Annotated in this window: 50 protein-coding genes and 1 tRNA gene (1 of these 51 running past the window's edge); 37 read left to right on the top strand and 14 right to left on the bottom strand. The window is 54.8% G+C overall.

Going from position 1 to position 57,671, the window contains the following annotated elements:
• From Q5Y71_RS00655 to Q5Y71_RS00675, 5 genes are all read right to left on the bottom strand, one after another.
• A partial coding sequence (locus Q5Y71_RS00655) for an HNH endonuclease (RefSeq protein WP_306039230.1) occupies positions 1–439 on the bottom strand: 439 nt, incomplete at its 3' end.
• A gap of 216 nt (positions 440–655) precedes the next feature.
• A complete protein-coding gene (locus Q5Y71_RS00660) occupies positions 656–898 on the bottom strand; it encodes a hypothetical protein (protein WP_306039231.1) in 243 nt (80 codons plus the stop codon).
• A complete protein-coding gene (locus Q5Y71_RS00665) occupies positions 898–1,272 on the bottom strand; it encodes a hypothetical protein (RefSeq protein WP_306039232.1) in 375 nt (124 codons plus the stop codon). Before Q5Y71_RS00665 ends, Q5Y71_RS00660 begins: the two co-directional genes overlap by 1 nt.
• Before the next feature lie 736 nt (positions 1,273–2,008).
• Positions 2,009–2,096 (bottom strand) — tRNA-Ser (locus Q5Y71_RS00670).
• 161 nt (positions 2,097–2,257) lie between these two features.
• On the bottom strand, positions 2,258–5,197 hold the full coding sequence (locus Q5Y71_RS00675) for an Rne/Rng family ribonuclease (RefSeq protein ID WP_306039233.1): 2,940 nt from the start codon (positions 5,195–5,197) through the stop codon (positions 2,258–2,260).
• Positions 5,198–5,998: 801 nt separating this feature from the next.
• Between Q5Y71_RS00675 and Q5Y71_RS00680 the strand changes: the two genes are divergently transcribed.
• Both Q5Y71_RS00680 and Q5Y71_RS00685 read left to right on the top strand, forming a co-directional pair.
• Positions 5,999–7,000 (top strand): RluA family pseudouridine synthase, encoded by a 1,002-nt coding sequence (locus Q5Y71_RS00680; RefSeq protein WP_306039235.1) that lies wholly within the window; start codon positions 5,999–6,001, stop codon positions 6,998–7,000.
• Positions 7,000–7,644: an HAD-IA family hydrolase gene (locus Q5Y71_RS00685; RefSeq protein ID WP_306039237.1), complete on the top strand. Its 645-nt coding sequence runs from the start codon at positions 7,000–7,002 to the stop codon at positions 7,642–7,644. The genes Q5Y71_RS00680 and Q5Y71_RS00685 overlap by 1 nt, the downstream gene beginning before the upstream one ends.
• Here the strand turns inward: Q5Y71_RS00685 and Q5Y71_RS00690 are convergent.
• Entirely contained in the window at positions 7,619–8,233 is a 615-nt protein-coding gene (locus tag Q5Y71_RS00690) for a nucleoside triphosphate pyrophosphatase (protein ID WP_306039239.1), read from the bottom strand. The two genes, Q5Y71_RS00685 and Q5Y71_RS00690, sit on opposite strands and share 26 nt — an antisense overlap.
• A 107-nt stretch (positions 8,234–8,340) precedes the next feature.
• Here Q5Y71_RS00690 and Q5Y71_RS00695 point away from each other — a divergent pair, with 107 nt between their 5' ends.
• The 21 genes from Q5Y71_RS00695 to Q5Y71_RS00795 all read left to right on the top strand — a co-directional run bounded on the left by Q5Y71_RS00695 (position 8,341) and on the right by Q5Y71_RS00795 (position 26,378).
• Positions 8,341–8,883 (top strand): YceD family protein, encoded by a 543-nt coding sequence (locus Q5Y71_RS00695; protein WP_306039241.1) that lies wholly within the window; start codon positions 8,341–8,343, stop codon positions 8,881–8,883.
• A 74-nt stretch (positions 8,884–8,957) separates the two neighbouring features.
• Complete coding sequence (gene rpmF / locus Q5Y71_RS00700) at positions 8,958–9,149, top strand: 50S ribosomal protein L32 (protein WP_306039243.1); 192 nt, start codon at positions 8,958–8,960, stop codon at positions 9,147–9,149.
• A 3-nt stretch (positions 9,150–9,152) separates the two neighbouring features.
• Positions 9,153–10,199, top strand: coding sequence for a phosphate acyltransferase PlsX (gene plsX / locus Q5Y71_RS00705; RefSeq protein WP_306039245.1), 1,047 nt, complete (start codon positions 9,153–9,155; stop codon positions 10,197–10,199).
• Positions 10,200–10,245: 46 nt separating this feature from the next.
• Complete coding sequence (gene fabD, locus Q5Y71_RS00710; RefSeq protein ID WP_306039246.1) at positions 10,246–11,190, top strand: ACP S-malonyltransferase; 945 nt, start codon at positions 10,246–10,248, stop codon at positions 11,188–11,190.
• Positions 11,191–11,235: 45 nt separating this feature from the next.
• Positions 11,236–11,991, top strand: a complete 756-nt coding sequence (gene fabG / locus Q5Y71_RS00715) for a 3-oxoacyl-ACP reductase FabG (RefSeq protein ID WP_371876972.1) — start codon at positions 11,236–11,238, stop codon at positions 11,989–11,991.
• A gap of 224 nt (positions 11,992–12,215) precedes the next feature.
• Positions 12,216–12,452, top strand: a complete 237-nt coding sequence (acpP, locus tag Q5Y71_RS00720; protein ID WP_020415205.1) for an acyl carrier protein — start codon at positions 12,216–12,218, stop codon at positions 12,450–12,452.
• A gap of 192 nt (positions 12,453–12,644) precedes the next feature.
• Positions 12,645–13,886 carry a beta-ketoacyl-ACP synthase II gene (gene fabF, locus Q5Y71_RS00725; RefSeq protein WP_306039252.1) on the top strand — a complete coding sequence of 414 codons (1,242 nt, stop codon included), beginning with the start codon at positions 12,645–12,647 and terminating at the stop codon, positions 13,884–13,886.
• 45 nt (positions 13,887–13,931) lie between these two features.
• The gene (locus Q5Y71_RS00730) at positions 13,932–14,702 is read left to right on the top strand and encodes an aminotransferase class IV (RefSeq protein WP_306039253.1); all 771 of its coding nucleotides are present in this window, start codon (positions 13,932–13,934) and stop codon (positions 14,700–14,702) included.
• On the top strand, positions 14,699–15,760 hold the full coding sequence (gene mltG / locus Q5Y71_RS00735; RefSeq protein ID WP_306039255.1) for an endolytic transglycosylase MltG: 1,062 nt from the start codon (positions 14,699–14,701) through the stop codon (positions 15,758–15,760). Before Q5Y71_RS00730 ends, mltG begins: the two co-directional genes overlap by 4 nt.
• 3 nt (positions 15,761–15,763) lie before the next feature.
• Positions 15,764–16,384, top strand: a complete 621-nt coding sequence (tmk, locus tag Q5Y71_RS00740; protein WP_306039256.1) for a dTMP kinase — start codon at positions 15,764–15,766, stop codon at positions 16,382–16,384.
• A 71-nt stretch (positions 16,385–16,455) separates the two neighbouring features.
• Complete coding sequence (locus Q5Y71_RS00745) at positions 16,456–17,481, top strand: DNA polymerase III subunit delta' (protein WP_306039259.1); 1,026 nt, start codon at positions 16,456–16,458, stop codon at positions 17,479–17,481.
• Positions 17,482–17,578: 97 nt separating this feature from the next.
• Positions 17,579–17,932, top strand: a complete 354-nt coding sequence (locus tag Q5Y71_RS00750) for a PilZ domain-containing protein (protein WP_301414260.1) — start codon at positions 17,579–17,581, stop codon at positions 17,930–17,932.
• Positions 17,933–17,939: 7 nt separating this feature from the next.
• Positions 17,940–18,716, top strand: a complete 777-nt coding sequence (locus Q5Y71_RS00755) for a TatD family hydrolase (RefSeq protein ID WP_306039262.1) — start codon at positions 17,940–17,942, stop codon at positions 18,714–18,716.
• Positions 18,717–18,739: 23 nt separating this feature from the next.
• Complete coding sequence (locus tag Q5Y71_RS00760; RefSeq protein WP_306039264.1) at positions 18,740–19,366, top strand: dUTP diphosphatase; 627 nt, start codon at positions 18,740–18,742, stop codon at positions 19,364–19,366.
• 130 nt (positions 19,367–19,496) lie between these two features.
• Positions 19,497–20,477 (top strand): malate dehydrogenase, encoded by a 981-nt coding sequence (locus Q5Y71_RS00765; RefSeq protein ID WP_306039266.1) that lies wholly within the window; start codon positions 19,497–19,499, stop codon positions 20,475–20,477.
• Positions 20,478–20,549: 72 nt separating this feature from the next.
• Complete coding sequence (locus tag Q5Y71_RS00770; protein WP_306039268.1) at positions 20,550–21,179, top strand: DUF2244 domain-containing protein; 630 nt, start codon at positions 20,550–20,552, stop codon at positions 21,177–21,179.
• Positions 21,180–21,262: 83 nt separating this feature from the next.
• Entirely contained in the window at positions 21,263–21,739 is a 477-nt protein-coding gene (bcp, locus tag Q5Y71_RS00775) for a thioredoxin-dependent thiol peroxidase (RefSeq protein WP_306039270.1), read from the top strand.
• Positions 21,740–22,146: 407 nt separating this feature from the next.
• Positions 22,147–22,593 (top strand): helix-turn-helix domain-containing protein, encoded by a 447-nt coding sequence (locus Q5Y71_RS00780; protein WP_301414253.1) that lies wholly within the window; start codon positions 22,147–22,149, stop codon positions 22,591–22,593.
• Between the two features lie 111 nt (positions 22,594–22,704).
• Positions 22,705–23,037 carry a preprotein translocase subunit YajC gene (gene yajC, locus Q5Y71_RS00785; protein ID WP_301414252.1) on the top strand — a complete coding sequence of 111 codons (333 nt, stop codon included), beginning with the start codon at positions 22,705–22,707 and terminating at the stop codon, positions 23,035–23,037.
• A 489-nt stretch (positions 23,038–23,526) separates the two neighbouring features.
• A complete protein-coding gene (locus tag Q5Y71_RS00790) occupies positions 23,527–24,579 on the top strand; it encodes a D-cysteine desulfhydrase family protein (RefSeq protein ID WP_306039274.1) in 1,053 nt (350 codons plus the stop codon).
• A gap of 107 nt (positions 24,580–24,686) precedes the next feature.
• On the top strand, positions 24,687–26,378 hold the full coding sequence (locus tag Q5Y71_RS00795) for a sodium:alanine symporter family protein (RefSeq protein ID WP_306039275.1): 1,692 nt from the start codon (positions 24,687–24,689) through the stop codon (positions 26,376–26,378).
• Positions 26,379–26,524: 146 nt separating this feature from the next.
• Here the strand turns inward: Q5Y71_RS00795 and Q5Y71_RS00800 are convergent, their stop codons facing one another.
• Both Q5Y71_RS00800 and Q5Y71_RS00805 read right to left on the bottom strand, forming a co-directional pair.
• The gene (locus tag Q5Y71_RS00800) at positions 26,525–28,648 is read right to left on the bottom strand and encodes a M4 family metallopeptidase (RefSeq protein WP_306039277.1); all 2,124 of its coding nucleotides are present in this window, start codon (positions 28,646–28,648) and stop codon (positions 26,525–26,527) included.
• A gap of 431 nt (positions 28,649–29,079) precedes the next feature.
• Complete coding sequence (locus Q5Y71_RS00805; RefSeq protein ID WP_306039279.1) at positions 29,080–30,414, bottom strand: glutamine synthetase family protein; 1,335 nt, start codon at positions 30,412–30,414, stop codon at positions 29,080–29,082.
• A 245-nt stretch (positions 30,415–30,659) separates the two neighbouring features.
• Here Q5Y71_RS00805 and Q5Y71_RS00810 point away from each other — a divergent pair, with 245 nt between their 5' ends.
• The 3 genes from Q5Y71_RS00810 to cysB all read left to right on the top strand — a co-directional run bounded on the left by Q5Y71_RS00810 (position 30,660) and on the right by cysB (position 34,655).
• Entirely contained in the window at positions 30,660–31,949 is a 1,290-nt protein-coding gene (locus Q5Y71_RS00810) for an FAD-binding oxidoreductase (protein ID WP_306039281.1), read from the top strand.
• A gap of 622 nt (positions 31,950–32,571) precedes the next feature.
• Positions 32,572–33,474, top strand: a complete 903-nt coding sequence (locus tag Q5Y71_RS00815; RefSeq protein ID WP_306039434.1) for a 5'-nucleotidase — start codon at positions 32,572–32,574, stop codon at positions 33,472–33,474.
• Between the two features lie 209 nt (positions 33,475–33,683).
• Positions 33,684–34,655, top strand: coding sequence for an HTH-type transcriptional regulator CysB (gene cysB / locus Q5Y71_RS00820; protein ID WP_306039282.1), 972 nt, complete (start codon positions 33,684–33,686; stop codon positions 34,653–34,655).
• A 9-nt stretch (positions 34,656–34,664) separates the two neighbouring features.
• On the opposite strand, the gene Q5Y71_RS00825 is transcribed toward cysB, so the two are convergent.
• The 3 genes from Q5Y71_RS00825 to Q5Y71_RS00835 all read right to left on the bottom strand — a co-directional run bounded on the left by Q5Y71_RS00825 (position 34,665) and on the right by Q5Y71_RS00835 (position 37,396).
• Positions 34,665–34,982, bottom strand: a complete 318-nt coding sequence (locus Q5Y71_RS00825; protein WP_306039283.1) for a hypothetical protein — start codon at positions 34,980–34,982, stop codon at positions 34,665–34,667.
• A 183-nt stretch (positions 34,983–35,165) separates the two neighbouring features.
• A complete protein-coding gene (gene pabB, locus Q5Y71_RS00830; protein WP_306039285.1) occupies positions 35,166–36,497 on the bottom strand; it encodes an aminodeoxychorismate synthase component I in 1,332 nt (443 codons plus the stop codon).
• Between the two features lie 71 nt (positions 36,498–36,568).
• Positions 36,569–37,396, bottom strand: a complete 828-nt coding sequence (locus Q5Y71_RS00835) for a pyruvate, water dikinase regulatory protein (protein WP_306039286.1) — start codon at positions 37,394–37,396, stop codon at positions 36,569–36,571.
• A 204-nt stretch (positions 37,397–37,600) separates the two neighbouring features.
• On the opposite strand from Q5Y71_RS00835, the gene ppsA reads away from it, so the two are divergent.
• The 5 genes from ppsA (at position 37,601) to Q5Y71_RS00860 (ending at position 46,317) form a co-directional block, all read left to right on the top strand.
• Complete coding sequence (ppsA, locus tag Q5Y71_RS00840) at positions 37,601–39,964, top strand: phosphoenolpyruvate synthase (RefSeq protein ID WP_306039287.1); 2,364 nt, start codon at positions 37,601–37,603, stop codon at positions 39,962–39,964.
• A gap of 430 nt (positions 39,965–40,394) precedes the next feature.
• Positions 40,395–40,964, top strand: coding sequence for a L,D-transpeptidase family protein (locus tag Q5Y71_RS00845; protein WP_301414240.1), 570 nt, complete (start codon positions 40,395–40,397; stop codon positions 40,962–40,964).
• 132 nt (positions 40,965–41,096) lie between these two features.
• Positions 41,097–41,576 carry a ribonuclease E activity regulator RraA gene (gene rraA / locus Q5Y71_RS00850; protein WP_306039288.1) on the top strand — a complete coding sequence of 160 codons (480 nt, stop codon included), beginning with the start codon at positions 41,097–41,099 and terminating at the stop codon, positions 41,574–41,576.
• Between the two features lie 276 nt (positions 41,577–41,852).
• On the top strand, positions 41,853–44,087 hold the full coding sequence (locus Q5Y71_RS00855) for an acyl-CoA dehydrogenase (protein WP_306039290.1): 2,235 nt from the start codon (positions 41,853–41,855) through the stop codon (positions 44,085–44,087).
• Between the two features lie 22 nt (positions 44,088–44,109).
• Positions 44,110–46,317 (top strand): acetyl-CoA hydrolase/transferase C-terminal domain-containing protein, encoded by a 2,208-nt coding sequence (locus Q5Y71_RS00860; protein WP_306039292.1) that lies wholly within the window; start codon positions 44,110–44,112, stop codon positions 46,315–46,317.
• A gap of 4 nt (positions 46,318–46,321) precedes the next feature.
• Here Q5Y71_RS00860 and pta read toward each other — a convergent pair whose 3' ends face one another.
• Positions 46,322–48,475 (bottom strand): phosphate acetyltransferase, encoded by a 2,154-nt coding sequence (gene pta / locus Q5Y71_RS00865; RefSeq protein WP_306039293.1) that lies wholly within the window; start codon positions 48,473–48,475, stop codon positions 46,322–46,324.
• 2 nt (positions 48,476–48,477) lie between these two features.
• Complete coding sequence (locus Q5Y71_RS00870; RefSeq protein ID WP_306039295.1) at positions 48,478–49,686, bottom strand: acetate kinase; 1,209 nt, start codon at positions 49,684–49,686, stop codon at positions 48,478–48,480.
• A 428-nt stretch (positions 49,687–50,114) separates the two neighbouring features.
• Here Q5Y71_RS00870 and Q5Y71_RS00875 point away from each other — a divergent pair, with 428 nt between their 5' ends.
• From Q5Y71_RS00875 to Q5Y71_RS00890, 4 genes are read left to right on the top strand one after another with little or no spacing between them, the layout of a single operon-like run.
• On the top strand, positions 50,115–50,588 hold the full coding sequence (locus Q5Y71_RS00875) for a MarR family winged helix-turn-helix transcriptional regulator (protein ID WP_306039297.1): 474 nt from the start codon (positions 50,115–50,117) through the stop codon (positions 50,586–50,588).
• Between the two features lie 3 nt (positions 50,589–50,591).
• On the top strand, positions 50,592–50,963 hold the full coding sequence (locus tag Q5Y71_RS00880) for an antibiotic biosynthesis monooxygenase (RefSeq protein ID WP_306039298.1): 372 nt from the start codon (positions 50,592–50,594) through the stop codon (positions 50,961–50,963).
• Positions 50,964–50,976: 13 nt separating this feature from the next.
• Positions 50,977–51,501, top strand: a complete 525-nt coding sequence (locus Q5Y71_RS00885) for a cytochrome b (protein WP_306039300.1) — start codon at positions 50,977–50,979, stop codon at positions 51,499–51,501.
• A 50-nt stretch (positions 51,502–51,551) separates the two neighbouring features.
• Positions 51,552–52,598: a CDGSH iron-sulfur domain-containing protein gene (locus tag Q5Y71_RS00890; RefSeq protein WP_306039301.1), complete on the top strand. Its 1,047-nt coding sequence runs from the start codon at positions 51,552–51,554 to the stop codon at positions 52,596–52,598.
• A gap of 128 nt (positions 52,599–52,726) precedes the next feature.
• Here the strand turns inward: Q5Y71_RS00890 and Q5Y71_RS00895 are convergent, their stop codons facing one another.
• A complete protein-coding gene (locus Q5Y71_RS00895; protein ID WP_306039302.1) occupies positions 52,727–54,325 on the bottom strand; it encodes an isocitrate lyase in 1,599 nt (532 codons plus the stop codon).
• A gap of 114 nt (positions 54,326–54,439) precedes the next feature.
• Here Q5Y71_RS00895 and Q5Y71_RS00900 point away from each other — a divergent pair, with 114 nt between their 5' ends.
• Together Q5Y71_RS00900 and Q5Y71_RS00905 are read left to right on the top strand one after the other, a co-directional pair.
• A complete protein-coding gene (locus Q5Y71_RS00900; protein ID WP_301414228.1) occupies positions 54,440–55,375 on the top strand; it encodes a LysR family transcriptional regulator in 936 nt (311 codons plus the stop codon).
• Positions 55,376–55,550: 175 nt separating this feature from the next.
• Positions 55,551–57,671: the 5' portion of a malate synthase G gene (locus tag Q5Y71_RS00905; protein ID WP_306039305.1), read on the top strand. 54 nt of this gene lie beyond the right edge of the window; 2,121 of the gene's 2,175 nt are visible here — the first part of the coding sequence; its start codon is at positions 55,551–55,553; the stop codon falls past the right edge of the window.

Genomic DNA, 57,671 nt, shown 5'->3' on the forward strand with positions numbered 1-57,671 from the left:
GAGGCATTTCTTTTTTTTCAGTTTGAAAATTATTTATTGGGATGTTATGTTTGCTGGATAACCCTTCAATAATTTTATTGAGCCGGGATTCTGATCCGGCTTTAACTTGGATAATATTGTCGACTGTGTCAGAGTTACTTTTTCGTACGACAGGGTCATATCTTGTAATTGAATTGTCGCTGTACCTCAGTTTTATTCCACTTCTATTATCATATATTGGGAAATCCTGATTGGTTCCACGTTCCCTGTTTATATCCATTAGGGTCGCGAACCGTCCAAATTCAGTAGATATGGCGGAATCAATACCTCTTCCGCAAATATTATTGCAATCTGCGCAGTATATTTTATCTTTAAGAAAGCCCCCGATGGCTTGTGAGATAATATGCTCTACAGTAAGCGCTCTATCATTTTGGCAACAGAGAAAACAAGTTCCCTTCATCTTTATAATATTTCCTGGTTTTGAGGTGAGCAAATACTTGTCTTGCGTAAATTTTCAGCGGTTATTGGCATGATTAAATTTTACATAACCATCTCTCTCTAGCTGCAAAAAACCAGATAAGATTTCTGTTGTTGAGTCTCGGCAATATGGTACGGCTCGGCGCTGTTAATTTTCATTTATGAAACGCTAAATTCTAGGAGCAGCGCTTAGTTAAGGTTAAATCTCTTCCTGGCTAAAATTCTTTATCTGTTCACCGTAGATGGTTACAGCTTCACTCTCTAGTCTTTCTTTTAAGCTTGCAACTTCTAGGTAGTCATTTCCAGCTTCAGCGGCCTCGTCTTCATCTTCTGATGTTTCATTTATATTTTTTAATCGTTGTAACTCCTTAGTGAGGGATTCAAGAACAATGCGAGCTTCCCAGTCTAGGAGTGAAATTTTCATTTCTCGTATAGTACTCATTATACAACCTCTTTTTTAAATATTTTTTGACATTTGAGGGCTAACTTAGAAAGTAGTCCCTTGAATTCATCAAGTGGCATGTTTGATATTGGGCAGATACTGTAATGACCAGGGCGATCATTAATCAGTTTTAATCCAGTGGGCACTAGCGTATGTTTTGGTATTTTCCATACCCAGCCAGAAAGCGGAGTAGAATCTAATCTCTTTTTAGTCGATAGAGATATCCCTTTTCCATTAGCTACAACTACTACTATTCCATTGACGTCAATAGTATCTATATCTTTTGGCCTTCTAACATTGGTTAGCCTTGGACTGGAGGAGTTCCCAAGTCGAAATAGATCCTCAGGGGCCATAAATAAGTCTTCAACATTCACATCCTGTCTCCTTCTGTTAACTAGCAGGCTGCTGAAAAACTCGGATTTTGAATTAAAGCATCATCATCTTGAAGTTTTAGAATCAAAAAAACACTTGTTTTGTAGGCTCTGAATTTTCTGATTTTATAAGAGTTAAGGTAAAAATTTCGTTAAAGGGACTTTTTCAGCAGCCTGCTAAGAGCTTATATTTTTATGCAACTGGAAACCCTACCATCATTTGGCATACTTCAATGTCTGCCGCCATTACAAAATCTTTCAAAAATATATGCCGATCAAAAAATACACAATTTCCGGCGAGCCCCGCATTCTATAAGGCTTCTAGCCGTGTTTGATTGAAAATCATACTGCCAAAAGGGCCGTCGGTCACTCCTCCCCACGCCTGTCGGTTTTTGGTGCTCTTTTGGTTGGTGAAATTGAGAGTAGGGCCGGGCTGTGAGCTGGTGCGGGTTCTAGGCTTCGTGAGTATTTCAGAAAGTGAAAGCTATTGAAGCGTTGTGAAATATTGCTTCTCTGTTCAAGCCTCACTTTTAGCGCTTTGAGCCCCTCGAAAGGTACAAGGAGGTAAGGGTTGAAATGTGGGGCAGGGGACGTCTTGTTGGCGTACATTTACTGCATCCCTGACAGCTTGAAATATTTTGCGTTGAGACTTTGTTGAGACTTTAACGAAAAAGGGCGGGACTAAGGAAATTAGTACCGCCCTTCTATACTTGCAACCAATTGATCTACAAGGTTTTTATGGCGGTGGGGCAGGGATTCGAACCCTGGGACCTGTTACAGTCAACGGTTTTCAAGACCGCCGCTTTCGACCACTCAGCCACCCCACCAATTTGTGCTCGGGATTATACTTGGCTCCTGGCAGGATACAAGCATCATTGTAAATTTTTCAAATAGTTCAATAAGTTAGACGCTTTGTTGGACAGTTTTTGCCACAGCGTTGCACGGGTTGAAGCCACCTCCAGGGGCAGGTGGCTTTTACCCTGTGTGCTCAGCTGGCCTCTGCTGAGTTGCGGCCGATGTCGGCATCAACACGATTCTGCGCTTCCCCTTGGCTCACACGGGGATCATTGGTGGGACGGGGCAGGGTGCGCGGGCTGTGCTCGACGGCAGCGGGCTGATCTGTGTCCAGCGGCTGCTGTAGACCCATTTTATGGTGTTCTGTGATAATCGAAAGCTGGTGCAGCGGCTTGGGGTTGATCCGGGGATCATTACCGGCGCGGCCCTGCAGTGCTGGGGAGGGTGCTTTTTCCGATGCCGCAGCTTCTGCGGTCAACACGGCTTCCTGGGCGCCGTCCCCCGCATCGCGCTGTTCCCGCAAAGCGGCGTCATTGGCTTCTTTTAAGGCAATCTCTTCGACATCCACCGGCTCAATAGCGGAAGCATTCTCCAGAGGAGAGGGCTCTGTTATTGGTGTTTCGGCAACCGATTTCTCAACAGCAGTGTCTATTTCCACTTTGCCGGGAGCCTGTGCTTCTGCCATTGGGTTGGCAACAGACGGCTCCTCAGATGCTGCCGGGATCGGTTGCGTTTCGGTATCAATAGTGATCGTCGGTTCTGCGAGTGTAGATGCCGTTTCGGCCTTGGCTCTATTTCCTCTGGCGGTATCACTTTGTATTGCTGTGGATTCCGGTTGTTCCATCAAGTGAGGGCTTGTTGAAACCTCTGCTACCTGCGCAACTTGCTCTGTTTGAGGTGCGGGTTTTGATGTCTTGGGCTGGCGCTCGTGCCGTTTCCTGGATCTGGTTTCCTGGGCTGCAGGCGGCGCTGCACTGCGGTTTTTATTGGCAATGGCTTGTGACTTTTTGGCTTCACCTTCCGCTTCGTCAATGGCTTCATTGATTTCGCGGTTCAGTTCTTCCTGGCCTTGGGTTGCGGCTGTGGCAACTTCTCCACGGCGGCCGCGGCGGCGTGCCTGCGGGCGTCCGCGAACATTGCTTGGGCGGCGTGCCGGCTTCTGTTGTTGCCCCGTGGCTTCATCAGCCTGCTCAGCTTTGGTATCAGTAATTGTAGAGCGGTTGTCGTCTTGGCCACGGTTGTCGTGGCTGCGACGGCGACGGCGTCGGCGTTGGCCATCGCCCCGCCCTGAACCGGTCTCGGATTCCTCGGTTTGCTTCCCCTGGCGTTTGTCTTCTTGCCTGGTGTCCTCGCGGCGTGCAGGACGCCCATTGCGGTTGCTGCGGCCACCGCGCTGATTGCGATTGCGCTGGTAACCTTTGCTGCGATGCTTGGATTTTTTGTGTTTGTCAGACGCTTTCTCCCCGCTTGAGAAGAGAGAGACAATGGCGTTAATCAAACGGCTGAGCAGACCGGGTTCGAGCTTTTGTTCCGGGGTGGGTGCCGGAGCGGTATGTGCGATCTGCTGTACAGCGGGTTGAACCGCTGTGCGCTGGGGCTTCTCCTCTTTTCTGGTAGCGACCTCTTCGACAGTGCCGGAAATTTTATAGGAGGTTTCCGGAGTGGCCGTGTCGTCATCGCGCAGGCGCTGCACTTCAAAGTGTGGAGTTTCGAGTTCCGCACTGGGCACGACAACGACACGGGTATTATTTCGGGATTCGATCTGCGAAATGGTTTTGCGCTTTTCGTTGAGCAGATACGTAGCGACATTGACTGGCGTGATCGCGCGAATCTCTGCACTGCGCTCTTTCTTGGCCTCTTCTTCCACCAGGCGCAGAATGGAGAGCGCCAGGGATTTTGTGCCGCGAATGGTGCCCTGACCGCTGCAGCGGGGGCAGATCCGGAAAGTGGTCTCACCCAGAGAGGGGCGCAGGCGCTGGCGGGACATTTCCAGCAGGCCAAAGCGGGAGATACGGCCAACCTGGACCCGGGCGCGGTCCATGCTTAGGGCCTTCTCCATGCGCTTTTCCACTTCGCGCTGGTTGGATTTGCTCTGCATATCGATAAAGTCGATAACAACCAGGCCCCCCATATCGCGCAGGCGCAATTGGCGGGCAATTTCATCCGCCGCTTCCAGGTTGATATTGCGGGCAGTCTCCTCAATATCCCCCCCCTTGGTTGCGCGGGAGGAATTGATATCGATAGATACGAGCGCTTCTGTGACATCGATCACGATGGAGCCACCAGAGGGCAGCTTTACTTCCCGTTCAAAGGCGGTTTCTATCTGGCTTTCGATTTGGTAGCGGTTGAACAGCGGGATAGCATCTTCGTAGTACTTTACCTTGCTGGTATAGTGGGGCATGACCTGGCGGGCGAATTCCGCTGCCAATTGGTAAGCGCCTTTGTCATCGACAATCACTTCGCCGATATCGTCGCGCATGTAGTCACGAATTGCGCGGATAATGACGTTGCTTTCCTGAAATAGGAAGTGTGGCGCCTTGGAGGAGTCGGCTTCCTCTTTGATCGCTGCCCACAGCTTCAGCAGGTAGTTCAGGTCCCACTGCAGTTCATCACTGCTGCGGCCGACACCAGCGGTGCGCACGATAATACCCATGCCCGAAGGGACTTCCACGCTGGCCAGGGCATCGCGCAGCTCAGAGCGCTCATCACCTTCAATGCGCCGGGAAATACCACCGGCGCGGGGGTTGTTTGGCATGAGTACTAGATAGCGCCCGGCAAGGCTGATAAAGGTGGTGAGCGCTGCGCCCTTGTTGCCGCGCTCTTCCTTATCTACCTGTACAATGACTTCCATGCCCTCCTTAACCACATCCTTGATCTTGATGCGGCCTTCGTGTTTGAGGAAGTACTCGCGGGAGATCTCCTTTAGTGGGAGGAAGCCGTGGCGCTCTTCGCCGTAATCGACAAAGGCAGCTTCCAGGGAAGGCTCCACACGGGTGATCTTGCCTTTGTAGATATTGGCTTTTTTCTGCTGGCGGGTACGGTTTTCAATGTCCAGATCGTAGAGCCACTGGCCGTCTACCAGGGCAACACGCAACTCCTCTGGCTGGGTTGCGTTGATTAGCATTCTCTTCATGCGTGTCGTTTTCCTTGCGTTACGCAAAGGAGGACAACCGCTGTTCACAGGCTTGCTTGTGGGCCGCCAAGAGGAGAGGACCAGATGGCGGGGCAGGGACAAGGGTGGCACTATGCTCTGCCGCTGATTCGATCTATGCGGCTGAGTGAAACCAATGTGCACCCTTTCTGGCACTGCAAAAACTCTGGATACGCACTGCTGCCACGTGATCCATTGGTACCTTCTGTACCATTTTTCCTTCAGTACTTTCTATGAGTACTGCCCGGTACCCGTACCATGGGCTTGCATGGCTGGGTCGGGTGCCACCCGTCGGTCAGTTTCAGGCGGGGTGGCAAGGTTTGCGTCAACATTGCTGGTTGTGTAGCGCGGCTTTTGACCGAGACCAGCAGTTCTATATTTTGTCCGCCGGGTCTGCGTAAGCGGAGAAACCCGGGTAGCCAGTGCGGTCGCTGGCGTTATCTGCTACAGAATGGGACGCAAGTTAATGAGTCGTCCTTTCAAGCGCTGCGGGTCACGGCCCGTCTTACCTTCGCGATAAATACCCGCACAACTGCGGGTTGTTACTTACGATGAGGCCCCAGGGGTTTGCAATGCTGGGTAACGCCTCACCGGCTGGGTTGTTATCGATAACGCGGCATTTCCGCGCACCGGCCGAACGGCGATATTTTCTTTGAAAACAGAGCTGTTTTTTACAGTGGCAAGATGCCAACAGTCGAAAACCTGCCGAATCCGGTCTGCCTGAATATAGCATGGACAGAAGAGTGCTTCAATTGTCCCAGTTGCAACGCTATGATGCCTGCCATGCGAAGTACACCCTCCTTTAAGTTGGCTGCGGCCGACAATTCCTCTGGTACCTGGACTCCCTCTGGTGGCGTGCAATTTTTGACTGTGCCGCTTGAGCTGGCGGGGCAGCGGATCGATAACTTCCTTCTGGCACGCCTCAAGGGGGTGCCCCGTTCAAGGATCTACCGAATCCTGCGCAAGGGGGAGGTCAGGGTAAACAAAGGGCGTGTGAAAGCGGAGTACAAGCTGAAGACGGGTGATGTGGTGCGCGTGCCGCCACTACGCGTGGCCGACACAACGCCTGCCCCGCTGGCGGGGGCGTCACTGCGTCAGCTGGTGAAAGCGTCGATTCTCTACGATGACAATGGGCTGTTGGTTATCAACAAGCCTGTGGGTTTGGCGGTGCATGGCGGCAGCGGCATACGACTCGGGCTTATTGAGGTGCTGCGCCAGATCTATCCGCAAAGCCCATTTATTGAGCTGGTACACCGCCTGGACCGGGATACCAGTGGTGCGATCATGGTGGCGCGCAAACGCGCAGTGCTGCAGCATGTGCAGGCTGATCTGCGCAGTGGTCGCGTGGATAAATCGTATTTGGCGCTGGCTGCGGGTAAATGGCCGCGCAGCCGGCGGGTAGTAGAGGCTTGCCTGCGCAAGAATACTCTTAAGAGCGGCGAACGGATGGTATCCGTTCATCCCGACGGCAAACCCTCTGTGAGCCGGTTTCAGGTGCTGGAGCGCTTTCGGGCGACGACCCTGCTTGCGGTAGAACCGATGACGGGTCGCACTCATCAGATCCGGGTACACGCGCAGTTTGTCGGTTGTCCACTGGCAGGTGATGACAAGTACACACCAGATGACGTGAACCGGGGGTTTCGCAGCCTGGGCCTCAAGCGTCTCTTTCTGCATTCCGCCTCTGTGGGTTGTCAGCTCCCCGATGGGGAAAAGGTAGTTGTGGCGGCGCCATTACCCGATGAACTGGGGGCACTGTTGAAGAGATTGCGCGAGGAAATGGGCTGATGCTGGTTATTCTCGACTGGGATGGTACTGTCTGTAATTCCGAGTCCCGTATCGTGGGGTGCATGCAGCGCGCCGCTGAGCGGGTGGGGCTTCCAGTGCTCGCTGCAGAGGCGGTGAGCGATATTATCGGGCTCGGGTTGCCGGAGGCGGTGGAGACACTGTTGCCCGATGCCGGCGTTAAGGAAAAACAGGCGCTACGTCAATTGTATTCCGAGGAGTGGTTGGCTGCCTGGGCCGAGCCCCTGCCGCTGTTTGACGGGGTGTTGGATACCCTGGATCGCTTGCGTTGCGCTGGACATCAGCTGGCGGTGGCCACGGGCAAAAGCCGCCGCGGCCTCAATCGCGAGTTTGAGCAGCATGGTCTGGGGCACCTGTTTGCAGCGAGCCGCTGCGCAGACGAGACGGCCTCCAAACCCGATCCGAGGATGCTGCGGGAACTGCTGCGGGAGACAGGCCGCTCCGCCGGACAGGCGGTCATGGTGGGAGATACGGTGTACGATCTGGAGATGGCGGCGGCGATAGGCATGCCCTCCGTCGGGGTCAGCTACGGTGTACATTGTCCGGCGCGTTTGCGGGAATGTGGCCCCAAAGCCATTATCCACCGCTTCACCGAGTTGCTCAGCTGGCCGCCCCTGGCGTCTTGAGAGGCGGTGCCAGTGGGTCCATACCGTGCTCGCACAACAGGTCTGTTAGACGGATCAGCGGGAGGCCCACCAGGGTATTGATGTCGGTACCTTCCAGCTTTTCAAATAGCGTAATCCCCAGTCCCTCCACTTTGAACGCGCCCGCGCAGTCGTAAGGTTTCTCCAGTTCCACGTAGCGTTCAATCTGTGCTTTGCTGAGTGGGCGAAAGTAGACCGTATAGGTTTCTAGGCAGGTCGATTGCCTGCCGCTCGCGCTGTCGAGGACAGACAAGCCTGTATGGAAAGTGGCCCGTTTGCCGGCGCAGGTGCCCAATTGCGCTATGGCGCGCTCCCGGGAGCCCGGTTTGTGGAGGATGTGGCCGCTGCATTCGGCCACTTGGTCCGCTCCAATAATCAGGGCCTGCGGATATGTGCAGGCCAGGGCGCGGGCTTTCTCTTCGGCGAGGCGCAGAGCCCGGGCGCCGGCGTTCTCCCCGGGTTTCGTCTCCTCATCAGTTAAGGGGGCGGCGTACTGGAAAGGGAGTTGCAGTTGCCTGAGCAGGGCCCTTCGATAGGGAGAACTGGAGGCGAGTATCAGGGGCTGGGCCATGCTTACCGTGTCTCCACTTTTGTCCGGTTGCGGTTTAAGTCCGGGGGATACTGCAGTGCCTCAATGGCTTTGACAAGGGTGGGGTGAGTCCATAGAATTGCGCGCTTATGCCGACAGACCCCTCTAGATCATTGTTACCGAAGCGTATTGACGCGCGAAAGTTGGCGCAACGCGAGCAGTCTCTCGACGGCATTTTGCCGACGGATGCCCTTGAGCGGCTAAATAGTGCGGTAAAGTCTATTGATGGCGCAATTTCAGCGGAATTGCGATTTGGACGGGACCTGCAAGGGCACCTTACCGTGTGCGGTAGCGTCACTGGTACTGTCGAGCTGCTTTGTCAGCGCTGTCTGCACCCGGTACGCGAGCAGTTGGAAGGGCCATTTTACTGGGGTATTGTATGGTCCGAGGCGCAGGGCAAGTCTCTCCCCAGAGACCTGGACCCAGTGATACAGGGCGGCGATGAGCTGGATCTGTACCAGATTCTCGAGGATGAAGTTCTGCTCAATCTGCCGATGGTGGCTTATCATCAGGAGAAGTGTGTTCCCAAGGGGCATTTCCAGTTTGGTGAGAGTGATACCGAAGCGGGTGGGCAACGGGAAAACCCCTTTAAAGTGCTGGAGCAATTGAAGGGTTCATCGGGCAAGTCGTAGATTGGCCCGATGGGTTAGGGCTCGCCGGTAGGCGCCCCGGTTCCAGCGAAATCTGTTTATTTTAGGAGCTGGTAATGGCTGTTCAACAAAACAAGAAGACTCGTTCCCGTCGCGGTATGCGCCGCTCTCACGACGCCTTGGGTGCCGATACAACGCTTTCGGTAGACCCGACGACTGGCGAAAAGCACCGCCGTCACCACGTAACCAAAGATGGCTTCTACCGTGGCCGCAAGGTGATTGCAACCGTCGGCACCGAAGAAGAGTAAGTCTTGGTCAACCGATTGCGATTGGCCGTGGATACGATGGGCGGGGACTTAGGTCCCCGCTCTGTCGTTCCGGCCTGCATCCGATTTCTTCAGAACTTCCCGGAGGCGCACTTAACGCTTTTTGGCCCGCGCAACGTGCTCGGGGCTCAGCTATCCAGGCAGTACCGCCAGGGTTCCCCCGATCGGTTTGAGATCATTCACTGCGAACAAATTATCACCCAGGCATGCAACCCCCTGCAGGCTGTGCGTCACAGCCGTGAGTCCACAATGGCCCTGGCACTGAAGGCGGTTGCCAGTGGCGATGCGCAGGCAGCCGTCACCTCAGGCAATACCGGTGCACTGTTAGCGCTAAGCCGCAGTATTCTGGGTAATATTGACGGGGTTCGAAAGCCGGCGTTGGGTAAGTCTGTGCCCTCGGGTAAGGGCTCCTGCTATCTTCTGGATCTCGGGGCGAATGTGGACTGCAATGCAACAGATCTGCTGCAATTTGCACGGATGGGCATTGAGGCGCAGCATATCCACACGGCGATTGCCCGCGAGGACATCAAGGTGGCCCTGCTCAATATCGGCGCGGAGGCGCATAAGGGAACAGCCGAGATACAAAAAGCCGCAAATCTGCTTGTGGCTGAACCCCGGATTAACTATGTGGGTTTTGTGGAGGGGCACGATATTTTTACCGGCGCCGTGGATGTGGTTGTCTGCGATGGCTTGATGGGAAATGTGGCGATGAAGTCCGCTGAAGGCGTGATTCGACTAATGGGTCAAAAAGTGTTCACCATCGAGGAAAAGGGATATTTCAAGCGTTTTTTTGGCCAATTGGCCATAAAGCTGTTGCGAAAATGGCGTACACGGCTGGAGCCTGCCCGCTATAATGGCGCCAGTTTTGTAGGGGTGAAGGGCAACGTGATCAAGAGTCACGGCGGGGCCAGCAGCGAGGCATTCTACCGGGCGCTGGTAACGGCCAAGGAGTGCGCCGATGCCAATCTTGCCGCCAGGGTTGATGCAGCTCTGGCGCAATCCGGCGCGCGGAGCCCGAATGAAGCAGGGTAGGAAATAACCTCTGCTGATAATTGCTACTTAGGTTTAAGGATATCTTATGACCAATGCTGCACTTGCATTTGTCTTTCCGGGGCAGGGATCCCAGAAGATTGGGATGCTTTCCGAGATTGCCTTGGAGGCTCCCGAAATCCCGGCCACCTTTGCCGAGGCTTCGGAAGTTTTGGGGTACGACCTCTGGGACCTCTGTCAGAATGGCGAGCAGGAGGATATCAATCTCACCCAGCGCACCCAGCCCCTGCTTTTGACCTCAAGCGTTGCCCTGTATCGTCTCTGGCGCGCGCGCGGTGGCGCTTTGCCAGGCCGTATGGCAGGCCACAGTCTCGGGGAGTGGTCCGCACTGGTCTGTTCCGGTGTTGTGGCTTTTAAAGAGGCGGTGCATCTGGTGCGTGAACGCGGTCGCCTGATGCAGGAGGCTGTACCCTTGGGCAGTGGAAGCATGGCAGCAGTGATTGGTCTGGATGATGAGGCAGTGGAAGTTGCCTGTGCTGGTTCTGCAAAGGGCGAAGTGGTTGCTGCTGTGAATTATAACTCTCCCGGTCAGGTTGTGATTGCCGGCAATAGCGCTGCAGTGGAGAGAGCGCTACAGGCCTGCAGGGCGGCGGGTGCCAAGAGGGCCATGTCTCTGCCGGTTAGCGCCCCTTTCCACACCGAGTTGATGCGACCCGCTGCCGAAAAACTTGCGCCCCAGATTGAAGCGGTGCAGTTTGATACACCTGAAATTCCCATTGTGCACAATGTGCATGCACAAGCAGAATCAGATCCGGCGGCAATAAAGGCCCTAATGATCGAGCAAATCTATCACCCTGTACGCTGGACCGCCTGTACGCAAAAGATCATCGCCGATGGTACGACGCAGTTGATTGAATGCGGGCCCGGCAAGGTGTTGGCTGGATTGGTCAAGCGAGTCGATCGCAACATTGCCTGCCATGCTGTTGATAATCCATACAGCTTTAATGAAGCCCTGAGATCCACTGCGGCATAGACCGTACAAAAGCCCGGTGCGACTATTCACAAGGACAAAGCCACTATGACGTTACAGATTTCCCTAGCGGGAAAAGTCGCCCTGGTTACCGGAGCCAGCCGGGGTATTGGCGCGGGGACGGCAGATATGTTGGGCGGTCTGGGTGCCACGGTCATTGGTACTGCCACGAGTGCTGACGGCGCTGAGAAAATCACTCTGCGCTTTGCCGAAAAAGACATCAGCGGTGTTGGCATGGTTCTCGATGTCACCAAGTCGGAGAGCATCACACAATTGCACGCTGCCGTGAAAAGTGATTTTGGTGCGCCTACTATCCTGGTCAACAATGCGGGCATCACCCGGGACAACCTGCTGATGCGCATGAAGGATGACGAGTGGGACTCAGTGATTGAAACAAATTTGACCGCCGTATACCGTGTGACCAAGGCCTGCTTGCGCGATATGACCAAGGCGCGCTGGGGGCGTATTGTCAATATCAGTTCTGTTGTAGGCAGTATGGGAAATGCGGGCCAGAGTAATTATGCCGCTACCAAGGCCGGCGTGGCAGGATTTGCGCGCTCATTGGCGGCGGAAATCGGCTCTCGCGGTATTACGGTCAATACTGTTGCGCCCGGATTTATTGATACCGATATGACCAAAGTGTTGTCTGAAGCGCAGCGTGCAGCACTCCTGGAAAAGATCCCTCTCGGTCGACTTGGCCAGCCCGAAGAGATTGCGTCTGTGGTGGCATTCCTGGCGAGTGACGCCGGCAGTTATATCACCGGTGAGACAATACAGGTCAATGGCGGCATGTACATGACTTGACCAGCATTTGAAATTAATTTTATAACTTATTGATTTCAAAAGTATATGCTTGTTTTCTGAAGGTGGTGAAGGGCCGTGCATTACATCCCCAAAAACTTGGGGTACAATGGCCTCTGAATTATCCAGAAGCTGTGTGAGCCGGTCGTTATCACCAATGGTTGGATTTGGTGAAATAACAATAGCGACCAAAACAGATTTTTACCCAATAGGAGTTAAATTGAATCATGAGCAGCATTGAAGAGCGCGTTAAAAAGATCGTTGCTGAACAACTGGGCGTGAAGGAAGAAGATGTTAAGCCTGAAGCCTCTTTTGTTGAAGATCTGGGCGCGGACTCGCTCGACACAGTTGAGCTGGTAATGGCTTTGGAAGAGGAATTCGAGACCGAAATCCCCGATGAAGAAGCTGAGAAAATCACTACTGTTCAGCTGGCAATGGATTACATCAAGGACAACCTTGGTTAATTTCTGCTGGGTAGTTTAGGCGCTGGCAGTATCATTTCGATACTTGGCCAAGCGACTCCGGGAGCCGTTCTATGTGTTACATAGCTCGGCTCTCTTTTTATTCGCACCATGGAATGATGACTGCTGGCCGGGGGTTGTTTTCTCCTCTAGGTTGGAATCTACGGCGGCAGCAAGAGCTTCGGGGGAATCAGAGTGTCGCACAGAAGAGTGGTAGTAACCGGAATGGGGGGTGTCAGCCCGCTGGGTAACACCTTGGGAGAGACTTGGTCCGGTATTCTCGCAGGGACCAGTGGTGCAGCTCCGATAGAGACATTTGATGTTTCCGCTTTTTCTACCCGCTTTGCGGCCACAGTGAAAGCGTTTGATCCCACGCCTTATATGCCCGCTAAAGATGCACGCAAAATGGATACCTTTTTGCAATATGGCCTGATTGCGGGTATCCAAGCGGTGGAAGACAGTGGTCTGGAAGTCAATGAGTGCGACGCACCGCGCATGGGTACCTGTATCGGTTCCGGCATGGGAGGCGTCCTGGCCATTGAAAACAATGGCATGCTGATTGCGGAAAAAGGACCGCGCCGGGTGTCCCCCTTCTTTGTGCCGGGCGCCATTATCAATATGGTCGCGGGCAATTTGTCGATTAAGTATGGTCTGAGGGGACCGAATCTCGCTGTGACCACGGCCTGTACAACAGGTACGCACGCGCTGGGCCTGGGCATGCGCGCAATCCAATATGGCGACGCAGATGTCATGGTATGTGGCGGTGCCGAAATGGTTACAACACCCGTCGGACTCGGTGGATTCTGCGCAGCGAGGGCACTTTCGACCCGCAATGACGATCCAAAATCCGCCAGCCGACCCTGGGACAAAGATCGCGACGGTTTTGTGTTGGGGGAAGGAGCTGCCGTGCTGGTACTGGAGGAGTACGAGCGGGCCAGAGCGCGAGGGGCAACAATTTATGCAGAAGCCGCCGGTTTTGGTATGAGCAGCGATGCCTTCCACATGACCTCTCCCCCCGAGGACGGTGCAGGTGCGGCACTGTCAATGCAAAATGCGCTCAAAGATGCCGAACTCAATGCGGATGCCATTCAGTACATCAACGCTCACGGTACCTCAACACCATTGGGTGACAGGGCTGAAATTCAGGCGGTGCACTGTATCTTTGCGGATACAAGCAGTCGGTTGGCAGTGAGTTCCACCAAGTCAATGACGGGTCATTTGCTCGGGGCAGCGGGTGCAATAGAAGCAGCTTTCTCCGTCTTGTCGCTGCGCGACCAGGTAGCACCGCCTACCATCAACCTGCATGACCCGGACGATGTCTGTCTCGGTATGAACCTTGTCCCCCATGAGCCCCAGTCCATGGTGATAGACGCGGTGCTTTCAAACTCCTTTGGGTTTGGAGGCACTAACGGGTCGCTGATCTTCAAGCGAGTCTGATCCACTCGCCCGAACAGGGGGCGAACATGCTCCGCTGGGGGAAGGATGTTTCAGTTACCACAACTCTTCCTGCGGGGGCGGGCTGTGCCCCGGTTGGCCCCCGACAGTGACTATACAGAGGGCATCCTCGAAACCATGCGTTGCCACAGCGGCAGCCTGCCGTTGTGGCCACTGCACCGGGACCGCTTGATCCGCTGCGCCTCTTTGAATCGGGGCTTGCTCGATGAAATCGATCATTCCATCCCACATCTGGCCGCCCGGTATATCCGGGGAGAAGCGGTCGCCCGCTTGCGTATTGGTCTTGTTGGCGGTGACAAATGCTGGGATCTGTCCTTTTTTCCGATGATGTGCTCTCTGGAGGCAGAACTTGGCATTCACTTGTTTCCTTGCAACACACGCCTGCCAATTTCTGGTTTGATGAATTCGGGCTGCAAATTCCTGTCTCGCAGCCGATATAATGCAGCTAAAGTTGAACTGCCGGCCGGTGAGCGACTGGATGGCCTGATGTTCGATAGCGCTGGCAGGGTAATAGAAAGCCTGCGCTGTAACCTGCTGGCACGTTTCGACGAGACCTGGGTGACCCCGGATCTGCAACGCTGTGGTGTCCGGGGAGTCATGCGTGCATGGCTTTCCGATTGGGTCTGGTGGCAGGAGCGGGATATGGATATTCAACTACTCAGCAGTGCCGATGAGGTAGTGCTGTGTAACAGTGTCCGGGGGGTGCTCCCCGTGGTAGAGGTTATTGGTATCAAGAACTGGACAATAGGCGCCGGTGCGCGAAGATTGCAGCAGTTGATTGTGGAAGAATTGTGGTGAAGAAAAAGCGACCCAGTGTCCTCGGAAAGCTTTGTAAGGCCACATTTGGTGGGTTCTTCCTGGTGTGCCTGCTGGCGGCGCTATCGCTGTGGGTGGCGAATGCCACCTTGACCGCTGCACTGCCGATAGAGGAAAACGGGTGGCAGTTCCAAGTGGAAAAGAGCAGCAGCTTGTCCAGAGCGCTCAGGCACCTTGAGCGCGATGGCATTATCCACTGGCCTCGTCTTGTGCTCGCCTATGCCTATTGGGCGGGCAAGACCGATATCCATCCCGGGGAATACCTGCTGCCCAGGGGCAGCAGCGCTATAGACCTGGTTTCCCGCCTGCACCGCGGTGAGGTGATGCGCTATCGGGTTACTCTTGTGGAGGGCTGGACGTTTCGCCAGGCACTGCAGAAGATCAGGTCGGAGCAAAAGATCGTGAAATCTGCAGCGGGCAGTACGGTACATGCTGCAGCCCAAGCGCTCGGCCTGGAAGTAGGCGCGGTCGAGGGCTGGATTTTCCCCGACACTTATGTGTATCGCTCCGGCACCACGGATGTCGAGTTGCTGCAGCAGGCCTATGAACGCATGCAGCAGGTGCTGGGCGAAGAATGGCAGGCGAAGGGAGACAAGCTTCCCTACAAATCTCCCTATGAGGCCCTTATCATGGCCTCGCTAATCGAAAAAGAAACCGGTCAGCCTTCCGAGCGCGGCCAAATTGCCGGAGTTTTCGTGCGCCGTTTGAACAGGGGTATGCGGCTGCAGACGGACCCTGCGGTGATCTATGGTTTGGGTGAGGGTTACAACGGAAATCTTACCCGCGCACATTTGCGCCAGCCAACTCCCTATAATACTTACGTCATCCACGGGCTTCCCCCGACGCCTATAGCCCTGCCTGGGCGCGCGGCCATTCGCGCAGCGCTCAATCCCAAGCCGGGCAAAAGCCTTTACTTTGTAGGCAAGGGTGATGGCTCCCACCACTTTTCAGCAACTCTGACAGAGCATAACCGTGCAGTGCGAGAGTATCAGCTGAAGCGGCGAGCGGACTATCGCTCCAGCCCGGCAGAAGGAAATTAAATTGTGTCGCGCGGAAAATTCATAACTCTGGAGGGGGTGGAAGGCGTTGGCAAGTCCACCAACCTGCAGTTTATTACCCAATGGTTAAACGATCGCAAAATCCCATTTGTGCAGACCCGGGAGCCCGGGGGTACGCCCCTGGCAGAACAGTTGCGCGCATTGTTGCTCACCAGGCGCGAGGAAGTGGTGGACCCAATGGCTGAACTGTTAATGGTATTTGCCGCACGGGCCCAGCACCTGGCCCAAGTGATCGTGCCGGCGTTGCAACGTGGCGATTGGGTTGTCTGTGATCGTTTTACGGATGCTACTTATGCGTATCAAGGTGGTGGCCGCCAGCTCGATAGAATACGAATTGAGCAACTGGAGCAGGCTGTGCAGGGCGACTTGCGCCCGGACAAAGTACTGTTGCTGGACCTGGACCCGGAAACTGGTTTGCAGCGCGCTGGCCGAAAGGGGGTGGCAGACCGCTTCGAGAGCGAGCACCTGGCGTTCTTCCATCGAGTGCGCACCGCTTATCATGCGCGTGCACAGGCCTTCCCGGGGCGGTATGCCATTGTCGATGCCAGCCAACCCCTGGAAAAGGTACAGAGAGCGCTGGGGCAGGAACTGGCGCACTTGTTGTAGCTGCATGTTAGGCTCTCCTGAAAAAAGTGCGGCCTGCGGATGGCGGTTTCCCTTTAATATGAACTTGGCAAATGTCCGTATCTGAAACACTTGAACAGACTTCCATTCCCTCCCCGCTACCCTGGCAGGCTCAGCAGTGGCGGCGCCTCGGGATACAGTGGCGGGCAGGGCGCTGTCCGCACGCACTGCTGCTGACAGGCCAGGTGGGGCTGGGCAAGCGACGCTTTGCCGAGGCCTTTGCTGCCCTGGTGTTGTGTGAACAGCCGCGTAACGGACAGGCCTGTGGCGGTTGTCGGGATTGTCGGCTCTGGCAGGCGGGTTCTCATCCGGATTTTCTGCGACTGGAGCCTGAGAAGCCGGGAGGAGCCCTCAAAGTGGAGCAGATTCGCCAACTGGGTAACTTTGTCGTACGTACCAGCGGGCGTGGAGGTGCGCGGCTGGTATGGCTGGCGCCGGCGGAAGCGATGAATATCAATGCGGCCAATGCGCTTTTGAAAAACCTGGAGGAGCCAGCGCCGTCGGTCATCTTCCTGTTGATTACAGACTCGCCTTCGGGCCTGCTGCCAACCATACGCAGCCGCTGTCAGTCGATTGTCTTTCCGCCGCCATCGGAGGAAATGGCCTTGCAGTGGCTGGAAAACACCGGCTTCGAAAACGCTGTGGCGCGACGATCCCTGGCTCTGTCCGGTGGGGCACCACTTATGGCGACGGCTCTGGCTGAAACGGAAGCCAGAGCGGAGCGTGAACAGTTTCTGCAGGAGTTGACCGCCCTGGCTCAGGGGAGTGTCAATGCCGTTACTGCGGCCGCCCGCTGGGAGGCACCCCCCGAGCACACGGCGCTGGACCAGCTTTTACAGTTCTGGCAGCAATGGCTTGCGCAGATGGTGCACATGCGCAGCTGTGATTTAAGTGGGGATGCCCAGGTGATGGCCCTGTTGCAAAGACTGCCCGGCACCGGGGAGGAAAGCCTGCGACCGCTGTTTGAATGCTACGACCTCCTTGTGCAGGCGCGCAGAGGATTGATGGGGGGAGCAAATCCCAACCGCCGCCTCCTCCTTGAGGAACTCATGATTCGCTGGGCGAGGCTGTTTTCCTAGAGACCGGCCCCCATTCTAAGTCAGAGAAAATGTGTATTCTGGACAGGACCGGTGGGCTCGGATAAGTTATTGCGATAGTAAACAAGTGGGAATGAGCATGAAAGCCATGGGAGGCGGTGCCCGCAGCGGCATTCTTTCGCTGAAGATCCAGGATAAGTCCGTTCTCTATGCGGCCTATATGCCTTTCGTAAAGAATGGGGGTCTGTTTATCAGTACGGAAAAATCCTACAGTCTCGGAGATGAAGTTTTCCTGCTGCTGAGTCTGATGGATGAGCCGGAAAAAATCCCGGTGGCTGGCAAGGTAATCTGGATAACTCCGAGCGGGGCCCAGGGCAACCGCACGCCGGGTATCGGCGTTCAGTTTGGGGACAAGGATAATATTGCCCAGAATAAAATTGAGACATATCTGGCAGGCACTCTGGAATCGAGCCGGCCCACACATACGTTGTAAATTACCGATGCTCGTAGATTCTCACTGTCATCTGGACAGACTGAAACTCGACAATTTTGCTGGCGATATCAATGCCGTGCTGGAGCTTGCCCGCAAACGCGGGGTTGGCAGGTTTCTGTGTGTAGGGGTCAGCCTGGAAAATGCGGATACGGTTGTGGAGATCGCCTCCCGCCACGAGGATGTTGTCTGCTCCGTTGGAGTACACCCATTGGATGTGGAGTCGGGGTTGGCCGGTGTCGATGTCTTGATAAAAATGGCCGAGCGCCCTAAGGTGGTTGCATTGGGGGAGACTGGTCTCGATTACTACTACAGTACAGAAAACAAGAAAGTTCAGCAGCAGAGCTTTGCCGCGCACCTGGAGGCAGCTGGCCGCGCGATGCTGCCGGTGATTGTGCATACCCGCGATGCCCGCGAGGACACCATCAATCTGATTCGCGCATACGGCAATCTGGAAACGGCAGGGGTTCTGCACTGTTTCACCGAGAGCTGGGAGATGGCAAAGGCCGCACTGGATCTCAACTACTATATTTCTCTGTCCGGCATTGTCACCTTTAAAAATGCGCAGGCGCTGCGTGATGTAGCGTGCAAGCTGCCCCTGGATCATCTGCTGGTGGAGACGGATTCCCCTTATCTGGCCCCGGTTCCCTATCGAGGCAAGCCAAATATCCCGGCTTATGTGCGAGAAGTTGCCCAGTTTATCGCCGACTTGCGAGGGATCCCCTATGAACAACTGGCCGAGATGACCACAGAAAACTTTTTCCGATTATTCTCCCGAGCCGCTTGATTCGGGCAACAGGAAGTACACCAATGATGAAACAGCAGTTGCGGGTCATGCTGACCCTGCAAGACGAGATCAATACCTTGGTCAATGACAACTGGCGCGCGCAAAATTTTGCCTGGTATCGGGCAATATGGGTGGAAAGTGCCGAGCTGCTGGACCATTACGGCTGGAAGTGGTGGAAAAAACAACAGCCGGATATGGAGCAGGTAAAACTGGAGCTGGTGGATATCTGGCATTTCGGACTCAGCCTGGAGTTACAACAGGGCGCCCCCGAGCGGGTGGCGGTGACCATGTTGCAGGCGCTTAAAAGCGGGCGGCGGGCGCCGGGTGATTTTCGCGAGAACCTGGAGACTTTCACCCTGAATACACTGGCCAGCAAGCAGTTTGACCTGGTGGGATTTGCCCAATTACTCGCCGATATCACTATGTCATTTGCAGAGCTTTATCGGCGCTATGTCGGTAAAAATGTGCTCAATCGCTTCCGCCAGGACAATGGTTACCAGGAGGGTACCTATTTGAAGCACTGGTTTGGCCGTGAAGACAATGAGCACCTGACCGAGATCGCCAACCAGCTCGATTCTGCCGCTGCCGATTACAGTGATCAGGTATATCGCGCTCTGCAAACACGTTATCGGGGAGTTGTACGGGCTTAAGGAGTCTTGTGTGGTGTTGGCACAGGTGGAGTGTTCTCACCCCTAAATTTGGGCCGCTATTTGCTGCGTAAGATGAATTTTACCTGCGAGGCCCTATAATGCGGCCCCTTACCAACGAGGGAGAATTATCGTGAAAGCACCTGTTCGTGTTGCTGTCACCGGCGCTGCCGGCCAGATCAGCTATTCTTTGCTGTTTCGTATCGCTTCCGGCGAGATGCTGGGTAAAGACCAACCGGTTATTCTGCAGTTACTGGAAATTACGCCGGCACTGGAGGCGCTGAAAGGGGTCGCTATGGAACTCGAAGACTGTGCCTTCCCACTGCTTGCGGGTATCGTTCAGTCCGATAATGCCACTATTGCCTTTAAAGACGTCGATTACGCACTGCTGGTCGGTGCACGCCCCCGCGGGCCCGGCATGGAACGCAAGGATCTGCTGGAAGCCAATGCTGCAATATTTTCTGCGCAGGGTAAGGCCCTGAATAATGTTGCTTCGCGCAGCGTAAAAGTTCTGGTGGTTGGCAATCCGGCGAATACCAATGCGCTGATTGCTCAGCGCAACGCCCCGGATCTGGATCCGCGCAATTTCACCGCGATGACCCGCCTGGACCACAATCGCGCGCTGTCCCAGTTGGCCAACAAAACGGGGTCCAGCGTGAACGACATTACCCACCTGACGATCTGGGGCAACCACTCCTCCACCCAGTATCCGGATCTGCACCAGGTTAAAGTTTCCGGCGGTGCGGCTATGGATCTGGTCGCGCAGGACTGGTACGAAAAGGACTTTATTCCCACTGTTCAGCAGCGCGGTGCAGCAATTATCAAGGCCCGAGGTGCTTCCTCCGCGGCATCTGCTGCCAATGCGGCGATCGACCACATGCGCGATTGGGCCCTGGGTACTGCTGAAGGCGACTGGACCAGCATGGCAGTGTACAGTGATGGTTCCTATGGTATTCAGAAAGGCCTGATTTATTCTTTTCCCTGTACCTGCGCAGATGGTCACTGGAAAATTGTTCAAGGTGTTGAAAACAACGCTTTCTCCCGTGAAAAGATGGCAGCCACCGAACAGGAGCTGGTGGAAGAGCGCGATGCAGTAGCGCACCTGTTGCCATAATCCGCTCGATCGACCAGCCATTGCGCCTGGTCACTCGCCAAGAAACCCGCCCGGTCCAGCGGGTTTTTGGCGGTGTCTGCTCTGGACCCGCACATGGGGGACTTGCGGGGCTATTTCGCCAATGTGGGCTTCTGGCAGCGACACTACACTGAGGGTAAGTACTTGCCGGGACCGTCTGCCATGGTTACTGAAGTCGGCCGTTACTCCCCCCGCTGCGCTTGTATTCTTCTTCAGCCAAACCAGTCCCTGTCTGTTTCTGCAAATCTGTGGGTGTTCTTCTCCCTGGTCGCTGTTTCCCTCGGTATCAGCCTGGCTTTCGCCTTTGCCGGTGCCTGGATGATCCTGCCGTTTGCGGGTTTGGAAATGCTGTTACTGGCGGTGCTGATTGCCTATGTGTGTCTGGAGGGCACCCGCCGCGAAGTGATTCGTATCGATGACAAGCAGGTCGTGTTCGATTGTTGCAGGGGGTTTCGCGGACAGAGCATTTACCACCGGGAGTTCACCAGGGACAGCCTGGTGGTCCTGGTGCGTATGGGTAGCGGGACTGCAGAGCCGGCCTCGGTGAGCTTTAGCGGCCCTGAGGGGTGTCTGGAAGTGGGGGAATTCCTGACCGATGCGGAAAAGGCGGAGTTGGTTGAGCGATTGGGACATGTGGGTATCTGCGCGCGTAAAGAGAGGGCGTTTCATCTGCACCAGTTTTGATTTTTGTACCGAACTGGCGTTTCTATAACTCCTTTTCGTTATAATCCCCGCATCCTACACTCCAGCTCCCCGGGGGACTTCCTATGGTTTTTCCCAAAATTGGCAATTTGGCACCGGCTTTTACCTTGACCAACCAGAATGGTGAGAAAGTCTCGCTAAAGGATTTTCGTGGCAAAAAGCATCTGGTGCTCTACTTCTACCCAAAAGCGCTGACGCCGGGTTGCACCACTCAGGCCTGCGGTATCAGAGATAGTGCCGAGGCGTTCGAGCAACGCAACACCGTAGTGCTGGGGGTCAGCCCAGATAGCGTAGGCAAGTTACAGCGGTTTATTGAGAAGCACGGGCTCAACTTTGATCTCTTATCCGATGAAGAGCATAAAATCGCCGAAAAATATGGCTGTTGGGGCCTGAAAAAGTTTATGGGCCGGGAGTATATGGGCCTGATACGGACCACTTATATCATCGACAAAAGCGGACGTCTCCGACATATCATTGACCGGGTGAATACCAAGACCCACGATACCGAAGTACTCAACTGGATCGATGAACATCTTAACTGATTGCCGGACAGGTTGGATTTCGGTAGTGTATCGATTGACTGTTCCCTAGGTCCCGGTTTTCCTGCCCTTTGAGCCCTGGCTCGGGGGCTGGGTATTGCGCCTGCCGCAAAAGAAGATAAAAAAAAGCGCTGTCGCCCCTTGCTTTCTCAAATCTTGGTCTATACTGGCTGTTGTAAAGGAAAGGTGCGCCGGCAAGAGAGTGTTTCTCTATGGGGTATTGCCGGGGCGGTTAGTTTAAAAATTGTACATCTCTGTGAAGGATTCGATGTCAGCTTTCGATGCATCCCGCATCAAGAGGTAGCCCGAAAAAGGTTTGGTATGCAGGTGCGGGCAATGGTCACCGGGATTCGCTGGAAGCGGACATAGAAAAATAACTGCGGCTCACGGAACTCAAAAGGAGCAGCTCGATGAACCAAACTCAGCCCGACCAGACTTCGCTATCTGAAGACAAATCCCTTCAGCAGGCCAGATTATCCGGAGACCCGAATATTCTCGACCAGCTCCTGGCCCCCCCGGAGGCAACCAGCTTTGGCATTGCCGCCCGGGTGATTGATGTGCTGGAACAGCGCATTGGCAAGGCCTCTCTCGCGATTCGCCCGGTCGCTTCCGATTTAAGCATGTCTACCCGCACTTTACAGCGCCGTCTGCAGGAGCACAGCTTGAGCTTTGCCTCGCTGCGCGATCATGTGCGATTCCGCCATGCAGTGCATTTTCTTAAGGATACCGCGCTCAGTGTCGACGGTATCTCTAGAATTCTCGATTTCTCGGACAGAACCAGTTTCACCAGTGCCTTCAAGCGCTGGACCGGTATGTCGCCAACGGGCTACCGGCGTCAGGTCCGTCAGCGTTTTTGAGCACAAATGGGATTGACCGGTCCATCCCGGGTCGGTCCGATCCGTTGCCTCGGCGAGGTAAACCCGTTAGAGTTAGCGACAATTTTATAGGCTGACTCTTTGAGGATTTGCATGAGCTTTTTTATCCCTTCCGCTATGGCACAGCAAACCGGGCCGGCACCCCAGAGTAATTCAATGATTACCCTGCTGATGTTTGCGGGGCTGTTCGCGTTTATGTGGTTTTTTATTATCCGCCCCCAGCGCAAGCGCCAGAAAGAACATCAGGCATTGGTGGGTGCTCTGAAAAAAGGCGATGAAGTGGTCATGAGCAGTGGTATGTTGGGCCGGGTCGACAAAGTCGATGACGATTACATTGTTTTGGAGGTAGCGGACAATATGTCCCTGAAATTCCAGAAAGTGGCAGTGCACGCTGTATTGCCTAAAGGTACCATCAAAAAAATCTAATACGTTATGCGATGTGCGCTTTGAGCTGTTTGGCAAAGAAAGCCTGGTAGTCGCCGGGCTTTTTTATTGTGTCTGACTCGATTATGCAGTGAATCCCCATGCTTGCTGTTTGGTAGGGCACTCGCTTTTAGGGGAAGATGGTGCATAAAAATCTGTTGCAAAAGCCTGCTAACAGACCCTGTCAGTATGGAAAATACCAATGTGGGGTTCGGTTCGACGCACTTGTGAAAGGGGAGGGCGGTTTCTATTCCCTGGTCGATGGTTCTCACAGATCGTCCTCAATCGGGTGTTTTTGGTCAGTGGGACTATCCTGGCTAATCTGCCGCAGGAAGCGACTGAGGCAATCAGGGAAATTGGTCAGGCTGACTCAGTGGATACAAGCCATGGTATCAGCTGTTCCTCTCGCACTGGCCTTGGTAATACCGGCCCTGGAGAGACTAGCCCGAGTGGCTGAGAGATTCCCATTCGGCCACCGTCGCCATTGATCCAATGAACCGGGATGGAACCGCCGTGCGCAAAAGCCTGCCTATCGAGTTGCCCGCCCGTCTGCGGCTGGCCAATCTGCTGACACCGTTACAGCCCCTGAATCGAATCAGCGAGCGCTTTTCCTACCCCTATGGTGGGCCGCGAATCTGGGTGAAACGGGATGACCTGACTGAATCCGGGATGTCGGGCAATAAGCTTCGCAAACTCGAGTTTGTCATTGCTGCTGCCACTGGGCAGGGCTGTGATACGTTAATCACCTGCGGAGGAATACAATCCAACCACTGTCGCACCACAGCGCTTGTAGGAGCTCGGCTCGGTTTGCAGGTACAGTTGTTACTGCGTGGGGGGACCAGTGAGGAGATGGATGGCAATTTCCTGCTGGATCACCTCGCTGACGCAAGCGTGGCAGTGTATCTGGCAAGAGAATACAAAGAGGCGTTGTCCGAGCTTTTTCAATACTGGGCTGAGGATTATCGGTCCCGAGGCCACCGGCCTTTTTGTATTCCCACAGGTGCCAGCGACGGTCTTGGTATCTGGGGCTATATCGAAGCCTCCCGGGAGTTGATGACTGACTGCCTGGCCTATGGTTTCGAACCTGAGCATATTGTGTGCGCTACCGGAAGCGGGGGGACCCAGGCTGGTCTGACACTGGGTTGCCACCTTCTGGAGACCGGGTGCAAAGTCACTGGCTACGCTGTTTGTGACAATGCAGCCTATTTCCAAGCCAAGGTCAGGGAGGATATTCGCCATTGGAGTGAATTGGAAGGAGAAAAAATTGAAACCGATGCAGATGCACTTGCGGTTTGTGTCAATGCGGATTACATCGGGCCGGGTTATGCCCAAGCAGAGCGACCGGTTTATCAAACCATTGCTAAAGTGGCAAGCCTCGAAGGACTGTTACTAGACCCAGTCTATACCGGCAAGGCCTTTCACGGGCTCTTGCAGGACTTGAACATGGGGAAATATGGTGGGGCTAAGAATCTGGTTTTTGTCCATACGGGGGGGCAGTTTGCCCTGTTTCCCTACCGACGGCACTTTTCATTTCTGGGGGATTGACCCGCATTACTATTCTAGCGCCCTGGAAGCTGCTAACCTGCGCAACGCATTACAGCTTTGTCTGTATATAAAATAATCAGAACTAAGTCAGAACCGTGGGGGTTAGCTTGGAGTCCTTCAATCAACTACTGCTGTCACTGGACGGCTTTCTCGGTTCAGCGCCCTGGTTTCCCTGGGTGTTGCTGGGAGTCGGTTTCTTTTTCACTATCTATCTGGGGTTCCCGCAGATTCGTTACTTCGGGCACGCGATCAAAGTCGTACAGGGCAAGTACGACAAGCCCGGCGATCCCGGTGATGCCTCGCACTTTCAAGCCCTTGCGACCGCGCTTTCCGGTACAGTCGGTACTGGTAATATCGGTGGTGTGGGCCTCGCTATCTTCCTGGGAGGACCGGCTGCGCTATTCTGGATGTGGATGACCGCTTTCCTTGGCATGACAACCAAGTTTGTTGAGGTGACGTTGTCCCATAAATACCGTATCAAAGCCGCGGACGGCTACTTTGCCGGTGGCCCCATGTTCTATATGGAGCGCCGGCTCAATATGAAGTGGCTGGCTGTTCTGTTTGCCATTGCCACGGTGATCTGTTCATTTGGTACCGGGAGTCTTCCCCAGGTCAACAATATCGCCCAGGCCATGCACGATTCCTTTGGTATCAGCAAAGGGTTGACCGGTGGAGTGCTCGCTATCTTGCTGGGAATGGTGATCATTGGGGGTATCAAGCGGATTGCCAAGGTGACTTCCACCATCGTTCCCACCATGGCTTTCATTTATGTGGTCGGTGCGCTTGGTGTTATTTTATATAACTATGAAAATATTATTCCTTCCTTTGGGGCCGTTTTCCGCGATGCTTTTTCCGGTAGTGCTGCGGTAGGCGGTTTTCTGGGTGCCAGCTTTGCCTACGCCTTTAATCGCGGGGTAAACCGGGGCCTCTTCTCCAATGAGGCGGGGCAGGGCTCAGCCCCGATTGCGCACGCCGCAGCGCGCGCCGATGAACCAGTTTCTGAGGGTATGGTTTCCCTGCTGGAACCGTTTATCGATACGATCATTATCTGTACTCTGACCGGCCTTGTGATTCTCTCCTCCGGGGTTTGGACAGAAAAGCATGAGAACCTGTTTGAAGGGGCGGACACCTATGTTGTGGAAGGCCGTTTTGATGAGAACAATGCTGAGGATGTGAAACAGCTGTTTAATTACCTGAGTGGCCAGCCAAGTACGGTAAAAACCTATAATGGCTCTGTAGTAGTGGACGACGGTCTTGTGCAGAATGCCCGGGATTTTACTCTGATTCATGCGCGTTCTATTGCCGAGGATCTGGATTTTCGCGTTGGCGATGACAGCTTCACGGGTGTTCTCACTGTGGTGGATGGCAAATTCGCCAATGAGGATGTCGATATCTGGGGTAAATCCCTGGTGCACTCGGTGGCATTGACCAACAAGGCTTTCCAGCGCGGTTTCTTTGGGGAATATGGTGGGCTGATTGTTACCATAGGCATTCTGCTGTTTGCCTTCTCCACAGCTATTGCCTGGTCTTATTACGGCGATCGCTCGATGATCTACCTGTTCGGGCCCAAAGCGGTGATGCCTTACAGAATTGTATATGTGGTTGCCTTTTTCTGGGCGGCAATCGAGGACACAACCATCATTTGGAACCTGTCTGCTGTGGCGATTGTGATCATGACCCTGCCCAACCTGTTTGGTATTACGGTGTTGGCAAAAGAAATGAAGGATACGGTAAAGGAATATTGGAAAGATCCCAGCCATAAGAAACTGGCTGATCCCGAAGTGCTTGCTCGAAAGTGAAAAGGGCGGCCAAGGGGCCGCCTTTCTTGTTGACACTGATCGACTTGCGTTCCCCAGTTCCAGTCTCGCGCCAATGCGGGGATAGCCACAAGATACCTCGTTAATTGGCCTGGGTCCGTCACAGATACAGTGGTCGGTGCACGCGTTTATTCCGCCTGAGCGCTCAAGGTCACATCTGAGTAGGAGGAATAGCCCCGGATACTGATATGCCAGGTACCTGCCTGAGGATTGTCAATACTGCAGCTTTCATCATTGCCCCATTTGTAGGGACGGCATTCCCAGGTGTCGCGGGTGGGAGTGGATCCGTAGCGTACGTAGAGGTCACTGTCGCCACTGCCGCCAGACATTGCCGCGGTAAGAACGGACATCCCACTGGCCACATCCAGGGTGAAGTGCTGCCAGCTGTGCTGGGAGCCGGACAGGTCGGTTTCCTCCCAGCCGCTTGCGCCGCTGCTGGCGTAGTTGCCTACCAGGCTGACGCCGGAGAAGGAGGTGTAAGCGCCGATCATCACATAGTAGGTGCCTTCCTGAACGTTGGAAACAGTACAGGTTTCATTGTTGCCACTGGTGTAGGGGCGGCAATCGTAGGTAGCAGGGGTGGGGGCGGCACCGAAGCGGACATACATATCGGCATCACCCGTTCCTCCAGACATGGCAAAGCTCAGGTCGGTAGCGCCTGCCGGGACTTCCAGGGTATAGTGGATTTCCTGGCCGGTGTTGCCCGACAAATCCTCTTCGGGGACACCGTTTTCCAGCTCACCACCGGTCGGGGGCTCGGTGCCACCGCAGTTGCTGGTGGACACACCCACTGTGTCGAAGGCCGCCGTGACCGCCGATACGTCATACCCGAGGTCTTCGGTTGCCGAGACCACACCACATGCGCCATCAACGAAATTTGAGTTTTGGCTCCAGTACATCTGATTGGCAAGCACAAAAGTGTCAAAGGCGGTACGGGTGGTCCAGCCGTTGGTATTGGAAATCAGGTAGAAGGCACGGTTAAAGACACCGGAGCTGAAGTGGACATCCATCCCATTCACGTAGTCACTGGCGTGACCAATAGAGCGGCCATCACGGGTCGGATCTTCAAAGTAGCGCAGTGCGCCACTGGATTTGAAGATCTCAGCACCAACCAGCCAGTCGTTGCTGCCGCGCAGATAAAATTCAGCCGCTTCACCGGCGATATCCGAAAACGCCTCGTTGATTCCGCCGGACTGGCCACTGTAGCGGAGGTTGGAATTTTGCTGGGTGAAACCGTGGCTCACTTCGTGGGCGGAAACATCCAGGCTGACCAGCGGATAGAAGATATTGCGACCATCGCCGAAGGTCATTTGACTGCCGTCCCAGAAGGCGTTTTCAAAGCTGTTGCCATAATGCACCCGCATCCGCAGTTTCTGGGTTAGCGGAGAGGTGTTGTACCAGTCACTGTAGAGATCAAAGACCACGCCGCCAAAGAAATGGGCATCATTCAGTGGTGAAAATGCGCCATTAATTTGTTTGTAGTCATTGTAAGGACAGGTGAACTGATGGATGGTGCCACCACTGGTCCTGTGATTCATATCCACCGTTTCCACATTGGCGGTATCCATGCGGCAGTTGCTGTCCACTTCCATGGGTGGGAAGTCTGTACCATACTCGTAGCGGCCGGTTTTCTGGTTACCGCCGGGACCGGTGGCGTCCTGGAAGGTCAGGCCGTCCCAATGCTGGATGACTTCGCCGGTCATTGCGTCAATAAAGTAGAAGGGGCGGGTGGGCTTATCGCCGTACTCTACCCAGTTGACCAGATAAGCCAAACGGGCCTCGTCCTTTTCATTGATATAGATATAGAGTTCTTTCTTAGGATTGTTGGCTTCCAGTTTGAGCGCGGGCAGGGAAAGTGCGCGATCGATCGACCCTTGCTGGGTGCGCATGGTGATCTGGTGATTCATTGCACGTTCGAGCGCATTGTTGCCATCAATAAAAGCCCGAACATTGGGTACTTCCAGTTCCAGACCAGTGAGCACATTGCCGTGCACCTCGGTGATCAGTCCCTGGCCAGAGCTGGTTACTGTTTGGCCCCAAATGGGAATCCCCTTGTGGGTCTGTTGATAGCGGGCGATGGTTCTGCCATTGCTCAATGTGCGTTCACGCACTTTTTTGAGCCCGATATCAGACCCGGCAATGGCGGTTAATGCCTGGGGCGAGAGCATATCCACTGTGGCGGGGATGCGCTCGGCGGCCTGGGCACTAATAGCCATGGCTAAAGTGCAGGTAACTCCTACTAGATGCTTCATTGCTTGCTTTCCCTTTAATTACTTTTTTATACGAAACCGGATACCCGGTACCGGAAATCCTCCCTTGTGGGGAAGTGTGGAAAACCTGGCGGGTACTGGCCGGTCTTTGTGTTTGGTAAGACGTCAGAAGGTGACCGGGCGCCAAGGGGGTAGGGCCGCATTTGCGGTATTGACGCCCGCTTTCTCAAACCGGGTGCCCGATATTTTCGGGTACTGAAAGAGTACTCTGCATACACATGCTGACAATAAAAAAATCATGGGAAATTCATTTATTTTAAATGTTTTCGATAGTTTTGCTCAGGTAGTCACAAATCAGAAGTTAATATCCTGCCGGATAATTTTTTGGGTGGATGGGAAGTAAACATCGTATAAACGGTACGCCAGTTAATTAATCATTTGCAGAAAAGTTCGAGATTATTCTTTAGGGATGTTTACACGTTTAGAAGGAGAAATTCCCTCTCCCAGGAACTGATAACTCTATTGAATTCTTCATATTCATCGCGTTTTATGGCACTCCATGCTTTTACGAACTTGCTGCCAAATATTTCAGCGGCATCACTGCATTCCAATAAGAGGCTGAGCGCATGCTCCTGTGTGCGGGGCAGAGTGATGGGCTCTTTTGAGCAGTCGCCCTGATACGGTGCACTCGGTGCCACTTCATTGATCATGCCCAGATAGCCACAGGCAAGGGAGGCAGCAATTGCCAGGTAGGGATTGCAGTCGGCACCGGGGAAGCGGTTTTCCAGCCTTTTTCCTGCTGGTGTGCTATCGGGCACTCGAAGTCCTGTAGTGCGGTTATCGTATCCCCAGTGTAAACTGATTGGCGCTGCCATTTCCGGGATAAAACGCCGGTAGGAATTTACATTAGGGGCAAAAAAGCTGATAAATCCGGGGGTGTATTTTTGCATACCGCCAATAAAATGCAGGAAAGTGTCATTTTCTTTTCCGTGATTATCAACAAAAATATTCTCCCCGGTTTTCACGCTGACAACACTTTGGTGGAGGTGTAGCGCACTACCGGGTTCATCCTGCATGGGTTTTGCCATAAAGGTTGCATAAATACCGTGGCGCAGAGCGGTCTCGCGCACGGTGCGCTTAAAAGTAAAAACCTGATCGGCAATTGTTAAAGGGTCGCCATGGAGGAAGTTGATTTCCATCTGTGCGGTGCCCGATTCGTGTATCAGCGTGTCTACATCCAAGCCCTGTGCTTCACAGAAATCGTACATATCTTCAATGATGGGTTCATATTCATTCGCTGCATCAATGCTATAGGGCTGCCGGTTTTTTTCCGTGCGTCCTGAACGGCCAACGGGGGCGGAAAGCTTTTCATCGGGATTCAGATTGCGCTTGATTAGATAAAATTCCACTTCCGGTGCCACGACCGGTCTCCAACCCTTTGATAGATATTTTTCTATAATAAATTTGAGAATATTGCGTGTGCTGATGGGGTGCGGCTGGCCATCCCGTGTGTAGCAGTCATGGACAATCTGTGCAGTGGGGTCATTGGCCCAGGGGTTGAGGCGAACGGAATTGGGATCGGGCACCAGCAGCATATCGGTATCCGCCGGGTCCACCAGTGTATTGTGCTCATCCACAAAGCCACCGGTGACGGTTTGCACCAGAATACTTTCCGGTAAGCGGCTGTCCTGGGTCAGGAACTTGTCTGTAGGGGTGAATTTTCCTCTGGCATTGCCCGACATATCCGGCACCAGACATTCCACTTCGGCAATTTTGTGCTCTGCGAGCCAGTGCTTGATTTTGTCCATGGAGTCCCTTTGGGCAAATGCTCCTGCCAGTAGTATTGCTTTAGTATACTTTGGGACTGCAGTCTGGGGGTGCTGCCTTGCGGATTGCCCCAGCGTAGATGCCGCGGCGGTTGTCGTCAGCAGTATAGGGTGACATAGGTATTTTGATGAGCATAAAAATACGCCTCGCTATTCAATATGGTCTGGTTATTGATTCGACTTTGGCATGGAGTAACGCGTTGGTGCACTTGAAGGATCGCCAGTAAATGAAAAAGTTACAGGGGCACGCAGATTCCTACTACGCAGCAAGTGCAACTGCTGCAACGTCTTTTCCCCGGTTGACCGGCCCTGTTTCTGTGGATGTCTGTGTGGTTGGCGCCGGGTACACCGGGCTTTCCACTGCATTGCACCTGGCAGAGCGAGGCTACAAGGTGGCAGTTGTGGAGGCGGAGCGGGTTGGCTGGGGCGCATCGGGTCGCAATGGCGGCCATGTTGGAGTGGGCCAGCGCCGAAGTCAGGCCGACCTGGAGAACATGCTCGGCAAGGATACGGCACACACAATGTGGCAGTTCAGTGTCGAGGCGGTACAGCTTGTTGAACACCTGATCGAAAAACACACTATTCACTGTGACCTGAAGCGCGGTATTATGCGCCTGGCAGCCAAGTCCAGCCATGACAGTGATCTGCGCAGAGAAGTGCAACTGTTGCAGGAGCGTTACGGCTACAGCCGTATCCGCTATGTGGATAGGGGAGAAGTACGCGATCTTGTTGGCTCCAAGCGCTATCTGGGCGGGCAGCTGGATCGTGGCTCTCTGCATCTCCACCCCTTGAGTTACGCTCTGGGGCTGGCATCGGCCTGTGCCGCTACCGGTGTTGACCTCTATGAGCACAGCCGGGCGCTGTGTTATCAAGGCGGGAGCTCCTGCACAGTTGAAACGGTAAGCGGGCAGGTTAAAGCGCGCAATATTGTGTTGGCCTGCAATGGGTATCTCGGGAAACTTGAGCAGCGCCTGGCCGGCAAGATAATGCCTATTAATAATTTTGTGCTTGCCACTGAGCCACTACCGATACCGCTGGGCAAAGAGTTGATCGCCAATGATTACGCTGTACAGGATACCCTCTTTGTGATCAATTACTGGAAGCTTTCCGGCGATAATCGCCTGATTTTTGGCGGGGGGGAAAACTACACTACCAGATTTCCCAAGGATATACCTGGCTTTGTGCGCAAGTATATGCTGCGCGTCTATCCCCAGTTAGCCAATATACGGATTGACTACGGTTGGGGAGGCACCCTTGCCATCACTCTGAATCGCCTGCCAAATTTAGGCAGGTTAGAGCCGAATGTGTATTATAGTCAGGGCTATTCAGGCCACGGTGTCCCTACAGCGACTTTTGCCGGAAAACTGCTTGCGGAAGTGATCGCCGGTACAGAAGAGCGCTTTGATATCCTGGCGCAGTTACCTGCGCACCGTTTTCCGGGGGGAACGCTGCTGCGCTGGCCCTGCCTGGTGCTGGGAATGCTCTATCACAGCCTGCTGGATCGATTTGGTCGTTAAGCCGTTTATCTCTGAAATACCATCAGGCTTGGCAGGGTGAATTGAGTGCTGGTGCCCAGCCCTCAATCTGAGGCCGGTGGCAGTAACTACTTTGTGGCACATTGGCCAGTGACACGTCCTCTAACAATCCAGGGTGCGGATATAGCGACACCGACGTTTGGGTTGGCAATCAGTGCGAAAGTAAGCCTTGGATGCCACAGTCCGATAGAATCGCCCCAAGGCTGAACTTTCGGTGAAGCTGCTTTTGCTTGCCGATTTCCCCGGTGTGCCTGTGGGATCGCCCTCACATTGAGATGGTAGGGCGGATTGATGATAAAGTACCCTGAGTCATTACCGGGGGGTCAATCTTGTCCAACACCAAGGGACAAAAGCGCAAATGTCAGCATGTATCCATGTGCGGGTCTAGGTGGGTCCGCGTGCGTGGAGCACTCCGGCAAAATTACTCTACTGCCAGGCGGCTTTTGGCCCGTGGTGAACCCAATGTCTGTGTCTGGGGCAGACCGTGGCTTGTCAGGTTGGTGAAGCCACAGTTGACGGGGCACCTCATGGGTTGTGGGCGGTTGCCAGTGGCAGTGACGACGTGCTACTGGTCCGGAGTGCCACCTGTTGTGAGGGTCCGCTGATGAGCACCCTGCCGGACAAGCTGGTTATTGCAATTTCTTCCCGGGCATTGTTTAACCTGAACGACAGTCACCGGGTGTTTGAAGAACAGGGGTTGTATGCGTTTTCCAGGTATCAGGTTGAGCGTGAGAATGACATTCTGGACAAGGGTGACGCTTTTCCGCTGGTAGAGAAATTCCTTAAGATCAATAAGTTGCTGGGAGGCGAACCCCGTGTGGAGGTGATTCTGCTTTCCCGCAACAGTGCCGATACCGGCCTGCGTATTTTTAACTCCATTGAACACTATGGACTGGATATAATCCGCGCAGCCTTTTGCAATGGTGAGAGCCCCTATCGTTATATTGGCCCTTTCGGCTGTGATTTGTTCCTGTCCGCGGATGGGCTGGATGTCAGGCGTGCCCTGGAGCAGGGAGTGGCTGCGGCCACCCTGGTGGCGGGTGGCGGCCATGAGCAGCAGGAAGACGTGTTACGCTTTGCCTTTGACGGTGATGCGGTCATTTTTTCTGACGAGGCGGAGCAGGTTTACAAACGCGACGGGCTTGCTGCTTTCACCGAGGTGGAGCGCGCTTCGGCGCAGAAGCCGCTGGGCGGTGGCCCCTTCAAGGGCTTTCTGAAGGCTTTGCAGAAATTGCAGGCGGAGTTCGAGCCCGATGCCTGCCCTATCCGCACCGCGCTTGTCACGGCGAGGTCAGCACCGGCGCACGAGCGGGTAATCCGCACATTGCGTGCCTGGGACATACGTGTGGATGAGTCCGTCTTTCTCGGAGGGCTGCCCAAGGGAGCGTTTCTGCGTGCTTTTGGTGCCGATGTCTTTTTTGACGACCAGCTCGACCACTGTGCGTCAGCCGCTGAGCATGTGGCTACTGGCCATGTTCCCCACGGCATTGCCAATATCGAATCATAACCGCAACGGCCGAGCAGAATGGGACGGGTTTCCCAAATCTGATTGACACCCGCCCCTCTAAACTGGATATTCGTCCGTCAGTTGGTTTGGGTTAGCATTCACTGCTATTCTTTTTGCCCATAATTTTTGATGTTTTTTATAACAAACAATTTATCTGTCAGCGTGGCGCTCGCCTTGGGGCGGGGTGATTGATCACTCAGGGAGGACCTATGAAGCTGCAGCAGTTGCGATATATCTGGGAAGTGGCGCATCATGATCTCAATGTTTCTGCTACAGCGCAGAGCCTCTACACATCTCAGCCGGGAATCAGTAAGCAGATCCGCTTACTGGAGGATGAGCTTGGCGTAGAAATATTTGCCCGCAGTGGCAAGCACCTCACGCGGGTTACACCCGCCGGTGAAACCATCCTTAAGACTGCCGGCGAGATTATGCGTAAAGTGGAGAATATCAAACAGGTTGCCCAGGAATTCAACAACGACAAAAAAGGCAACCTTGCGGTTGCCACCACGCACACCCAGGCCCGTTACGCACTGCCACCGGTGATCAAGTTGTTTATCTCCCGTTATCCGGATGTGTCACTGCACATGCACCAGGGTACGCCGATGCAAATCTCAGAGATGGCAGCGGACGGCACGGCGGATTTTGCTATTGCTACCGAAGCGCTGGAATTGTTCAGTGACCTGGTCATGATGCCGGTATACCGCTGGAATCGCTGTGTGCTTGTGCCCAAAGGGCACCCCCTGTGTCAGGTTGACCAGTTGGAACTGGAAGACGTTGCCAAATACCCTATTGTGACCTATGTCTTTGGCTTCACCGGCCGCTCCAAATTGGATGAGGCCTTTATGGAAAAGGGGCTGTCTCCGAAAGTGGTTTTCACTGCCGCAGATGCGGATGTCATCAAGACCTATGTGCGTCTTGGACTGGGTATAGGTATTGTGGCGGATATGGCCGTGGATGGTGAGGATGAGGATTTGGTGGCGTTGGATGCCAGCAGGCTTTTCGAACCCAGCGTGACGAAAATCGGTTTTCGCAAGGGGATTTTCCTGCGCGGCTTTATGTTTGATTTTATTCAGCAGTTTGCCCCGCACCTCACCCGTGATCTGGTAGAGCAGGCTGCCCACGCCACTTCCCGCGGAGAGGTAGATGCCCTCTTCTCGAATCTGGAGCTGCCGGTCTATTGAGTGGGGGCACTATCGGGAGTGAGAAGCGTGGGGGTGAGCAGGGCTAGAGCCGACCCGCTGGCTGCAAATCTCTTTGGCAAACTTGGCGTAAATGGTGTAGATTTCTGACTCTCGACCTTCCCGCTCCACGATAAAGAAAGGAGCGTGCTCAACCTTGTACTGCCGGGCGATTGTAATACCGGCGCTCTGGGGATCGCGCACATCGGCGATCAGCGTCCGGTCAATCAGACTAAGCTGTCCTTTTGCTTCCAGCCGCTCCTGTACGTCGCGACATTTACCGCAGAGGGAGCCGTCGGCGAGCACTTTTTTAACCAGCGTGATCTTCACGATAGATTCCTTGATTCGAATGTGAGGGCACGGACTACTACTGGCATTAAAATTATCAGCATGCTGAATAACAATGAAATATCAATCTTTGATACGTTTATAACTAAACGCTGTATAGACATCCCAAATTAGCAGATTGCCAAAGAGGGTGGGCTAACCGCGGCTGCACTGTGCCCCACTGTGTCAACAGAGAAACTGCTCAGTGGTCTCCAGCAACAGGTTTACCTTGGCGAGGCATTCCCGGTGCTCGGCTGCCGGCTCGGAATCTGCAACAATACCGCCGCCTGCCGCGCACGTTATACGGCCCTTGCTGGCACTAAAGGTGCGGATGGCAATGTTGGTGTCGGCACGACCACAGCTGCTGATATAGCCGATACTGCCGCAGTAGATCCCTCTTGGGCTTGACTCCAGTTCGCGAATCACCTCCATGGAACGCCGCTTTGGTGCCCCGGTTATGGAACCACCGGGAAAACAGGCGGCCAATAGCTCGCTGTAGGCGGTGTCTTCGGGCATTTCTCCTGTAACAACACTGACCAAGTGGTGCACATTGGCGAAGCTGGCCAGTTGAAACAGTTCGGGCACGCGTACACTGCCACTGCGACACCGCTTGCTGAAGTCGTTGCGCAGCAAATCCACAATCATCAGGTTCTCAGCTCGGTCCTTCGGGCTCTTCTGTAGTGCTGAGGCCGCCTGTTGGTCCCCGGGTGCATCGGCCGCCCTGGCGGCAGTGCCTTTGATGGGTTCACTGCGCAGGCTGCAGCCATCGGCGCGAATAAACCGCTCCGGTGACATACTTAGCAGACTGCCTTGGGGCAGCGCCATATAGGCTGAAAAAGGCCCTGCAGCCCGCTTGCGCAGGGCAAGGTAAGCGCTGAAGAGGTCGCCCTCGTAGGGGGCGCAAAAGCGTTGGGTAAAATTCGCCTGATACACGTCGCCGGCAGCGATGTACCCCAGAATCCGTTCAATACGCGCGCGGTAACCCTCGGCACTGAGTTCGTGTTCGAAAGGGGCCAGCAGGCGGAATTCGCCTGGCATGGGGGATGTCTGCCACTGTATGGATTTAAACCGGCCGATCAACTCGCGCACCTGTCGGGCCGGGCAGGCGGGGTGAAAGATAAGATGACTGCTGCCCAACTGGTGATCCGCGATAAAAGCCCAACTGTAAAGTCCGAAAAAGCCTGCGGGCAGGTCGGTTGGGCGGAGGTCCGCCGGCAGATAATTACCCTCTACCCCCAGCTCATAGCCGGCGTAGCCGATGGCTCCGCCACAAAAGGGCAATTGCGAGTTTCTGTCCTGTGGGCAGAGTTCGCGTATCAGGTCATCCACCTGGGTAAACGGTCCTGGACTGTCGGCACCTAGAACCAGGGTATTCAGTGGGTCTGCACTGACAATATCATAGCGGCCGCCACTGCACAGTGGCCGGCCACTGTCGAGCCAGACAGGTACCGGTAGGTCGGCCACTGCGGTGAAAGCGGCTGCTGAGTTAAGCGAATAGGGCAGGGAGACAATTTTCATTTTACAACACGGCCATCCGTAAGACGGCGCACACTACACAGTTTGCGGCAGCTAGAAAAGGCCGGGGCACTTTAGTCAATTCTTCGCTCGATGCCGGCCTGGGACATGAGACGGGTGGCAAGCTCTTCTACCGAGAGTTGTGTGGCATCGAGGAAGGGTACCTGGGCCCGCCTCAACATCTGTTCAACCTGGCGCACCTCAAAATCACACTGCTCCTTAGAAGCGTAGCGGCTGTTGGCGCGTCTTTCCTGTCTAATCTGCACCAGACGAGTCGGATCTATGGTCAGTCCGAAGAGCTTGCGACGGTAGGGAAGCAGAATTCTCGGTAGATTGGTGGAATCCATGTCCTCTTCGGTAATCGGGTAGTTGGCCGCGCGCAGGCCGAATTGCAGAGCCAGGTACAGGCAGGTGGGGGTCTTGCCGGAGCGGGAGACGCCGAGGAGAACCACATCCGCCTGCTCGAACCCCCTGGTGCGGCGCCCGTCGTCGTTGTCCATGGCAAAGTGCACCGCCTCGATACGGTCATTGTAGCGGCGACTGCCGGCAATTCCGCGCGAGATGTTGACCGATTGGGCAGGGTCCCGATTGAATAGATTGGCAAGGGGCGTCAGGTAGTTTTCGAAAATATCCAGCATCAGGGCCGGGCTCTGGTGCAGCTGTTGACGAATCTGGTCGGACACAATGCTGGTGAGGATGATAGGCTGTAATCCCGACTCGCTGGCGGCCTTTTCAATACGCTGCAGAGCCTGCTGGACCTTGCCGGCAGAGTCGATATAAGGCAGCGTAACCTGCTCGAGATGCTGATCCTGAAACTGCGCCAGCAGGCTGTGGCCAATGGCCTCCACAGTGAGTCCGGTTCCATCGGAAATAAAAAAGGCGGTGCGCTTGTCTTTTGCCACATTTCTTCTCGGGTTGTTGCAAGGGACTCTGGTTTAGGGGCGTTAGTATAATAAGAGGTGTGCTGCCAGGGGGCTTTTATTTTCATGCTTCGCATAGTCTTGTAGAAAATTTACAACAACCCGGGCACTTTTCCGGGGCTATTTTTTACAAGCCGCATCCTTATAATCAGCCGCCACAGACACCGGATTTCAGAGGGCCTTCACTTGACGAACTTCACCATCGACTTTGCAAAACTGAGTATGGATGATGTCGACAAGGTCGGCGGTAAAAATGCATCGCTCGGTGAGATGATTGGTTCGCTCACCGATGCTGGTGTCAGTGTACCGGGGGGCTTCGCCACCAATGCGGAAGCCTACCGGGCTTTTCTTGCCCAAGGGCAGTTGGCACAGCGTATTGCCGAGCGCCTGAAGGGGCTGGATGTTAACGATGTCACGGCCCTTGCCCAAGTCGGTGCGGAGATCCGCAACTGGATTTTGCAAACGCCGCTTCCTGCGCAACTGGAGAGCGAAATTCGTGCAGGCTATGAGGCCTTGGGCGGTGGCCAGACCGCCGTTGCGGTGCGCTCTTCGGCCACTGCGGAGGACTTGCCGGGCGCTTCTTTTGCCGGGCAGCAGGAAACCTTCCTGAATATCCGCGGAATCGAATCGGTGCTGCAAGCGGTGAAAAGGGTCTTTGCTTCTCTTTATAACGACCGCGCCATTGCCTATCGAGAACACACCGGTTACGGGAATATGGGGGTGGCGCTCTGTGCCGGTATCCAGCATATGGTGCGCAGTGAAACTGGTGCTGCTGGTGTGATGTTTACCCTGGATACCGAGAGTGGTTTTCACGATGTGATTTTTATTACCGCGGCATTTGGCCTGGGGGAAACGGTGGTGCAAGGTGCGGTAAACCCCGATGAATTTTATCTTTACAAGCCCGCGCTGGATGCGGGCCGCCCGGCGATTTTGCGACGCAACCGGGGTAGCAAGGCAATCAAAATGGTCTACGGCGAGTGTGGCGAGTGCGGCTACTCGGTAAAGACAGTTCAGGTGGCGCAAGAGGATTGCCAGCGCTTTGCTCTCAATGATGAGGAGTTGACCCGCCTGGCGCTGCAGGCGCGCAAAATTGAACAGCACTACGGTCGTCCGATGGATATTGAATGGGCCAAGGATGGGGATAGCGGGGAGCTGTTTATCATTCAGGCGCGTCCGGAAACCGTGCGCTCCCGCGACATGGGCACCAGTATTGAACGCTACAGTCTGCAGGAACGCGGAGAAGTGTTGTGCGAAGGCCGTGCCATCGGCCAGCGTATCGGTACCGGCCGCGTGCGCAAACTGATTTCTGCCAAGGGCATGGCAGAGATGCAGGATGGAGAAGTCCTGGTGACCGATATGACCGATCCGGACTGGGAGCCGATTCTGAAAAAGGCCGGTGCAATCGTCACCAATCGCGGTGGCCGCACCTGCCATGCGGCAATTCTGGCGCGGGAGCTGGGTATTCCAGCGGTGGTGGGCTGCCGCAATGCCACTGAGATCCTGCAAAACGGCACCCCGGTAACCGTGTCCTGTGCAGAGGGGGATACCGGCTTTGTGATGTCCGGTGAGCTGAACTTTCGGCGCGAGGAGGCCGAGGTCAGCGATATGCCCAAGCTGCCTTTTAACATTATGCTCAATGTGGGCAACCCTGATCGCGCCTTTGCCTTCAGTCGTGTGCCCAACCGGGGTGTCGGTTTGGCGCGCCTTGAGTTTATCCTGAACCGCATGATCGGTATCCACCCAAAAGCACTGCTGGAGCTGGATAGTCTGCCTCAGGATCTGCAAGTGAATATCCGAGAGCGTATCGGCGGCTATCCCTCTCCGGAAGACTTTATTGTGGAAAAACTGGTGGAAGGGATTGCCACTCTGGCGGCCGCCTTTACACCCAATCCCGTCATCGTGCGTCTGTCGGACTTCAAATCCAATGAATACGCTCACCTGGTGGGAGGGCAGCTATACGAACCCAGTGAAGAGAACCCGATGCTGGGATTTCGCGGCGCAGCGCGTTATCGCTCCAAGGAGTTTTGTCAGTGCTTCGCTCTGGAGTGTCGCGCCTTGAAAAAAGTCCGCGATGCAATGGGCCTGACCAATGTGCAGATCATGGTACCTTTCGTGCGTACGCCCGAGGAGGCAGAGGAAGTCATCCACTTGCTTGCAGAGAATGGCTTGCGCCGTGGCGAAGATGGCCTGCGGGTGTTCATGATGTGTGAATTGCCCTCCAATGCCCTGTTGGCGGAAGATTTCCTTCAGCACTTTGATGGTTTCTCCATAGGTTCCAATGATCTGACCCAGCTGACACTGGGGATTGATCGGGATTCCGGCCTGGTGGCAGATTTGTTCGATGAACGCAACCCTGCGGTCAAGGTATTGTTGTCTCATACTATCCAGGCTTGTAAGAAAGCTGGAAAATATGTGGGGATTTGCGGTCAGGGCCCGTCGGACCACAAGGATTTCGCCCGCTGGCTGGTGGATGAGGGAATAGATAGTATTTCCCTGAACCCCGATACTGCTGTGGACACCTGGCTATATTTGGCCAGTAAAGAAGGCTAGGTTTTTCTTTCATGCGGTCAGTTTGGGCCGCTTTTTCATTATAGGAACCGTGTTTCAATAGTTGATTTTTTTACCGAATAAAGATTCTTTATGCTGATAATTTAGAAGTTTGTTGCCCTTTGCTGTGAAATTATCAGATTTTTTCCTGCAATCTTTGTGTGAGACTTTGCCATCACACACTACCGAAAAAATACATTCCACTATCACCGCCCGCCTAGAGAAGAATTCAATCTAACTGTCAACGGCTGCCTCAATAAAATCGGAAGAGTCTTAGGATTATGCGTAAGTTGGGAAGAAGTGCGCATTTTGCTTTGAAGCCGAGTCATTGCAAGAAGAGGACTCCGCCGCCGATGCACTTCAATCGGTGTAGGCTGGACTTTCTGACTGTCCGCCCGCCGGATCAAAGCGGAGAGAGTTGATGAGGTGAGCCATGCACACAAGCAGACAGTTACAAATCCCCATACTATACATCTTTACGGTGTTGTGCCTGATCGTGTTTTTGGCGGTGCCCCCGGCAATGGCAAAACCCCGGGGTGTCAACTGGTTCGATGACCGGGCCGCAGCCAGAGGCGGCAGTCCCTCAATTAAAATTGATTTGAGCGAGCAGCGTGCCTATTTGTACAAAGGCGGTAGGCTGGTAGGGGTTTCCAAGGTCTCTTCCGGCAAGCGTGGATACGGTACCAGGCCGGGGTATTTCCGGGTGCTGTCAAAACATCCCTACCATCGCTCGACCATTTATGGGAGCTTTGTCAGCAAGCGCACCGGCAGAGTGGTGAGATCCAATGTGAATACCCGCAGGCATCGCCGCCCCGCCGGAACCGTTTATCGCGGAGCAAGAATGAATAACTACATTCGCTTCAATGGTGGTATCGGCATGCATGCCTCGGGCCATGTGCCCAATTATCCTGCCTCTCATGGCTGTGTGCGGATGCCACCGCATATGGCAAGAAAGTTTTACCGGCATGTGCGTGTCGGCACACCGGTGCGTGTCACCCGCTGACAAGATTTTCGACAGTGAAGGTTTGGCCGGGCATTATCCACAAAGATGATGCCCGGTATTTATTGATATCGCTGCTGCTGTTGTCCCGGTAAGGTTACCATTACTGTTCATTTCATTATAACGAGATGCCTTATGTCAGTGTCGACGCCCGATCTGTGCGATGCCCACAGGAAAGATGTGCAGGTGGTTGAGCCCTTTTTTATTAATTATGGTGGCCGAGAGCGCTTCGGTGGACAAATTGTTACCGTCAAATGCTTTGAGGATAACTCCCTGGTGCGCGAACTGGTGGCGGAGCCGGGTCGCGGAAAAGTGCTGGTGGTGGATGCCGGCGGTTCCATGCGCTGCGCCTGCCTGGGGGATAGGCTTGCGGAGCAAGCAGTAGGCAACGCCTGGGAGGGCATTGTGGTATTCGGGTGTATCCGCGATGTGGACGAAATATCCGCGCTGGATCTGGGAGTACAGGCTCTGGGCAGCCACCCTATGAAAACGGAAAAGAAGGGCGTCGGTGAGAGAGAGATCACCGTAGCATTTGGCGGAGTGACTTTCTATCCGGGTCATTATCTTTACGCGGACAACAATGGCATCATTGTCGCCACAAAGCCGCTGCTCTGAAGTTTCCATGTGGTCACTCACCGGTTTCGGGGTACATTGTTATTCCGGGCTGATGCGGATTCTCTGAGGCGGCGGACCTGGAGGGCGGCCCCTGCCGCCAGAGCCTCTTTCCAAGCCGAAATACTGCCTTGTCGCGCCAATCCGGCCCAGTCATATATTCCCTCCGGCTGTCAAACTGTATAAGAAATCGTCACCTATCATTGTCCTGTGATACCTCTCAATGACCCGGGGAAATGGCAGGGTATTTCGCTGTCTCGACCACCATGGAAGGTAAATATGGGCGAATTGCGCAAGAAATTCTTTACCGCGCCACTTTTGAAAACCATCAAGCGGGTTCTCCCTTCGATTTCCGCTACCGAGCGCGAGGCGATGGAAGCCGGGGAAGTTTGGTGGGATGCCCAGTTGCTATCGGGAAAACCGGATTGGAATCAACTGCTGGACATGGGACCCCCGGAACTGAATGCGGAAGAGCGGGCTTTTCTGGATGGCCCGGTGGAAGAACTCTGTCATATGGTGAATGATTGGCAGATTAGCTTTGTAGACCACAATATCCCCGAACATGTATGGGACTTCCTGCGTAAACACCGCTTTTTCGGCATTATTATTCCCAAGAAATATGGCGGCCTCGGCTTTTCTCCTTCGGCGCATGCGGAAATAGTTACCAAAATCTCTACCCGCAGTACCTGCGTGGGTGTGACTGTGATGGTGCCCAACTCCCTGGGGCCTGGGGAACTGCTGCTCTCCCACGGGACCCAGGCGCAGAGAGATTACTATCTTCCCCGCCTGGCCGATGGCACCGATATCCCCTGTTTCGCCCTGACCAGTCCCCAAGCAGGCTCTGACGCTGCCTCCATGGTGGATCGTGGTGAGGTGTGTTACGGGGAGCACGAGGGCGAGAAAGTCCTCGGAATGCGCGTCAACTGGCACAAACGCTATATTACCCTGGGCCCCATCGCCACAATACTGGGCCTGGCCTTTAAACTCTATGATCCACAGCATATCCTCGGAGATAAGGAAGCGCTTGGCATCACCGTTGCCCTGGTACCCACCGATACCCCTGGAATCACCATTGGTCAGCGCCACCTGCCAGCCATGCAGTCTTTTCAGAATGGTCCCAACTGGGGCAAAGATGTGTTTATTCCCATAGAATGGATTATCGGTGGGAAGGAGAATGTGGGCAAAGGCTGGGAAATGCTGATGAGTGCGCTTGCCGCCGGGCGTGGCATCTCTCTCCCTTCGCTGTCAATGGGTGGCGCGAAAATGGCTGCCCGGACCACCGGGGCCTATGCGCGCGTGCGAGAACAGTTCAATGTGCCCGTGGGGCGCTTTGAGGGGGTACAACGGCGCTTGGCTGAAATTGCCGCTATCGCTTTTGTACTGGATAGCGCCCACAAAACAACAACACGGGCTTTGGATGAGGGCCGCAAGCCCGCGGTCATTACCGCAATTATGAAAGCCAATGCCACCTCTGCGTTGCGCCAGGCAATCAATGACGCCATGGACATCCATGCGGGCAAGGCCATTATGGACGGCCCTTCTAACTACCTTGGCAATGTCTACCGGGCCATCCCGGTGGCGATTACCGTAGAAGGGGCCAATCTGCTGACCCGCAGCCTGATGATATTTGGTCAGGGTGCCATACGCTGCCACCCTTATTTACTGGATGAGATACTCGCAGCAGAGAATCCCGATACCAAAGCGGGGCTGGATCAGCTCGATACGCTCCTGCCAAAACACTTCTGGTTCCAGCTCAAGACCCTGTTACGCGGTGTATTCCACGGTTGGACGGTGGGCCTGTTTGCCAGTAGTCCCCGCAGTGTGGGTGGGGCAGCCAAGTACTACCGGCAGCTGAACCGGTATTCTGCGGTACTGACCCTGGTGACTGAAATTTCCCTGATGACTCTTGGAGGAGAGCTGAAAAGAAAAGAATTGATCTCTTATCGTCTCGGGGATGTACTCAGTCAACTCTATTTGTTGAGCTGCACCCTGAAGCGCTTTTACGACGATGGTAATCCCAAAGATGACCTGCCCCTACTGGAATTCACTATGCGCGATGGGTTACATAAAATTGAAATCAATCTGCTGGAAGTTTTTCAGAATTTCCCGCGTCCCTTCTTCGGGCAGTTAATGCGATTTCTGGTCATGCCCTGGGGGCATAGTGTCCATACGGCTTCGGACCGCCAGGCTCGCGCTTGTGCTGAACTCTTGCTGGCCCCGTCGACAACCCGGGACAGACTGACTTGTGGTGTCTATCCCGGCAATCCCGGCGATGGTGTTGATATTGTCGAGCAGGCGTTTGTCAAGGTGTGCGCTACAGAGCAGGCACGCGACAAACTGAAAAAAGGCGGGATACGCGTGTTGAGCAGGGAATCGGTAGAGGAGGGTTTACAGCGCAACCTGATCAGCGATGAGGAAGCACGTGCCTTGAAAGAAGCCGCGGATGCGGTGGATCGTGCGATTCAGGTCGATCACTTTGAGCACTTGGGAGAGCATAGCGGCCGCCCGGGCTAAAGAAGTGCGGGTGTAGATATCCATGCAAACCCCTTCCAGAAAAATCCCCCGGCGCTTCAGTACCGTCGATCCATGTATTGATGCGTTGCTGGAAAAAGCGGGCAAGGAAATCGTGTTGGGCCTGCCCCTGGGGATCGGCAAGGCCAACCACTTTGCCAATGCCCTCTACGCCCGTGCGGCTGCTGACCCATCGATTTCCCTGACCATATTCACCGCCCTTACCCTGGAGCGCCCCAGGGGGGACAGCGATATACTGCGCCGTTTTATCCAGCCTTTGCTGGATCGTCTCTACAGTCAGTACCAGGATCTCGCGTACGCTTCCGCTCGCCGCAGGCAACAGTTGCCGAGTAATATCGAGGTGATCGAATTTTTTATGGCACCGGGTGCATTGCTGGGAAATGACTATGCACAGCAACATTATGCCAGTGTCAATTACACCCAGGTGCCGGAAGCGCTTTTAAGTAGCGGTGTGAATGTGATTGCCCAGATGGTGTCGCCAACCGAGGATGGTGCGCGTTTCAGTTTGAGCTGTAACTCTGATTTGACGCTGCCGTTTTTAAAACTGAGCAACGCCCGCGATGACCATCCATTGATTCTGGTGGGTGAGGTCAACCCACAGCTGCCCTATATAACCGGCACCAGCGAGCTGGATGCAACCGAGTTTGATTTTTTGTTGGAGGGGGCCACTTTTGATACGCCGCTGTTTGCGGCTCCGGCAATGCCGGTGGGTTTTACCGAATACAGTATCGGCGTACATATCGCCAGCCTGATCGCAGATGGTGGCACCCTGCAGCTGGGCATTGGTGCTCTCGGAGATGCGGTGTGCCACGCTCTGCGTTTGCGCCATTTAGAGAACGGACTTTACCGGCGCTTGATCGAAGACCTGAACCGCCACAAGTCCCCGGCCTGCGACGCGGCATTGACACCCATGGCGGAACCCTTTCGGCAGGGGCTATACGCTGTCAGCGAGATGTTTCCCCATGGATTTTTGCACCTGCGGCGAGCCGGAATACTCACCCGTGAAGTCTATGCTGATGCTGCCCTGCAAGCCTTGCTGGATCGGGATGAAATCACCCATACGGTGAACGAGGAGACCCTGCTGGCGCTGAAGAAATGTGGCCGCATCTCTTGCCCCCTGACCCCGGAGGATACCGAGTTCCTGCAGCGCTTTGGCATTGTCGATGCGAGCTACAGCTGGCGCGGGCACAAGTTGCTGACACCTGACGGGGAGGAAGAGGAGTGTGATCTGCACAGTGAGCATGGTCGCAGGCGTTTGATAGGGGAGTGCCTCAACAGAAAACTGTTGGGGGGGATCTGGTTGCACGGTGGGTTCTATCTGGGGCCGGAATTGATGTATCGGGAGCTTCGCGACCTGCCCCCCAGGGAGCTGGCCGGCATTGATATGACCGGAATCGATTTCACCAATGATTTGCAGTCCCAGCGGGCATTGAAGCGGGCCCAGCGCCGGCAGGCGCGTTTCGTGAACTCGGCTATGATGGTGACTTTGGGTGGCGCGGTTGTCTCCGATGGCCTTGTGGATAACCAGGTGGTGAGCGGTGTGGGTGGTCAGTACAATTTTGTTGCCCAAGCGTTTGAACTGCCAGGTGCACGCTCGATTATCGCTTTGCCGAGCACACGATACCGAGACGGAATCTGTTCAAGCAATATCGTGTGGGAATATCCCCATACTACCATCCCCAGACATCTGCGCGATGTGGTGGTCACCGAGTATGGAGCTGTGGACCTGCGCGGCAAGACGGACCGGGATGTGATGGTGTCCATGCTCAGTATCTGCGATGCCCGATTCCAGCCAGTTTTGCTGGAACAGGCCAAGCACGCGGGGAAAATTGAAAAAGACTTTGTCATTCCCGCGGCATTCAACAACAATACGCCCGGGCATATCACTAAAATTTTCACGAATAAAAAATGTCTGGCAATGCTGCCCTATTATCCCCTGGGCACCGATTTTACCAATGAAGAGGCTCTGCTTGCGGTGGCCTTGGAGCAGCTAAAAGCGGCGGATCGACGTTGGTGGTGGATGTTATTGGCCGTCATCCGGGGGCGGAGCGTCTGGCACGACAACTCCAAGAGTGCTGAGCATATCCAACGCTGTCTAACGCGTATGGGCTACGATCACACCGAAACTTACGAACACCGTCTGGAAGCCTATGTGGTTGCTAGCGCTCTGCGGAATTTCGTCGATATGAGGCGACCACTGTATTGGGAGTAACCAGCTATTGATGCCGCTGCTGCGCCTGGATGGCTGTGAGCGCTATGGTGTAGACGATGTCATCCACCAGGGCGCCCCGGGACAGGTCATTGACCGGTTTGCGCAATCCCTGCAGCATGGGTCCAATACTCACCAGATCCGCACTGCGCTGCACAGCTTTGTAGGTTGTATTGCCGGTGTTCAAGTCGGGAAAAATAAACACTGTTGCGCGTCCGGCCACCGGGCTGTGCGGTGCTTTTTGTGCGGCGACGGTTTTGATGAGGGCGGCGTCGTACTGCAAGGGTCCATCGATAATCAGCTTGGGTCGCTGTTGCCTGGCAATTCTTGTAGCTTCGCGCACCTTATCGACATCCGAACCGCTGCCCGAGGTTCCGGTGGAATAACTGATCATGGCCACGCGCGGCTCAATACCAAAGGCCGCGGCGGAGTCCGCGGACTGGATCGCTATAGCGGCCAGCTGTTCTGCATTGGGGTCCGGATTGATGGCGCAGTCCCCGTATACCAGCACCTGCTCCGGCAGCAGCATAAAAAATATGGATGAGACCAGTGGCTCGCCGGGGGCGGCCTTAATCAGCTGCAGGGCGGGGCGGATGGTGTTGGCCGTGGTGTGTATGGCCCCAGACACTAGGCCGTCCACCTCATCTAGTGCCAGCATCATGGTGCCCAGTACCACATTATCCCGCAGTTGTTCCTGTGCCACTACCTGTGTCAAGCCCTTTTTTCTGCGCAGGGTGACCATGGGTTCCACGTAGTGATCTCGCACTTCTGCAGGATTGACAATCTGTACCTGGTCACTGAGCCTGAGCCCCTGCTGCTCAGCAACTCTCTGGATGGTTTTGGCATTCCCCAGCAGTATTGTCTGGGCAATACCCCGCTCGCTGCAGATCAGAGCCGCTTTGATGGTGCGCGGCTCCTCCCCTTCCGGCAGCGCGATGCGTTTTGGCGAGCGGTGCGCCAGTTCGGTGAGATGATAGCGAAAGGCTGACGGAGACATGCGTCGGGGACGGCTGGAAACCTGGCTGAGGGAGCGTACCCAGTTTTCATCCAGGTGGCTGGCAAAAAAATCCTGCACCCGGTTGACCCGCTCCCGGTCGTCTGCCGGTGTGCGCAGGTTGAAGGTCTGCAATTCCATTACCGTTCGCCAGGTATTGGCGCCTACAAGGAGGACCGGTAAGCCGGTTTCCATTGCCGGAGTGCAGACTTTGAACAATGCACGATCCAACTGGTAACCGCCAGTGAGCAAGAGACAGCCGATCTTCACTCCATTCATTACAGCCAAACAAGCACCGGCAACGACATCGGGCCTGTCTGCCGAAGTCACCAGCATGGCCCCCGGTGTAAAGCGCCTGAGCATATTGGCCAGGGAGCGGGAGCAAAAGGTCACGCTGTGCAATCGCCGGGTCTCCAATTCCCCGCGGTTGATGATCTGAGCATCGAAGTGTCGGGCCAGATCCAGTGCTCGCGGTGCGAGCAGATCAGCATTCCAGGGAATACAGCCCACAATCCGCAGGGGAACCTGCCGGTAAAGGGCCTCTTTGGTGATGGAGGAGGCGCTATCCTGGAGTGCCTCCCCTTGGGTGGGCATGCCGGCGTGGGCGCCAGGGGTATCAGAATGGTGGAGAGGGGCGCCGATTTTATTGATGATACAGCCCACCACCCGGTTGGAATCTCCTCCGCCGAAAGAGCGCACCGCAAACTCCAGCCGCTCTTTTAGCTGTTTGGTGACGCCGCTTGGAGGACAGGTCACCAATACCACCTCTGCGTCGAGGGCTTTGGCAATCTGGTGGTTGAGCTGGTTGGAGAACTGGCTGTTGCTGCTGGGTAGAATACCTTCAACCACAATCACCTCCGCCTGACTGCTGCCACTTTGGTAGCGTGCCAGTATCTCTTCCAGCAGCTCGGGCATTTTTCCGGTGGATACCTGGGTCTCGGCATATTGAGCACTGAAGGGGGTCGGGCTCTCCAGGTTGACATTGTGTCGCAATATTTCCGTGGTGCGCTCTGTGGCGCCGTTCGGGGAGGGTTCTGTGACGGGTTTGAAAAACTGCACTTCCAGCCGGTTGCGTTCCAGTGCGCGAATCAGGCCGAGACTGACTGAGGTCATGCCCACGCCCGCTCCCACAGGGACCAGCATAAGGGTACGGGCATTGTGCGGCATGCCTAGGCTGCCCCCCGTACCAGTTGGGCGGCATCCCTGGCGATCACCCACTCTTCCCGGGTGGGGATCACCAGAACCTCCGGGGTATTTTGCCGTGAAATCCGCCCCTCGGCACCAAAGCGTATTTTTTCATTGAGCGCTGGGTCCAACTGATAGGCGTGGCCATTCAGCCAGTCGGTGGTTCGAGTGCGTACCCAGGCGGAGTTCTCGCCGATTCCTCCAGTAAATACCAGTGCAGTGACCTGGTGCAGGGGAATAGTGTAGGCGGCAATGTATTTGGCCAGCCGGTAGCAAAATACCTCCAGGGCCAGACGAGCGCCGGTATGTCCGCCCTCTGCAGCCTGCTCTAGTGCACGGCAGTCATTGCTGAGCTCGGAGAGGCCTGTCATTCCGCTTTCCCAATTGAGTAGTTGCTCGATTTCGTCCAGGGAATAGTTCAGTGTCCGCCCCAAATACAGCAACAGTCCCGGGTCCAGATCACCGCAGCGAGTACCCATGACCAGTCCCTCCAGTGGGGTCAGACCCATACTGGTATCCACGCTGTGGCCACCTTTGATAGCAGCAATAGAGGCGCCGTTGCCCAGGTGCGCCGAGATAACGTTGATCTCCGGTACAGGCTTGCCCAGCAGCTGAGCGGTGCGTTCACTGATATAGCGATGGCTGCTGCCGTGCATACCATAGCGGCGGATATGATGTTGTTGGTAAAGCCTGTAAGGGAGCGCATACAGGTAGGCGTAGTCTGGCATACTCTGGTGGAAAGCTGTGTCGAACACGGCAACTTGTGATACTTGGGGGAAGGCGGCAAGGGCTGCTTGAATACCCTCTAGGGCGACAGGGTTATGTAATGGGGCCAGTTCACAGCAGGATCGGATTGCAGATAACACCTCCTCGTCAATCAGAACCGAACTGGCGAAAAGCTCTCCGCCATGGACCACCCGGTGGCCGATGGCAAGAAGCCGCTCTCTCAATTCCGACCACTGTCTATCAAACCGGTCGACAAGAATCCGAATTACGGTGGTGTAGTCGTCATCCCGAGCAAGCTGTTGTGTCTCATTCTGGGTTCGGTAGCGCCATACCAGCTTTGCTGTGGTCCCCCCCAGGGCGTTCGCCTGACCACACAGGAATTCCTTCCCGGATTCGGGGTCAAGTACGGCAAACTTGAGTGAAGAGCTGCCGCAATTGAGAATCAGCACCAGGTCGGGGTCGAGCATAGAGCAAGTGTTTCAACGGGGTACCCCCTAAGGCTAGACAAAATGAGACCGAGGGTTTCACCAGGGGAAATCACGGTAGGCGACTTCAAACAGTATCGTTGACGCCATTGCAGGCCGTGGACTGGGCGCACAGTTGGGAGACCGCAGCGCTGTGCAGTCATGCCTCCGGTACTCTTGGGGTGATCCTGAATAAACTGGGAGCTGTCCTCTTGCTAGGCCCGTGGTATCGGTTTCAAAGCGCGATGTGGTTAAGGTATCGCAACCCTGGTTTGATCTGACAGACACTGCCGATAGGTTTAAAACGCAATTTCAATAGTAGATGCTCAATCAATATAGGCTCGGTATATTGCCACGCACGGTTTCGAGTCTTCAAAAGGAACTGTATATGCAGTTTGACAATATATTTACAATATGGCACTATAAGACAAATGAAGCGAACAATTGAAGGCGAAGCGTTGACTGCCCTGATCCTTGAGACCTTTCGGCTGAACGGGGTGCTATTGGCAGCGGGTAACAAATTGACCAAGCCAATGGGCATGACGAGCGCTCGATGGCAGGTAATGGGGGCTATCGACGAATGGGGGCAGCCACTCACGGTTGCCCAGATAGCGAGGAGAATGGGACTGGCTCGTCAAGGTGTGCAGCGCATTGTCAATGATCTCGAGGATAAGGGGCTGGTTACTTTGGAGAAAAACCTTGATCACAAACGTTCGCCGTTTGTCACAATCAGCGAGGCCGGGTATGCGGTCATGATTGAAATTGGCAAAGCACAAGCCGCTTGGGTCAACGCACTGGCAGAGGGGCTGAGTGAGCAGGGTATCCGAGACGCGCTCAGGCTCTTGGAAATCGTTCGTGATCGCACTGAGCAAACAAGTGTTTCAAACAACGGTAAAAGGAAATGAATAATGGCGAGATTCGAAGAGCTCAATGACAAGGTCAGTCTGGCCGACCAAATGCAGACAAACGAAGACGGTTCCATCGTACTCATCAACGTCTTCACCGTCGATCCAGCCGAGGAAGAAGCCCTGCTTGCGGCGTGGAAACACGATGCAGACTTTATGCGTGCACAACCCGGTTATATCTCCACACAATTGCACAAAGCCATTGGCGGCAGCGGAACCTTCGTAAATTACGCGATATGGGAAAGCGTGGACAGTTTCCGCAACGCATTTACAAGCCCGGAGTTTCAGAAGCGCATTGGTGGTTACCCTGAAAGTGCTATTGCCTCCCCGCATCTGTTCAAAAAGCTCGCCGTGCCCGGCCACTGTGTAGCCTAACCAAAGGAACGCAGTGTCACTCAAAAGCATATCAGAGCAATACGGCACAGTTGCTGTGGCCATTCACTGGCTCAGTGCTCTGCTCATCGTTGTAGTGATCGGTTCGGGCTTTCGAGCAGGCGCAATGGAGGACGCAGCCGCTTTGCGAGTGCATGTCCCGATAGGTGTGGTGATTCTTTTGCTGACACTGGTGCGCATCAGCTGGTGGTGCTTTATGGACTATAAACCCGCTTCAGTGCTCATGCCCAGTTGGCAGGATCATGCATCCCGAGCCGTCCATATCCTGTTTTATGTGGTCATTCTCGGTACGGCTGCCAGCGGTATCGGCATGGTGATTCTATCGGGTGCTGGCCCAATCATCTTCGGCGGAGACCTAGCGACTCTGACCGATTTCTTCGATTATCCACCGCGCAGGCCGCATGGTATCGGTGCCCGCGTTATCATCGCGCTGCTGATACTACATGTCGGCGCAGCGCTCTTTCACCATCTATTGAAGCGGGACCAACTGCTGCGACGCATGTGGTTCGGGGCCAGATAGCAATGACAAAGAGCAGAGTACACGCTATTGCCGGAGTTGTAGGCTTCCTTATGATTGCTACATTCTGGACCTCGACAGTGGTTTCAGAGCTGATCGGTCACCAAGCGGCCATTACGGCTGTTAAGAATGGCATTGTTTGGGGCATGCTTGTGCTGATCCCCTCTATGGTGATTGCCGGAGGCTCCGGGATGTCTCTGGGCCAGAGACGCGGCGATCAAGGCGTTGTGGCGAAGAAAAAGCGGATGCCGATCATTGCATTGAATGGCCTGATCGTCTTGCTGCCGTCAGCCGTTTTTTTGGCCTCGAAAGCAAACGCGGGCTCTTTTGATAGCGTTTTCTATGCTGTCCAGACATTGGAGCTCATTGCCGGCGCGACGAATCTGACCTTGATGGGGCTCAATATCCGCGATGGTTTGCGCCTCACAGGCCGGATCGCTTCGCCCAGTGCTAGGGCCGCTCAGTGTGCGGCGTCAATCGTGCTACGCAAGAATGGCCCCGCAATCATCAGTGGCGTAGAGGATTTCATCGGCGCAGACGGTGCGGCCCTAGCCACCCAGGCCACAATGACATTGTGTCGCTGCGGTGCATCAAAGAACAAACCCTATTGCGACGGTTCACATACCCGTGTGGGTTACTTAGATGGGAAATCGCCTGAACGCACAATCGATGAACTCTCTAGGTACAGGGGCAGGGAAATAAACATCCTTTACAATCGGTTGCTCTGTTCCAAAGCCTATGAATGTGGCCGGCGCCTCGAAGCGGTATTCGATACAACGCATGACCCGTGGATAGACCCGGACAAAGGTTCGGTTGCTGAAATACTTGATGTTATACGCGCCTGCCCCTCCGGTGCATTGGGGTACGAACAAAATGGCGAAGGTCTGCGCCACGAGGTGCCGTCCGGCACTGCAATTGAGACGGAGGCAAGCGGGCCTTATCGTGTGCGCAATGTCGCACTGGCCAATGCAGTATGGTGCGAGGGGGCGTGCGAGAATAAATACGCACTTTGCCGTTGTGGCGCGTCAAAGAATAAACCGTTTTGCGACGGATCGCATGTCGCCGAGGGTTTTATTGATGCAGGGGGAAGTGCGCAATAGGCCTTATGGTCACGGGTGATTCGCTTTCTCGGGACGCACTCCCCCCGGTTGAATTTTTCGGAAATGGACCAGCAATCAAAGGCGGCTTGCGCCGCCTTTGATTGCTTCTGGAGAACATCGCAACCGGTTTATCCGAACTGGTTCATGGTGTTGTCTTTGCCTGCGGCTTTTAGAGCGGCTTCACCCGCGAAGTACTCTTTGTGGTCATCGCCGATGTCGGAACCCGCCATATTCTGGTGCTTCACACAGGCGATACCCTGTCGGATCTCCCTGCGCTGGACATTTTTCACATAACCCAGCATGCCCTGCTCACCGAAGTATTCCCTGGCCAGATTGTCGGTCGACAGAGCTGCAGTGTGGTAGGTGGGCAGGGTGATCAGGTGATGGAAGATGCCGGCATCACGGGCGGCGTCGGCCTGGAAGGTGCGAATTTTCTCATCGGCAGCGACGGACAGTTCGGTATCATCATACTCGGCGCGCATCAGGTTGTCGCGGTCGTAGGCGGATACGTCTCTGCCCTCTTCAGCCCAGGCATCGAATACCTGCTGGCGGAAATTCAGGGTCCAATTGAAAGAGGGGCTGTTATTGTAAACCAACTTCGCATCCGGCACGGCCTTGCGGATCTCGTCCATCATGCCGCCAATCTGGCGGACATGGGGCTTTTCGGTTTCGATCCAGATCAGATCGGCACCGTTTTGCAAGGCGGTGATACTGTCCAGGATACAGCGCGCTTCACCGGTGCCTTTGCGAAACTGGAACAGGTTGGAGGCCAGGCGTTTTGGACGCAATAGTTTGCCATCGCGGTTAATGACAACATCGCCATTGGCAAGCTCGGAGGCCTCAATTTCCTCGCAGTCCAGGAAGGCATTGTACTGGTCACCCAGGTCGCCGGGTGTTTTGGTCACGGCAATTTGCTTGGTCAGGCCGGCGCCCAGGGAGTCAGTGCGCGCAACGATGAGCCCATTGTCTACACCCAGCTCCAAAAATGCGTAGCGCACGGCGCGGATCTTTGCCAGGAATTCTTCGTGCGGGACGGTGACCTTGCCATCCTGGTGGCCGCACTGCTTTTCGTCGGAGACCTGGTTTTCGATCTGAATACAGCAAGCGCCTGCCTCAATCATTTTCTTGGCCAGCAGGTAAGTGGCCTCGGCGTTACCAAAACCCGCGTCTATGTCGGCGATGATGGGCACAATATGGGTCTGATGGTTGTCGATTTTGTCCCGAGCGGCCTTCTCGGCTTCCTTGTCTCCGGATTCCCGGGCGGCATCCAGCGCACGAAATAGGTCGTTCAGTTCACGGGCATCTGCCTGGCGCAGGAAGGTGTACAGCTCCTCAATCAGGTGCGCTACCGCGGTCTTCTCGTGCATGGACTGGTCGGGCAGGGGACCGAACTCACTGCGCAACGCGGCAACCATCCAGCCCGACAGGTACAGGTAGCGGCGATCGGTATTGCCATTGAAATGCTTCTTGATGGCAATCATCTTCTGCTGGCCAATGAAACCGTGCCAACAGCCCAGTGACTGGGTGTACTTTGTGGGGTCCCTGTCGTAGTTCTCCATGTCGGCACGCATGATGTCGGCAGTGTATCTGGCAATATCCAGACCGTGCTTGAACTTATTCTGGGCACGCATACGCGCAACGGATTCCGGGTCGATTGCATCCCAGGTGCCTCCGTGGTTTTCACGGAGCCTGGCTATCGCATCGATATCTTGAGTGTATGTGGCCATGACAGCATTTCCTTAAAACGGTGACTGCAATTAGGTGTTGAGTATCTTAGGGGGCATGGCATAATTTGCCTAATTTATTGATTTTATTTTCACTATCAATTTGGCGAATGATCTATGCAACTGGAAAGAGCGGACCTGAATCTGCTGGTCTACCTGGATGTACTGCTGCGTGAACGCAACGTCACCCGTGCAGCCAATTACCTGGGGCTCTCCCAGCCGGCCATGAGCAATGGTCTCAAGCGCCTGCGCGAACAGTTCGACGACCCGCTACTGGTGCGCACACGGGAAGGCATGATGCCTACGGAGCGGGCCCTGGAGCTGCAGCCCATGGTGCGCGAGGCCCTCTCCTCCATCGACCGGGTGATACAGCCAAACCGGGATTTCAACCCGGCCAATACCCGCAGGACCTTTCGCATCATGGCCAGCGATTATGCAGAATCAACTCTGATTCCCCCCCTGCTCAGGCAATTGCGGCAGGATGCCCCCGGTATCAGCCTGGATATCATGACACCCAGTGATGTGAGTTTCGTGGATGTGGAGCAGGGCAAGGTTGACATGGTGATCAACCGCTTTGACAGCATGCCGCAGAGTTTTCACCAGGCAACAGTATGGCGGGACAGCTTTTCCTGTGTGATGCGCACCGATAATCCGATTCTCGAAGACTACAATCTGCAAAGCTACTTAAAGGCGCAGCATATCTGGGTGAGCAAGACCGGTATGGGCGTCGGCGTGGGGGTAAACCCCGAGGATGTCCAGCGACTGGGTTGGGTGGATGAGGCAATCAATCGCCTGGGGGAAAAGCGGGATATCTCTGTGTTCACCCGTCATTACCAAGTGGCCATGTTACTGGCGGAGCAGAGCGACCTGATTGTGACGGTGCCCACCCGTCTGGCACAGTTGGCCAGTGATAATCCCAGGGTGGTTCGCCGGAATCCGCCACTGGGGATTCCTCCGTTGGAGCTGAAAATGGCCTGGAGCCCGCTACTGCAGCAGAGCGTTCCCCACCGCTGGCTGCGGCGCCTGATCCTGGATATTGGTCGGGCGCTCTGAGCGATCTACAGAGTGCGATTGTGAACCGGCGGTGTTTTCCTTTCGGTTTCCTGCCACAGTACCAATGGAAAAAATTGACTCTGTGAATAGTGGGAATTGCGCCTATTAATTAGCAGTATGGGGAAATGACTGTATAGAATGCCGATATTCCAACGATCAGTGAGAGGCCCAGGGTATGACGGAACGAATCCAAATCGGCGATCTGCAAATCGCAACGGTGCTCTACCATCTGATCTGCGAGGAGGTAATTCCGGGAACCGGAATCAGCACCGATGTTTTCTGGGCTGAATTTGAATCGGTTGTGCGCGATCTAGCCCCGGTCAACCGCGCCCTGCTGGAAAAGCGTGACAAATTGCAGGCAACCCTCGACCGCTGGTACGGCGAAAATCCCGGTGGCTTTCGCGACCTGGACGGTTACCGCGCGTATCTGCAGAAAATCGGCTACCTGGTCGATGAACCTACAGACGTCACTGCCAGCACCGAGAATGTTGACCCGGAAATTGCCACCCTGGCCGGCCCGCAGCTGGTAGTGCCGGTGATGAATGCCCGCTATGCCCTCAATGCCGCCAATGCGCGCTGGGGTAGCCTGTACGACGCCCTCTATGGTACCGACGTGATCAGTGAAGAGGGCGGTGCGGAAAAGGGTACCCAGTACAATCCTGTACGCGGTGCCAGAGTGATTGAATACGCCCGCTGTTTCCTCGACCAGTCCGCTCCGCTCACTTGTGGCAGCCACAGGGAGGTTGTGCAATACCGTGTGAATGGCCCCCTGCTGGAAATGGAACTGGACAACGGCGATATCGCCACGCTGAAAGACAGCAAGCAGTTTGCCGGTTATCGCGGCGACAGCGAAGAGCCCAGCGCCATCCTGCTCAAGCAGCACGGGCTGCACTTTGAAATCCAGGTCGATCGCGCAAGTTCCATCGGCAGGTCCGACATTGCCGGAATCAAGGACGTGCTGATGGAGTCAGCTCTGACCACCATCATGGACTGCGAAGACTCTGTTGCTGCGGTGGATGCCGAAGACAAGGTTGTGGTTTATCGCAACTGGCTCGGTCTGATGAAGGGGGATCTGAAAGAAACCATTCATAAGGGCGGTACCACTTTCGAGCGTAAACTCAATGCAGATCGTGTGTACACAAGCCCAAACGGGAATCAGCGCATCCTGCCCGGCCGCAGTTTGATGTTCGTGCGCAATGTGGGACACCTGATGACCAGTGATGCCATTTTGTTTGGTGATGGCGAGGAAATTCCGGAGGGGATACTCGATGGCATGATCACCAGCCTGATCGCATTGCACGACCTGCGCGGCGAAAGTACATGCCAGAATTCCCGTACCGGCAGCATCTATATTGTAAAACCGAAGATGCATGGCCCGGAAGAGGTGGCATTTGCCAATACGCTGTTCAACCGCATCGAAGGTGTTCTCGCCTTGCCGCGCAACACTGTCAAAATGGGTATTATGGACGAGGAGCGCCGCACCACGGTGAACCTGAAAGCTTGTATCGCCGAAGCCAGGGAGCGGGTGGTATTTATCAACACCGGCTTCCTGGATCGCACCGGTGATGAAATCCACACCTCCATGCTCGCAGGCCCCATGATCCGCAAGGGCGATATGAAAGAGTCCACCTGGATCAAGGCCTACGAAGAGTGGAATGTGGATGTGGGTCTCAACAGCGGTCTCAAAGGCAGGGCACAGATTGGCAAAGGTATGTGGCCTATCCCCGACCAGATGTCAGCCATGATGCACGCCAAGCTGGCCCACCCCATGGCCGGTGCCAACACCGCCTGGGTACCATCGCCCACCGCAGCCACCCTGCACGCGCTGCATTATCACAAGGTGGACGTCAACCGTCGCCAGGAAGAGATTCAACATCGCCACCACGCCAAGTTGGAAGATGTTCTCACCCTGCCGGTATCGGAAGCCCCCACTTGGAGCGCCAGGGATATCCAGTTGGAGCTGGACAATAACGCCCAGGGCATCCTCGGTTACGTCGTGCGCTGGGTAGAGCAGGGTATAGGCTGCTCCAAGGTGCCGGATATCAACGATGTTGGCCTGATGGAAGACCGTGCAACCCTGCGTATATCCTCTCAGCATATTGCCAACTGGCTCAGGCACGGTATCGTTAGCGAGGAGCAGGTGCGCAAAACCCTGGAGCGCATGGCCGCTGTTGTGGACCGCCAGAATGCAGGCGATCCCAACTACCGCAATATGGCACCCGACTTCCACAAGAGCATCGCCTTCCAGGCTGCCTGTGAACTGGTGTTTGAGGGCTGTGCCCAACCAAATGGGTAC

It is taken from the genome of Microbulbifer sp. 2205BS26-8, from assembly GCF_030731025.1.
Classification (GTDB): Bacteria; Pseudomonadota; Gammaproteobacteria; order Pseudomonadales; family Cellvibrionaceae; genus Microbulbifer; species Microbulbifer spongiae.

What these genes read in the sequence shown, in the direction of transcription:
- cysB (WP_306039282.1), top strand. Translation starts at nt 33,684, where the DNA reads ATGAAGCTGCAGCAGTTGCGATATATCTGGGAAGTGGCGCATCATGAT.
- Q5Y71_RS00800 (WP_306039277.1), bottom strand. Translation starts at nt 28,648, where the DNA reads ATGAAGCATCTAGTAGGAGTTACCTGCACTTTAGCCATGGCTATTAGT.
- Q5Y71_RS00880 (WP_306039298.1), top strand. Translation starts at nt 50,592, where the DNA reads ATGGCGAGATTCGAAGAGCTCAATGACAAGGTCAGTCTGGCCGACCAA.
- Q5Y71_RS00685 (WP_306039237.1), top strand. Translation starts at nt 7,000, where the DNA reads ATGCTGGTTATTCTCGACTGGGATGGTACTGTCTGTAATTCCGAGTCC.
- Q5Y71_RS00790 (WP_306039274.1), top strand. Translation starts at nt 23,527, where the DNA reads ATGAACCGGGATGGAACCGCCGTGCGCAAAAGCCTGCCTATCGAGTTG.
- Q5Y71_RS00815 (WP_306039434.1), top strand. Translation starts at nt 32,572, where the DNA reads ATGAGCACCCTGCCGGACAAGCTGGTTATTGCAATTTCTTCCCGGGCA.
- Q5Y71_RS00675 (WP_306039233.1), bottom strand. Translation starts at nt 5,197, where the DNA reads ATGAAGAGAATGCTAATCAACGCAACCCAGCCAGAGGAGTTGCGTGTT.
- Q5Y71_RS00810 (WP_306039281.1), top strand. Translation starts at nt 30,660, where the DNA reads ATGAAAAAGTTACAGGGGCACGCAGATTCCTACTACGCAGCAAGTGCA.
- fabG (WP_371876972.1), top strand. Translation starts at nt 11,236, where the DNA reads ATGACGTTACAGATTTCCCTAGCGGGAAAAGTCGCCCTGGTTACCGGA.
- Q5Y71_RS00690 (WP_306039239.1), bottom strand. Translation starts at nt 8,233, where the DNA reads ATGGCCCAGCCCCTGATACTCGCCTCCAGTTCTCCCTATCGAAGGGCC.
- Q5Y71_RS00750 (WP_301414260.1), top strand. Translation starts at nt 17,579, where the DNA reads ATGAAAGCCATGGGAGGCGGTGCCCGCAGCGGCATTCTTTCGCTGAAG.
- bcp (WP_306039270.1), top strand. Translation starts at nt 21,263, where the DNA reads ATGGTTTTTCCCAAAATTGGCAATTTGGCACCGGCTTTTACCTTGACC.
- Q5Y71_RS00745 (WP_306039259.1), top strand. Translation starts at nt 16,456, where the DNA reads ATGTCCGTATCTGAAACACTTGAACAGACTTCCATTCCCTCCCCGCTA.
- Q5Y71_RS00695 (WP_306039241.1), top strand. Translation starts at nt 8,341, where the DNA reads ATGCCGACAGACCCCTCTAGATCATTGTTACCGAAGCGTATTGACGCG.
- Q5Y71_RS00680 (WP_306039235.1), top strand. Translation starts at nt 5,999, where the DNA reads ATGCGAAGTACACCCTCCTTTAAGTTGGCTGCGGCCGACAATTCCTCT.
- pabB (WP_306039285.1), bottom strand. Translation starts at nt 36,497, where the DNA reads ATGAAAATTGTCTCCCTGCCCTATTCGCTTAACTCAGCAGCCGCTTTC.
- rpmF (WP_306039243.1), top strand. Translation starts at nt 8,958, where the DNA reads ATGGCTGTTCAACAAAACAAGAAGACTCGTTCCCGTCGCGGTATGCGC.
- Q5Y71_RS00875 (WP_306039297.1), top strand. Translation starts at nt 50,115, where the DNA reads ATGAAGCGAACAATTGAAGGCGAAGCGTTGACTGCCCTGATCCTTGAG.
- Q5Y71_RS00900 (WP_301414228.1), top strand. Translation starts at nt 54,440, where the DNA reads ATGCAACTGGAAAGAGCGGACCTGAATCTGCTGGTCTACCTGGATGTA.
- Q5Y71_RS00890 (WP_306039301.1), top strand. Translation starts at nt 51,552, where the DNA reads ATGATTGCTACATTCTGGACCTCGACAGTGGTTTCAGAGCTGATCGGT.
- Q5Y71_RS00660 (WP_306039231.1), bottom strand. Translation starts at nt 898, where the DNA reads ATGAGTACTATACGAGAAATGAAAATTTCACTCCTAGACTGGGAAGCT.
- Q5Y71_RS00845 (WP_301414240.1), top strand. Translation starts at nt 40,395, where the DNA reads ATGCACACAAGCAGACAGTTACAAATCCCCATACTATACATCTTTACG.
- Q5Y71_RS00855 (WP_306039290.1), top strand. Translation starts at nt 41,853, where the DNA reads ATGGGCGAATTGCGCAAGAAATTCTTTACCGCGCCACTTTTGAAAACC.
- Q5Y71_RS00805 (WP_306039279.1), bottom strand. Translation starts at nt 30,414, where the DNA reads ATGGACAAAATCAAGCACTGGCTCGCAGAGCACAAAATTGCCGAAGTG.
- Q5Y71_RS00870 (WP_306039295.1), bottom strand. Translation starts at nt 49,686, where the DNA reads ATGCTCGACCCCGACCTGGTGCTGATTCTCAATTGCGGCAGCTCTTCA.
- rraA (WP_306039288.1), top strand. Translation starts at nt 41,097, where the DNA reads ATGTCAGTGTCGACGCCCGATCTGTGCGATGCCCACAGGAAAGATGTG.
- Q5Y71_RS00780 (WP_301414253.1), top strand. Translation starts at nt 22,147, where the DNA reads ATGAACCAAACTCAGCCCGACCAGACTTCGCTATCTGAAGACAAATCC.
- acpP (WP_020415205.1), top strand. Translation starts at nt 12,216, where the DNA reads ATGAGCAGCATTGAAGAGCGCGTTAAAAAGATCGTTGCTGAACAACTG.
- yajC (WP_301414252.1), top strand. Translation starts at nt 22,705, where the DNA reads ATGAGCTTTTTTATCCCTTCCGCTATGGCACAGCAAACCGGGCCGGCA.
- Q5Y71_RS00730 (WP_306039253.1), top strand. Translation starts at nt 13,932, where the DNA reads ATGTTTCAGTTACCACAACTCTTCCTGCGGGGGCGGGCTGTGCCCCGG.
- Q5Y71_RS00755 (WP_306039262.1), top strand. Translation starts at nt 17,940, where the DNA reads ATGCTCGTAGATTCTCACTGTCATCTGGACAGACTGAAACTCGACAAT.
- Q5Y71_RS00895 (WP_306039302.1), bottom strand. Translation starts at nt 54,325, where the DNA reads ATGGCCACATACACTCAAGATATCGATGCGATAGCCAGGCTCCGTGAA.
- Q5Y71_RS00760 (WP_306039264.1), top strand. Translation starts at nt 18,740, where the DNA reads ATGATGAAACAGCAGTTGCGGGTCATGCTGACCCTGCAAGACGAGATC.
- pta (WP_306039293.1), bottom strand. Translation starts at nt 48,475, where the DNA reads ATGCCGCACAATGCCCGTACCCTTATGCTGGTCCCTGTGGGAGCGGGC.
- fabD (WP_306039246.1), top strand. Translation starts at nt 10,246, where the DNA reads ATGACCAATGCTGCACTTGCATTTGTCTTTCCGGGGCAGGGATCCCAG.
- Q5Y71_RS00860 (WP_306039292.1), top strand. Translation starts at nt 44,110, where the DNA reads ATGCAAACCCCTTCCAGAAAAATCCCCCGGCGCTTCAGTACCGTCGAT.